Annotated in this window: 51 protein-coding genes (1 of these 51 running past the window's edge); 37 read left to right on the top strand and 14 right to left on the bottom strand. The window is 55.0% G+C overall.

What is annotated here, in order from left to right; all coding sequences use genetic code 11:
- Positions 1–259 carry the end of a DUF3592 domain-containing protein gene (locus ACW8F6_RS10995; protein ID WP_491575916.1) on the top strand. The gene continues 1,481 nt to the left of window position 1, outside the view, so only the last 259 of its 1,740 coding nucleotides appear in the window; its start codon lies off the left edge, out of view; the stop codon is at positions 257–259.
- 38 nt (positions 260–297) lie between these two features.
- On the opposite strand, the gene ACW8F6_RS10990 is transcribed toward ACW8F6_RS10995, so the two are convergent.
- Both ACW8F6_RS10990 and ACW8F6_RS10985 read right to left on the bottom strand, forming a co-directional pair.
- Entirely contained in the window at positions 298–1,167 is an 870-nt protein-coding gene (locus ACW8F6_RS10990; RefSeq protein WP_491575915.1) for an HDOD domain-containing protein, read from the bottom strand.
- Between the two features lie 118 nt (positions 1,168–1,285).
- A complete protein-coding gene (locus ACW8F6_RS10985) occupies positions 1,286–2,059 on the bottom strand; it encodes a PAS domain-containing protein (RefSeq protein ID WP_491575914.1) in 774 nt (257 codons plus the stop codon).
- A 165-nt stretch (positions 2,060–2,224) separates the two neighbouring features.
- On the opposite strand from ACW8F6_RS10985, the gene ACW8F6_RS10980 reads away from it, so the two are divergent.
- The 8 genes from ACW8F6_RS10980 (at position 2,225) to ACW8F6_RS10945 (ending at position 11,113) form a co-directional block, all read left to right on the top strand.
- Positions 2,225–3,373, top strand: a complete 1,149-nt coding sequence (locus ACW8F6_RS10980) for a Gfo/Idh/MocA family protein (RefSeq protein WP_491575913.1) — start codon at positions 2,225–2,227, stop codon at positions 3,371–3,373.
- Positions 3,370–4,425 carry a sugar phosphate isomerase/epimerase family protein gene (locus ACW8F6_RS10975; protein ID WP_491575912.1) on the top strand — a complete coding sequence of 352 codons (1,056 nt, stop codon included), beginning with the start codon at positions 3,370–3,372 and terminating at the stop codon, positions 4,423–4,425. Before ACW8F6_RS10980 ends, ACW8F6_RS10975 begins: the two co-directional genes overlap by 4 nt.
- Before the next feature lie 44 nt (positions 4,426–4,469).
- Complete coding sequence (locus ACW8F6_RS10970) at positions 4,470–5,708, top strand: MFS transporter (protein ID WP_491575911.1); 1,239 nt, start codon at positions 4,470–4,472, stop codon at positions 5,706–5,708.
- Complete coding sequence (locus ACW8F6_RS10965) at positions 5,705–6,304, top strand: gluconate 2-dehydrogenase subunit 3 family protein (RefSeq protein ID WP_491575910.1); 600 nt, start codon at positions 5,705–5,707, stop codon at positions 6,302–6,304. Before ACW8F6_RS10970 ends, ACW8F6_RS10965 begins: the two co-directional genes overlap by 4 nt.
- 105 nt (positions 6,305–6,409) lie before the next feature.
- Entirely contained in the window at positions 6,410–8,143 is a 1,734-nt protein-coding gene (locus ACW8F6_RS10960) for a GMC oxidoreductase (protein WP_491575924.1), read from the top strand.
- An 8-nt stretch (positions 8,144–8,151) separates the two neighbouring features.
- The gene (locus ACW8F6_RS10955) at positions 8,152–8,997 is read left to right on the top strand and encodes a sugar phosphate isomerase/epimerase family protein (protein ID WP_491575909.1); all 846 of its coding nucleotides are present in this window, start codon (positions 8,152–8,154) and stop codon (positions 8,995–8,997) included.
- A 63-nt stretch (positions 8,998–9,060) separates the two neighbouring features.
- Positions 9,061–10,254, top strand: coding sequence for a class I SAM-dependent rRNA methyltransferase (locus tag ACW8F6_RS10950; RefSeq protein WP_491575908.1), 1,194 nt, complete (start codon positions 9,061–9,063; stop codon positions 10,252–10,254).
- Between the two features lie 25 nt (positions 10,255–10,279).
- The gene (locus tag ACW8F6_RS10945; protein WP_491575907.1) at positions 10,280–11,113 is read left to right on the top strand and encodes a hypothetical protein; all 834 of its coding nucleotides are present in this window, start codon (positions 10,280–10,282) and stop codon (positions 11,111–11,113) included.
- A 7-nt stretch (positions 11,114–11,120) separates the two neighbouring features.
- Here the strand turns inward: ACW8F6_RS10945 and ACW8F6_RS10940 are convergent, their stop codons facing one another.
- Both ACW8F6_RS10940 and ACW8F6_RS10935 read right to left on the bottom strand, forming a co-directional pair.
- On the bottom strand, positions 11,121–12,272 hold the full coding sequence (locus ACW8F6_RS10940) for an imelysin family protein (RefSeq protein WP_491575906.1): 1,152 nt from the start codon (positions 12,270–12,272) through the stop codon (positions 11,121–11,123).
- A gap of 17 nt (positions 12,273–12,289) precedes the next feature.
- Positions 12,290–12,943: a histidinol-phosphatase gene (locus ACW8F6_RS10935; RefSeq protein ID WP_491575905.1), complete on the bottom strand. Its 654-nt coding sequence runs from the start codon at positions 12,941–12,943 to the stop codon at positions 12,290–12,292.
- 149 nt (positions 12,944–13,092) lie between these two features.
- On the opposite strand from ACW8F6_RS10935, the gene rppH reads away from it, so the two are divergent.
- Positions 13,093–13,644, top strand: a complete 552-nt coding sequence (gene rppH, locus ACW8F6_RS10930; protein WP_491575904.1) for an RNA pyrophosphohydrolase — start codon at positions 13,093–13,095, stop codon at positions 13,642–13,644.
- A 23-nt stretch (positions 13,645–13,667) separates the two neighbouring features.
- Positions 13,668–15,923, top strand: coding sequence for a phosphoenolpyruvate--protein phosphotransferase (gene ptsP, locus ACW8F6_RS10925; RefSeq protein WP_491575923.1), 2,256 nt, complete (start codon positions 13,668–13,670; stop codon positions 15,921–15,923).
- Between the two features lie 18 nt (positions 15,924–15,941).
- Here ptsP and mepK read toward each other — a convergent pair whose 3' ends face one another.
- Positions 15,942–16,469, bottom strand: a complete 528-nt coding sequence (gene mepK / locus ACW8F6_RS10920; protein WP_491575903.1) for a peptidoglycan L,D-endopeptidase MepK — start codon at positions 16,467–16,469, stop codon at positions 15,942–15,944.
- Positions 16,470–16,584: 115 nt separating this feature from the next.
- Positions 16,585–17,376: an NRDE family protein gene (locus tag ACW8F6_RS10915; protein ID WP_491575902.1), complete on the bottom strand. Its 792-nt coding sequence runs from the start codon at positions 17,374–17,376 to the stop codon at positions 16,585–16,587.
- A gap of 94 nt (positions 17,377–17,470) precedes the next feature.
- On the opposite strand from ACW8F6_RS10915, the gene lgt reads away from it, so the two are divergent.
- From lgt to ACW8F6_RS10865, 10 genes are all read left to right on the top strand, one after another.
- Positions 17,471–18,295 (top strand): prolipoprotein diacylglyceryl transferase, encoded by an 825-nt coding sequence (gene lgt / locus ACW8F6_RS10910; protein WP_491575901.1) that lies wholly within the window; start codon positions 17,471–17,473, stop codon positions 18,293–18,295.
- 12 nt (positions 18,296–18,307) lie between these two features.
- The gene (locus ACW8F6_RS10905; protein WP_491575900.1) at positions 18,308–19,141 is read left to right on the top strand and encodes a thymidylate synthase; all 834 of its coding nucleotides are present in this window, start codon (positions 18,308–18,310) and stop codon (positions 19,139–19,141) included.
- Positions 19,142–19,150: 9 nt separating this feature from the next.
- Positions 19,151–19,657 carry a type 3 dihydrofolate reductase gene (gene folA, locus ACW8F6_RS10900; protein WP_491575899.1) on the top strand — a complete coding sequence of 169 codons (507 nt, stop codon included), beginning with the start codon at positions 19,151–19,153 and terminating at the stop codon, positions 19,655–19,657.
- A 294-nt stretch (positions 19,658–19,951) separates the two neighbouring features.
- A complete protein-coding gene (locus tag ACW8F6_RS10895; protein WP_491575898.1) occupies positions 19,952–20,734 on the top strand; it encodes a DUF3450 domain-containing protein in 783 nt (260 codons plus the stop codon).
- Positions 20,734–22,110, top strand: coding sequence for a MotA/TolQ/ExbB proton channel family protein (locus ACW8F6_RS10890; protein WP_491575897.1), 1,377 nt, complete (start codon positions 20,734–20,736; stop codon positions 22,108–22,110). The genes ACW8F6_RS10895 and ACW8F6_RS10890 overlap by 1 nt, the downstream gene beginning before the upstream one ends.
- Before the next feature lie 10 nt (positions 22,111–22,120).
- Positions 22,121–22,648 carry a MotA/TolQ/ExbB proton channel family protein gene (locus tag ACW8F6_RS10885; protein ID WP_183911470.1) on the top strand — a complete coding sequence of 176 codons (528 nt, stop codon included), beginning with the start codon at positions 22,121–22,123 and terminating at the stop codon, positions 22,646–22,648.
- A gap of 74 nt (positions 22,649–22,722) precedes the next feature.
- Positions 22,723–23,121 (top strand): ExbD/TolR family protein, encoded by a 399-nt coding sequence (locus ACW8F6_RS10880; protein ID WP_491575896.1) that lies wholly within the window; start codon positions 22,723–22,725, stop codon positions 23,119–23,121.
- Positions 23,122–23,129: 8 nt separating this feature from the next.
- A complete protein-coding gene (locus tag ACW8F6_RS10875) occupies positions 23,130–23,738 on the top strand; it encodes an energy transducer TonB (protein ID WP_491575895.1) in 609 nt (202 codons plus the stop codon).
- 15 nt (positions 23,739–23,753) lie between these two features.
- A complete protein-coding gene (locus ACW8F6_RS10870; protein WP_491575894.1) occupies positions 23,754–25,100 on the top strand; it encodes a tetratricopeptide repeat protein in 1,347 nt (448 codons plus the stop codon).
- 220 nt (positions 25,101–25,320) lie between these two features.
- Positions 25,321–27,696, top strand: a complete 2,376-nt coding sequence (locus tag ACW8F6_RS10865; protein WP_491575893.1) for a TonB-dependent receptor — start codon at positions 25,321–25,323, stop codon at positions 27,694–27,696.
- Positions 27,697–27,764: 68 nt separating this feature from the next.
- Here the strand turns inward: ACW8F6_RS10865 and ACW8F6_RS10860 are convergent, their stop codons facing one another.
- From ACW8F6_RS10860 to ACW8F6_RS10830, 7 genes are all read right to left on the bottom strand, one after another.
- A complete protein-coding gene (locus ACW8F6_RS10860; RefSeq protein ID WP_491575892.1) occupies positions 27,765–30,389 on the bottom strand; it encodes a TonB-dependent receptor in 2,625 nt (874 codons plus the stop codon).
- 344 nt (positions 30,390–30,733) lie between these two features.
- Positions 30,734–32,578, bottom strand: a complete 1,845-nt coding sequence (ilvD, locus tag ACW8F6_RS10855) for a dihydroxy-acid dehydratase (RefSeq protein ID WP_491575891.1) — start codon at positions 32,576–32,578, stop codon at positions 30,734–30,736.
- Positions 32,579–32,686: 108 nt separating this feature from the next.
- Positions 32,687–34,024, bottom strand: a complete 1,338-nt coding sequence (gene argA, locus ACW8F6_RS10850) for an amino-acid N-acetyltransferase (RefSeq protein WP_491575890.1) — start codon at positions 34,022–34,024, stop codon at positions 32,687–32,689.
- A gap of 52 nt (positions 34,025–34,076) precedes the next feature.
- Entirely contained in the window at positions 34,077–35,228 is a 1,152-nt protein-coding gene (argE, locus tag ACW8F6_RS10845) for an acetylornithine deacetylase (protein WP_491575889.1), read from the bottom strand.
- 33 nt (positions 35,229–35,261) lie between these two features.
- On the bottom strand, positions 35,262–36,056 hold the full coding sequence (locus ACW8F6_RS10840; RefSeq protein ID WP_491575888.1) for a PhzF family phenazine biosynthesis protein: 795 nt from the start codon (positions 36,054–36,056) through the stop codon (positions 35,262–35,264).
- Positions 36,057–36,183: 127 nt separating this feature from the next.
- Positions 36,184–37,452 carry an inorganic phosphate transporter gene (locus ACW8F6_RS10835; RefSeq protein WP_491575887.1) on the bottom strand — a complete coding sequence of 423 codons (1,269 nt, stop codon included), beginning with the start codon at positions 37,450–37,452 and terminating at the stop codon, positions 36,184–36,186.
- A 30-nt stretch (positions 37,453–37,482) separates the two neighbouring features.
- Positions 37,483–38,163, bottom strand: a complete 681-nt coding sequence (locus ACW8F6_RS10830) for a TIGR00153 family protein (RefSeq protein WP_491575886.1) — start codon at positions 38,161–38,163, stop codon at positions 37,483–37,485.
- Between the two features lie 156 nt (positions 38,164–38,319).
- On the opposite strand from ACW8F6_RS10830, the gene tfpB reads away from it, so the two are divergent.
- The 12 genes from tfpB (at position 38,320) to hldE (ending at position 52,960) form a co-directional block, all read left to right on the top strand.
- Positions 38,320–40,089: a type IV pilus assembly ATPase TfpB gene (gene tfpB / locus ACW8F6_RS10825; protein ID WP_491575885.1), complete on the top strand. Its 1,770-nt coding sequence runs from the start codon at positions 38,320–38,322 to the stop codon at positions 40,087–40,089.
- A 28-nt stretch (positions 40,090–40,117) separates the two neighbouring features.
- Entirely contained in the window at positions 40,118–40,702 is a 585-nt protein-coding gene (locus tag ACW8F6_RS10820; protein ID WP_491575884.1) for a hypothetical protein, read from the top strand.
- A 162-nt stretch (positions 40,703–40,864) separates the two neighbouring features.
- Positions 40,865–41,209: a hypothetical protein gene (locus tag ACW8F6_RS10815; protein WP_491575883.1), complete on the top strand. Its 345-nt coding sequence runs from the start codon at positions 40,865–40,867 to the stop codon at positions 41,207–41,209.
- 65 nt (positions 41,210–41,274) lie between these two features.
- Positions 41,275–44,190, top strand: coding sequence for a bifunctional [glutamate--ammonia ligase]-adenylyl-L-tyrosine phosphorylase/[glutamate--ammonia-ligase] adenylyltransferase (gene glnE, locus ACW8F6_RS10810; RefSeq protein ID WP_491575882.1), 2,916 nt, complete (start codon positions 41,275–41,277; stop codon positions 44,188–44,190).
- A gap of 36 nt (positions 44,191–44,226) precedes the next feature.
- Positions 44,227–45,156, top strand: a complete 930-nt coding sequence (locus tag ACW8F6_RS10805) for a branched-chain amino acid transaminase (RefSeq protein WP_491575881.1) — start codon at positions 44,227–44,229, stop codon at positions 45,154–45,156.
- 58 nt (positions 45,157–45,214) lie between these two features.
- Positions 45,215–46,342 carry a glycosyltransferase family 4 protein gene (locus ACW8F6_RS10800; RefSeq protein WP_491575880.1) on the top strand — a complete coding sequence of 376 codons (1,128 nt, stop codon included), beginning with the start codon at positions 45,215–45,217 and terminating at the stop codon, positions 46,340–46,342.
- Positions 46,343–46,353: 11 nt separating this feature from the next.
- Complete coding sequence (locus ACW8F6_RS10795) at positions 46,354–47,106, top strand: lipopolysaccharide kinase InaA family protein (protein WP_491575879.1); 753 nt, start codon at positions 46,354–46,356, stop codon at positions 47,104–47,106.
- Positions 47,107–47,110: 4 nt separating this feature from the next.
- Positions 47,111–48,121 carry a dTDP-glucose 4,6-dehydratase gene (locus tag ACW8F6_RS10790; RefSeq protein WP_491575878.1) on the top strand — a complete coding sequence of 337 codons (1,011 nt, stop codon included), beginning with the start codon at positions 47,111–47,113 and terminating at the stop codon, positions 48,119–48,121.
- The gene (gene rfbC / locus ACW8F6_RS10785) at positions 48,118–48,669 is read left to right on the top strand and encodes a dTDP-4-dehydrorhamnose 3,5-epimerase (RefSeq protein WP_491575877.1); all 552 of its coding nucleotides are present in this window, start codon (positions 48,118–48,120) and stop codon (positions 48,667–48,669) included. The genes ACW8F6_RS10790 and rfbC overlap by 4 nt, the downstream gene beginning before the upstream one ends.
- 100 nt (positions 48,670–48,769) lie before the next feature.
- Entirely contained in the window at positions 48,770–49,708 is a 939-nt protein-coding gene (gene rfbD, locus ACW8F6_RS10780) for a dTDP-4-dehydrorhamnose reductase (RefSeq protein ID WP_491575876.1), read from the top strand.
- 31 nt (positions 49,709–49,739) lie between these two features.
- Positions 49,740–51,515 (top strand): lipid A export permease/ATP-binding protein MsbA, encoded by a 1,776-nt coding sequence (gene msbA / locus ACW8F6_RS10775; RefSeq protein WP_491575875.1) that lies wholly within the window; start codon positions 49,740–49,742, stop codon positions 51,513–51,515.
- Positions 51,516–51,526: 11 nt separating this feature from the next.
- Positions 51,527–52,960: a bifunctional D-glycero-beta-D-manno-heptose-7-phosphate kinase/D-glycero-beta-D-manno-heptose 1-phosphate adenylyltransferase HldE gene (gene hldE / locus ACW8F6_RS10770; RefSeq protein WP_491575874.1), complete on the top strand. Its 1,434-nt coding sequence runs from the start codon at positions 51,527–51,529 to the stop codon at positions 52,958–52,960.
- A gap of 179 nt (positions 52,961–53,139) precedes the next feature.
- Here hldE and ACW8F6_RS10765 read toward each other — a convergent pair whose 3' ends face one another.
- Entirely contained in the window at positions 53,140–53,997 is an 858-nt protein-coding gene (locus ACW8F6_RS10765; protein ID WP_491575873.1) for an integron integrase, read from the bottom strand.
- 320 nt (positions 53,998–54,317) lie between these two features.
- Between ACW8F6_RS10765 and ACW8F6_RS10760 the strand changes: the two genes are divergently transcribed.
- From ACW8F6_RS10760 to ACW8F6_RS10745, 4 genes are all read left to right on the top strand, one after another.
- Positions 54,318–54,656: a hypothetical protein gene (locus ACW8F6_RS10760; protein WP_491575872.1), complete on the top strand. Its 339-nt coding sequence runs from the start codon at positions 54,318–54,320 to the stop codon at positions 54,654–54,656.
- Positions 54,657–54,728: 72 nt separating this feature from the next.
- Complete coding sequence (locus tag ACW8F6_RS10755; RefSeq protein WP_491575871.1) at positions 54,729–55,289, top strand: hypothetical protein; 561 nt, start codon at positions 54,729–54,731, stop codon at positions 55,287–55,289.
- Positions 55,290–55,395: 106 nt separating this feature from the next.
- Positions 55,396–55,860: a hypothetical protein gene (locus ACW8F6_RS10750; RefSeq protein ID WP_491575870.1), complete on the top strand. Its 465-nt coding sequence runs from the start codon at positions 55,396–55,398 to the stop codon at positions 55,858–55,860.
- Positions 55,861–55,961: 101 nt separating this feature from the next.
- On the top strand, positions 55,962–57,479 hold the full coding sequence (locus ACW8F6_RS10745; RefSeq protein ID WP_491575869.1) for an SIR2 family NAD-dependent protein deacylase: 1,518 nt from the start codon (positions 55,962–55,964) through the stop codon (positions 57,477–57,479).
- The last annotated feature ends 192 nt before the right edge of the window (positions 57,480–57,671 follow it).

The following is a 57,671-nucleotide window of genomic DNA, read 5'->3' as shown; positions in this document are numbered from 1 at the left end:
GCGCCGGCTGTTGGGGGTGTTAGTGCACAAGCGATTTGTAGCGCGCGCAGACATTGCAGGCCTGGCCATTAAATCCACGGGCAGCTCCACCGTTGGCAACAAGCACACCGAACACTTTGTGGTGCAGGCACATCTGAAAAATGGCAAAGCAGTAACCGTGGTAGAGGATCTAGATGGCCGAGCGCTGGCCGAGCAAGCACTGGAAAGTGTTGCGTTGTTGAGTGGTGTAACGGCGTTGGAGCGCAAAGGGCCGGCATAGGGTAAAGCACTTTCGGGGCGTTTTTGCGCGAGTGCGCATTACAGTAGGCCCTGGTCCGTAAGATTTTGTTGCATGCCCTCAAAGTCGTATTGGCTTAGGCCCACGTAAATTAAAATCTGTTCTTGCAGGCGCTGCCATTCGTAATCCTCCGATTGATTGCCAAAAATTTTATGATTGCCGCACAGATGCTCGGCAATTTTTAGCACCGCCAATAGATTTTTTTCGCGGTTGTCCGCGGCGGGATTGGCAAGTTGAACATCGGCCTGATGGTGGTGGTGAATAGCCAGGCAGATATGCAGCGGTAATTTCCAGGATTTAGCCACATAGTAACCCACCACACAGTGATTGGTTTGCAGCAGCGCGTTTTCGGTATCGTTAATAAGTGTGTTTGCGTCACTGTAGGCCTGCTCCATTACCGCTTGGTAGTTTGCGTGGCGCATCATGAGCAGTGGAATGCCGCAATTGTGAAACAAGCCCAGCGTATAGGCCTCCTCGGGCGAGTCAATGCCAATTTGCTTGGCCACATGGGTGGCCACCTGCGCGACGTCGATGGCGGTGTCCCAGAATTTTCCTAGCGCCACAATTTGTTCGTCGGACAGGGCGCCGCGAATGGAGTGGGCGTTTACTAGGCTGATCACGCTGCTCACGCCCAGTAAATTGACCGCCTGTTGCACGGAAGAAATTTTATTGGTCAAACCAAAAAATGGCGAGTTAACGGTTTTCAGTACGGCGCCGGCCAGGCCCACATCCTGGCTGATGATCTGCGCCAGTCGGGCAATGGAGCAATGGGGGTCGAGTTGCTCCAATTGCAAATCCACCAAGACCTGCGGCTGCGGCGGGATACTAATGCCCTTCAGCAGTTCGGCCAACTGCGTTTCGGTCAGTTCTGGGGGGGCGGGGGTATCCATGGATGCAGCCTGTTTTGTCGTCCACCAAAAGTGCTAACCAAGTCTAGCAGGCCAAGTGCTAGGCATTTCTTTGTCTTGAAAAAATATCCCGCGCCGGCGGGCTACTTGCACTGTTCCGCTAACCGTCGCCGGGGCTGGACGGCCGGGGCTGGCGGAATTCAGAGGGCAGGGCGTCAAAGTGGCGCTTAAACAGGCGGCTGAAATAGCTGTGGTCGTGAAAGCCCACCTCGGCGGCCACAGTGGCTATGGGCAGCTGGGTATGCTCCAGTAGCCGGCGCGCGTGTTCCAGTCGAATCTGGTGAATAAATTGTTTGGGCGTCTGGCGCAGATACTTCTTAAAGCGCCGCTCCAGGGCGCTGAGGGACAGGTGGCTGCGGCCGGCGAGCTCGCTCAGACAGATGTCTTCGCGAAAGTGCTGCCGGATATAGTCCACCGGCGTTTTCAGAGCCTGTAGTGCGTCCAATGCCAGCGCAGTTTTATCCAGGTGGCGGGCCACGCCGTAACTGCCCAGTACCTCGCCCTGGCCGTTGCGCAGGCAGCGCTTGGTGGTGGAGAACCAGCCCAACTGCCCGGTTGCCGACTGGTTGAGTTCTAGCCGCTCGGTCACGTCCTGACCCTGCATCACGCGCGCATCGTCGGCCAGATACTGGCGCGCCAGATGGCGCGGAGCAAAGTCATAGTCGGTGCTGCGCTGGGCCTCGGCGAGGGAGTTCAAGCCAAAATGCGCTAAAAATGCGCGGTTGGCATAGGCGATGCGACCCGAGCGCGTTTTTACCCAGAACAACAAATCGGTCAGCAGGCTAAACATGTCCATCAGCTGCTGTGCGCCCACCTGTGCTAGCAATTCGGTACTGGCGGCATCTGTCTGGCTATTTTTAGGCTCTTGGTGCATGTGTTTTTACGGGGCCATGGGCGGTAACGAAAACCAGTATACGCCGATTTTATTGCATAAGTATCCGAAATCCTCCTAACGGAGGGTGCGCGTGCTGCCCTAGTATGAGGACTCGATAACACAGGCGGGGCTAACTGGGTGCAACAGCGGCAGCAACGGGTGCGAATGGGCATGGTAGGTGGCGGCGAAGGGGCCTTCATCGGTGCGGTGCACCGTATGGCCGCAGCTTTAGACGGAGAAATCGATCTGGTGTGCGGGGCATTTAGCAGTCAACCCGAACGCGCGCAGGCCTTTGGTCGGCAGTTGGGGTTGGCGGCCGAGCGTTGTTACGGCAGTTTCGAGGCTATGTTTACCGCCGAAAGTGCCTTGCCGGCGCCTCAGCGCATGGAGTTTGTGGTCATAGTGACGCCCAATGATTTGCATTATCCGGTGGCCCGGATGGCCCTCGCACACGGCTTTCACGTACTGTGCGACAAACCCGCCACCCACTCATTGGCCGAGTGCCAGGCGCTGGCATTACAGCTGCAGGACAGCCCGTGTCTGTACGCCTTGACCCACACTTATCTGGGCTATCCCATGGTGCAGGAGGCTCGGGCGCTGGTGGCGCAGGGTCGCTTGGGGCGGGTGCGCAAAGTGGTCGCTGAATATTCACAGGGGTGGCTGGCCCAAGCCCAGGAGTCGAGCCAAAAACAGGCGGCCTGGCGATTGGACCCAATGCGGGCCGGTGCCAGTTGCTGCATGGGCGATATCGGTGTTCACGCGGCCAGTCTGGTGGAATTTGTCACGGGTCAAACGGTGAGTGCCGTGTGTGCAGAGCTGCACTCGGTGGTGCCTGGGCGGCTATTGGACGACGACGGCACCGTGCTGTTTCGCATGGACGGTGGCGCCCACGGCGTGCTGTTAGCGAGCCAAATTAGCGTAGGTGAAGAAAATAATTTACGGCTGCGCGTTTACGGCGAACGCGCCAGTCTGGATTGGCAACAGCAAGAGCCCAATAGTTTGTGGCTGCGACCCCACGACGACCACGCGCACTGTCTGCGCGTCGGCGTCGGCAGCCTCAGCGCGGCTACGCGCGCCCATTCGCGACTGCCGGCCGGCCATCCAGAAGGTTATCTGGAGGCTTTTGCCAACATTTACCGCAATTTTGCCAGCGCGGTGCGAGCCAGGCGCGTCGGCCAGGGCGATACGCCGCCAATGCTAAGTGGAATTGCCGATGCACTGCGCGGAATGGCTTTTATCGAGGGCGTGGTGCAGGCCCACCAATCGGGCGCCAAGTGGCAGCTAATACCGCAGATGCCGGAGACCTCGCTATGACTGGAATTCGGGGGCCGGGTATTTTTCTGGCGCAATTTTGCAGCGACCAAGCACCGTTTAATAGCTTGGCGGCCATCTGCCAATGGGCCGCCGAACTCGGCTATCTGGGTGTGCAGATTCCCAGCTGGGATAGCCGTTTGATTGATCTAGAGCGAGCCGCCCACAGTGACGCTTATTGCCAGGAAATTCTGGCTACGGTGGCCGCTGCCGGCCTCGTCATCACAGAGCTGTCCACGCATTTGCAGGGGCAGTTGGTGGCGGTGCATCCGGCCTACGACAGTCTGTTCGACGGCTTCGCGCCCGCGCACCTGCGCAATAACCCCGCGGCGCGCACCGAGTGGGCCACGCGGCAGCTGCACTTTGCCGCTGCGGCAAGTCAACGTTTGGGTCTCAACACGCATGCAAGCTTTTCCGGTGCGCTTCTGTGGCACACAGTCTACCCCTGGCCGCAGCGCCCAACTGGTTTGGTGGACGCCGGTTTTGAAGAGTTGGGGCGTCGCTGGCTGCCGATTTTAAATGCCTTTGATACTGCGGGTGTGGACGTGTGTTTCGAATTACATCCGGGCGAAGACCTGCACGACGGCGTGACCTTCGAGCGTTTTCTAGCGGCCACTGGCGATCATCCGCGCGCGAATATTTTGTACGACCCGAGCCACTTTGTACTTCAGCAGCTGGATTACCTGGCATTTATTGATCACTATCACACGCGCATCAAAGCGTTTCATGTGAAAGATGCGGAGTTTCGTCCCAATGGTCGCGCCGGTGTATATGGCGGTTACCAGGACTGGCAGTCGCGACCGGGGCGCTTTCGATCGCTGGGTGACGGTGAGATTGATTTCAAACAAATTTTCAGCAAGTTAACGCAGTACAACTATAGCGGCTGGGCGGTACTCGAGTGGGAGTGTTGTTTAAAACACCCGGAGCAAGGCGCGCGCGAAGGGGCGCCGTTTATTGCCAACCATTTGATTAGAAAAGCAGAGCGCGCCTTTGACGATTTTGCCGCCGGCGTACAGGACCCGGACCACAATCGAAAAATTTTGGGCCTGCGCTAACCACGCGCCGCAAAACTATAACAATAAATGACAAGGAGACGCCTGTGTCACAGACAATTCTTCGATCGACAATCTTTGTGGGCTGCAGCCTGGCGTTGGTGGTAACCGCCATGACGCTGGCCATTCGGGCGGGCATTCTGGGGCAACTAAATCAATCGCTGGGCCTTACAGACACCGAATTGGGCTGGATTAATGGCATGGCATTTTTGGGCTTTCCGGTCGCCACAATGCTCGGTGGCTTGCTGTACAACTTCCTGGGGGCCAAGCGCTTAATGGCGATGGCTTTTGTTGGCCACCTGTTGGGTCTTCTACTGACACTGAGTGCGGACGGTTTTTGGCTGCTGATTCTATCGAGCTTTTTGATCGGTTTTGCCAATGGCTCAGTGGAGGCGGCCTGCAACCCATTAATTGCCGACATGTATCACGATAACAAAGCCACCATGCTTAATCGCTTTCACGTGTGGTTCCCGGGCGGTATTTTAGTGGGTGCGCTGGTATCGAAATTCATGACTGACGCCGGCTTTAACTGGCAGGCGCAAATTGCCGTGATGCTGGTGCCCACCCTGGCCTACGGCGTTATTTTACTGCGCCAGTCGCTGCCAGAGTCAAATCACATAGAAACCAATACCGCCACTAATGTGCGCGGTCTATTTTCGCCACTCTATTTATTTTTAGTGTTGTGCATGACCCTGACCGCCACCACGGAGCTGGGTACGCAGCAGTGGATCGAACGCATTCTGGGCGCGTCGGGCGCGTCGCCCATGTTCATTATGGCGCTGATGACCGGCCTAATGGCTGTGGGGCGCTATTTTGCCGGGCCCTTGGTTCACCGTTTTAACCCCATTGGCGTTATGTTCGGCTCGGCATTGGTTTCCGCGAGCGGCCTGCTGGCCTTGAGTAGCGCCACAGGTGCGCAGGTGTACATTGCCGCGGCAATCTTTGCCCTGGGCGTTACCTATTTTTGGCCCACCATGATTAGCTTGGTGGCGGACTACTCGCCCCAAACGGGTGCCTTGGGTATGTCGCTGCTGGGCGGCGCAGGCATGTTTGCCGTGAGTCTCTGGAACCCTGTCATTGGCCATTGGATTGACCAGGCGCGGGACCAGGCACAGGCGCAGGCCCTGCAGGGTTCGGCCGCTGAGCTGGCGGCCGGCCAGGCGACGCTGGAAAATTTAGCGCTGTTTCCACTGGCGTTGGTGATTGCCTTTGGCGTGTTGTTTTTTACCACGCGCCACAAGGTAGCGCGTCAGCGTTTAGCGAATACGGCGGAGGTGGGCCTGTGAAAAACTCTGAATCAACTGCTCTCAATCGGCGGCATTTTTTGGCGAGCTTAGGCGGTACTTTAGGTGCATTTGGGGCGGCCCAGGTGTTGTCCACTGCGAGTCTGGGAGTGGCCTTGAGCTACCCAAGGCGCGCGCGGGCGGCACGGGCGCCCGCGCTGCTCAATGGCACCCAAATGCATTGCCTGCACGCACTATGTGCGCAGGTCATTCCCGCGACCGAGACGCCCGGTGCGGCGGAAGAAAATTGTCACGGTGTCATCGACCAACTTTTGCACCAGTGCTATGACGAGACGAACCAGCAACAGGTATTGACCCTGTTGAAGCTTTTAGATTCGGTGGCGCAAGCGCGCTACCAGGTGTTTTTTGGCAGCGCCACCGCAGATCAGCAGCGCGCGCTACTGACTTTGTTGGATGCGCGCCTTGCGCCGTTTTCATCGGTAGATTTTTCCCTGTTAAAGTCGCTGATCGTGTTCAGCTTTTTTACGTCAAAAACGGGCGCCTCGGTAGTATTGAAATACCAGCCGATTCCGGGCGGCTTTAGCGTTATCCCCTACCGCGACGGCGACCGCGCCTGGGGTTCCCATGCGCGCTATTAACCACTATTTGTGGCATCTGGCCCGACGCCGTCAACCAACAACAGTTGTTCATAGAATGCCTGTTGCGTGCATGCGCAGCGCGCGATTAACCGTGAGTAATCAGTGATGACACAAGCCGACATAGTGCGTGAAGCGAATCAGGAATTTGATGTAATTGTGGTGGGCTCCGGCATGACCGGCGGTTGGGCCGCCAAAGAATTCTGCGAGCGGGGCTTTAAAACTTTGATGATCGAGCGGGGCCGGTTGGTGGAGCACCGCAAAGATTATATTACCGAAGGCAAGCCGGTGTGGCAGTTTGACAATCGCACCAAAGTCGACAATCTGCTGATGCAGGCACAATATTATCGCCAACAACAGTGTTACGCCTTTAGCGATGCCACCAAACATTTCTTTGGCAACGACCGCGACCTGCCCTACAGTACAGCCGACAATACCGATTTTACCTGGATTAGGGCCAATCAACTGGGTGGTAAGTCACTGCTGTGGCATCGGCAAAGTTATCGTTTGAGCGATTATGATTTTGAAGCCAATAGTAAAGACGGTTTTGGCAACGATTGGCCCATTCGCTATGCAGATTTGGCGCCCTGGTATAGCCACGTTGAGCGCCACGCGGGAATCAGCGGCGCGCCGGCGGGCTTGCCGCAATTACCCGACAGCGAATTTTTACCGCCCTTTGCCATGACCTCGCCCGAGCGCGCCATTCAAGCGACCATGAAAAAGCTGTTTCCCGATCGGCCGATGATTATGGGTCGCTGTGCGCACTTGACGCAGCCAACGCCGTTGCATTTGGCCCAGGGTCGGGTGCAGTGTCAGGCGCGCGACGAGTGCCAGCGCGGTTGTTCATTTGGCGCCTATTTTTCCACGCAAAGTTCGACGCTACCGGCGGCTGCCAAAACCGGCAATCTGTCGATTGCGCCCAACAGTGTCGTGCACAGTGTGATTTACGATGCGCAGCGCGAACGCGCGCGCGGCGTGCGAGTTATCGACAACGAGGATCTCAGCGAGCGCGAGTACCGCGGAAAAATCGTATTTTTATGTGCATCCACCTTGGGGACAACACAAATTCTTTTGAACTCTGTTTCAAAAAGTTTTCCGAACGGGCTGGGCAATCGGTCCGGTGTATTGGGCCACTACTTGATGGACCATAATTACAATGCCTCGGCTAGTGGTCGCATCGAGGGCTTTGAAGACGAGTACTACTCTGGCCGCCGACCCACGGGAATTTACATTCCGAACTTCCAGTTCGAACCCGCGCGCTATCGCAAACACTATAAGCGCGGCTACGCGCTTGCCGGTGGCGCCTGGCGACACGATTGGCGCACCCAAGCGCAGATGCCCGGCTTCGGCGCAGACTTTAAATCTCAACTGACCAAACCCGGACCCTGGATGTTTTCGCTCAGCGCTCAAGGCGAAATGCTGCCGCGCTTTGACAATCAAGTGAGCCTGCACCCCACGCGCAAAGATAAGTGGGGTATTCCGCAATTACACATCGACTGCCGCTGGTCCGACAACGAGATTGCCATGATGGAAGACGCGCGCGAGACGGCTCACAGGCTACTGGAAAAATTAGGTTTAAAAGATGTGCAAAGCCGCTGCTCGGTGCACGAGCGACCGCCGGGCGTGGCCATTCATGAAGTGGGCACTGCGCGCATGGGACGCGATCCGAGCTCGTCGGTACTAAATGGCTTCAATCAGTGCCACGACGTCCCCAACCTCTTTGTTACCGACGGCAGCGCATTTTGCTCGAGTGCTGTGCAAAACCCGTCGCTGACATTTATGGCCATGACCGTGCGCGCGGTGGACTATGCCGCGCGCGAATTTTCTGACAAGCGACTGTAGGAAGGCCCATGAACACGCTAAAAAAATTCCGTTGGATGCACCTGGTGTTGTGGTGTCTGCTACCAGGGTTTGCCGGCGCCCAAGAGATGGGTGTGAGTGTGCAACTGTGGTCGGTGCGCGAGGCGGTAAAGGCCGATATTGACGACACTCTGGCTCAGTTGGCGGCCATGAACTTTGACGGGGTGGAATTCGCCGGTGAGTTTGGCCCCTATCACAACCGGCCCGCCGAATTGCGCGCGCGGCTGCAGACCCTGGGTTTGAAGGCCAGCGGCGCGCACGTCAGTATTGCCGCGCTAGGCGCGCAAACGTATCAATCCACCGTGGCCTTTTACCGGGCCCTGGGCGTGACCTCGCTGATTGTGGGTATGGACGAGCGAGCCTGGCGGCCAGACGGCGTGGCGTCGCTGGCGGCCGACTTAAATGCAGCGGCGGCGCGTCTGGCGCCAGAGGGCATGCAGGTGGGTTACCACAATCACGACGGCGAATTTAATGCCTTTGGGGCAGCCACGTTTTGGGATTACCTGGCCCAACACACAGACCCATCGGTGATTTTGCAGCAGGATGTTGGCTGGACCCGCTTCGCGGGTAAAGATCCGGTGACCTATGTGGCGCGCTACCCAGGGCGCACGTTCACGACCCACTACAAGGTGATTCCGCCCGAGGGCAGCGAGCTATCGCCAATCATTGGGGTTGCGCCGCTTAACTGGCGCGCGCTGATCCACGCCAACGAAACCCAGGGCGGTACGCGCTGGCTGGTGGTGGAGCAGGAGGACTATCCCGCGGGTATGACGCCATTGCAGGCGGTGGCGGCCTCCAAGCGCGGTTTGGATGCCTACCTGGCCGAGCGTCGTTAATCCGCCTCCCATGGGGGCGGCCCTAGGGGCTATACTGCGCGCTTTTCCGCCAAGAGGTTGCCCATGTCCTTGCCCCCACTGCAATTAAAATCACAGGCCGATCGGCGCCTGCGCAAAGGCCACCTGTGGATTTACAGCAACGAAGTGGATGTGGCCGCGACGCCGCTTAAAGGTTTGCCGGCGGGTCAGCAGGTGGCGGTGCAATCGGCCAGCGGTAAGCCCATTGGCGTTGCCACGCTCAATCCCAACAACCTCATCTGCGCGCGTCTGGTCAGCCGGGATGTCCGCTATCCCCTGGATAAATCGCTGTTGGTACACCGCATCAAGCAGGCGCTGAGCTTGCGCGAGGGCTTTTTTAAGGCGCCCTACTATCGCCTGATCTACGGCGACAGCGATTTGCTGCCGGGTTTGGTGGTCGATCGCTTTGGCGAGGTGTTGGTGGTGCAGATTGCCAGTGCTGGTATGGAGGCGGTGCGCGACGACATAGTGGCAGCGCTGGTACAGGTGTTGAAGCCTGAGGGTGTGTTGCTGGCCAACGAACATTCAGCGCGCGAGCTGGAGCAATTGCCACTGTACACCGAGGTGGCCTATGGCACTGTGCCCGATCAAGTGGCGCTGGTGGAAAACGACACGCGATTTTTGGCGCCCGTGCGCACTGGCCAGAAGACGGGCTGGTTTTACGACCACCGCTTAAACCGTGCGCGCCTGCAGCAGTTTGCCGCCGGTAAGCGGGTCCTGGATGTCTTCTCCTATATTGGCGGCTGGGGCTTGGCGGCCGCTCAGGCCGGCGCCGCCGCCGTGGTGTGTGTGGATGCCTCCGAAGTGGCCCTCGAGGGCGTCCTGGCCAATGCGCGCCTGAACGACTTCGAGACGCGTGTCTCGGTGGCCCACGGCAAAGCCATTGCGGTAATGAAAGCTATGATCGCCGAGGGTGAAAGCTTTGATATCGTCGTCCTAGATCCGCCCGCTTTTATTAAAAAGCGCAAGGACCACAAGGCGGGTCTGGCCGCGTACCGCCATATCAATGAACTGGGTATGCGGTTGTTGGCGCGCGATGGCCTACTGGTGTCGGGTTCTTGCTCAATGCACCTGGCCACCGACGAGCTGGAGGCCTGTATTCAGGGAGCGGCGCGCCACCTGGACCGGCATGCGCAGCTACTTGCGCGCGGTAGCCAGGGCCCGGATCACCCGGTGCATAGCGCGATTCCAGAAACCGAATACCTGAAGGCGCTGTTCTACCGAATCTATCAGGCCTAAGGACGGTCGGGAGGCGTTGGAGCCTATGTACAAAGCACTGATGGTCTTGGCCCTGTTGTGCGCGGCGAGTGCCCTCGCACAGCCGGTGCCCCGATCGATCGAGGCGCTGGATTTATCCTATGTTTACGCGCCGATTTTTGGCACTGGCTACTACCGGGCCGGCGTGGAGCAAGCGGCCATTCTAAAAGTCGACACCAACGATTGGCTGTTGGACCAGGCCGACGATGCGCGCTGGTATTGGCTACTGCCGGTCACCGCCGGCGTGCGCTACACCGAGCTGGGCGATGTGGTTGACGAGGTGTTGTCCGGCTCGCTGTTGAATCTGTCGGTATTGCCCGGCGTTGCGCGGCGCCTCACGCCGGGCCGGGATTGGGTTGTTGCGCCCTCCTTGCAATTGGGCGCCGCACACGACTTTACCCTGCATACCAATACGCTTCTGTACACCGCCGCCGTGCGCAGCACTCAGTGGTGGTCGGTGGGGCGCGATACCCTGACCTTTGGTAATCGCGTGCGGTTGGCGGGCCAACACGCGCTGGCGCAACACCACAAGCAGGGCTTTGCACTGATCGAATCTGGGTTGGATTGGCGGCGGCCGGTGAACTGGACGCTAGCGGGAGAGCCGCTGGAGGCGAGCGTCTTTTTTTACGGTCAGTATTTTATTCAGAATACTGGTTTAAAAGGGGCCAGCGGCGAGCGCTTGGGTGCGCAAACCCTGTACAACTTGGGTGTTACGCTCGGCTGGCAGCGCCCGCGCAGCTACCTGGGGTTTAGCCTGCAGCGGCTGGGGTTATCGGCGGTGCTGGGCGACGATGTGCGGGCGCTGACTGTCAGCGTCGGTTTTCCTCTGGCCATTGATTAGCCCTGATTCAGGGCGCCTCCTGCACCGGTTTTAGTGGCAGGGCTAATTGGTGCAGCGCAGCGATGGCGGCCACCCACTGGGTTTCGGTCACGTCGCCTTCCTCGGGCAATTTGGCCAGCAGGCGCTCGGTGGCGGTGAGTTGATCGCGCCAGCTGTGTTTGGCGCTGCGCACCCAGTGATTGAGCAACTGCTGGGCCGCCTGGGTGTCGCTGGTCAACAACCGCAGGCTTCCCAATTGCGCGCTAAGTGGATTGCGATCGCGGCCACTGTATGAATTGTGGCGGCCTACCTCTAACTCAGGGTCGTTTAAGGCGTCTAATTGATTCTGCAATTGTTTTTTTATTAACAGTTGTTCAATCAAATAAATACTGGAGATTCGTAGTATCTCTGAGCGCTGCTGTGGGTTCAGCTGCATAAAGGTTTGATTCAGGGCGCCGCTGCTGCGCCACTGGCCGCGCAGCTTGTCCACGTCATCGATGGCCAGCTCTACCATCAGTTTTAACAGCGCGCGCCGCCGGTTGTTGGGCAGGTCGGCGGTTTTGGGCGCATCTTCGCCCTTGCTTTGGGGTTTTTGCGGTTGGTAATCGGTTGCGGGTCGGTTGCCCGAGTCGCCCCAGAGTAAATAGGCAATCGGGTGCAAACCGAGTGCTCGGTCCTGAGGGTCAAATTGTTGATGCGCCTCGCGCAGCGCTTTGGCGGTTACCGGTATGGCGATGTCGTTTACCAGGCCCGAGTGGCTGTACACATCAAAATAATCGAGAAATCCGGGTTGTATGGGCCAGCCGTCGAGCTGGTCGTGCAGGCTGTCGAGGGGCACCAGCAACCCCGGATGCGCGTCGGCCATAGCGAAGAACAGGCTAAAGGCCTGCAAGGTGTCGTGGGCGTGATGCCATTGATCGCGCGCGCTGGCCAAAGTGGCGTCTGTGGGGTCTTTTAGCAGCGCCTGCACTCGCACGCGCAGGGCTAGCAGTTGTTCGTAGGTTTGATCTAGCAGCGGTTCGCCGGTTAGCCAGAGCTGGCGGGTGGCCTCGTCCAATTGCGGCAGCGTGTCGACCTTGGCCTGCGGGGTGGCGGCGGGTGTCGGCGCGGGCGGCGCCTTGTCTTGGCAGGCCAACAGGCACAGGCAAGTACAGGTAAGGGCAATAAAACGGGTGCGCATGGTTCGTTCCTGAACGGTTATCGCAGGCTGATAACGGGCCAGCCACGGGCCTGGGCGGCATCTGCCAGGGCTGGGCAGGGGTCTACGGCGACGGGATGGTCCACCTCAGACATCAAGGGTAGGTCATTTATCGAGTCGCTGTAAAAGTAGCAGGTCTCACTTGTGCGATTTGTGCGGGTTAGAAATTCTCGCCAGCGCGCCACTTTGCCTGCCTGGTAGCAGGGTGGATCGATAATTTCGCCAGTGTATTGGCCGTTCCGGACTTCCGGCTCCGTGGCGATCAACTCATCCACACCGAGACTTTCGGCAATGGGTGCCGTGATAAAGCGGTTGGTGGCGGTGATAATCAGCAGGTAGTGGCCCTGCGCGCGGTGCTGATCCAGCAGTGCCCGCGCCTTGGGTAGCTTTAGTGGCGCGATCATGCTGGCCATGAATTGTTCGAGCAGCGCGCTTTGTTGCTGGCGGTCGAACTGGGCCACCTGGGTGAGCACAAAGCGCTGGTAGGCGTGAATATCCAGGGCGCCGCGCTTGTAGTCTTCATAGAACTGGTCGTTGGCGCGGCGGTAGGCGGCGGTGTCCACCAGGCCTTCCTGCACCAGGAATTCGCCCCAGCTGTGGTCGGAATCGCCGGCAATCAGGGTGTTGTCCAAGTCGAAAATGGCGACGGTCACGGTAGCTTTCCAGGTTGAGCGGCTGCGGGGTGGCAAGGATAGCGGCTTGGCTGCGGGCATACAACGGATAGACCGCTCGTGCCGTTAAATTGCTGAATACACAGGACTTATGGAACAATAGCCAACAGAATGATTAAAAGGATTACACCGTGATAGACAATGATGGTTTTAGACCCAACGTGGGTATCATCGTAGCGAATGATCACGGGCAGGTATTGTGGGCGCGCCGCATAGGCGGCCAAGATGCCTGGCAGTTCCCCCAGGGGGGTATCAACCCCAATGAATCGGCGGAACAGGCACTCTACCGCGAGCTGTACGAAGAAGTGGGCTTGGCGCCCGACGATGTAGAGATTGTGGGCAGCACGCGCGGTTGGCTGCGCTATTTGTTGCCTAAAAAATTGCTGCGGCGCGGCTCTACACCTCTGTGTATTGGTCAGAAACAACGCTGGTATCTGCTGCGTTTGTTGGCGGACGAGTCCAAGATTGATTTGCACACTCAAAAGAAAGACGAATTTGATCACTGGCGCTGGGTGAACTATTGGTATCCTCTGGGAAAAGTGGTGTCGTTTAAGCGCGATGTCTACCGCAAGGCATTGCGCGAGTTGGCGCCTTTGATGTGCCGTTTGCAGCGCGAGCATCAGCCGCCACTTGCCACACCGCCAGCCCAAACTAACCTCAGCACCCAGAAGCTGAACACATAGGAGCGTAAACTTTGGCCGCGAGCATGCTCAATTCGCTGCGCAATATCGTGCAGGAAGTCAACGCCGCTCGCGATCTGCAGTCTGCGCTCAACATCATCGTGGCGCGCATTAAAGCGGCCATGGTTACCCAGGTGTGCTCGGTTTACCTGCGCAATGGCCAGGGCCAGTATGTGCTGATGGCAACCGACGGTTTGCACCCGGGCGCCGTGGGCAAGGTGAGCCTAAGGGTGGAAGAGGGCTTAGTGGGCCGCGTGGTCAGCCGCGAGGAACCGCTCAATCTCGAGCACGCCGAAACTCACCCGAGCTACCAATATTTTCCCGAAACCGGCGAGGAGCGCTTTAGCTCCTTTCTGGGTGTGCCCATTATTCACCACCGCGAAGTCCTCGGCGTGCTGGTGGTCCAGCAGGTGGAGCGCCGCCGCTTTGACGAGGGCGACGAAGCGTTTTTAGTGACGCTGTCGGCGCAATTGGCGGGGGTCATTGCGCACGCCGAGGCCACGGGCGTGGTGGTGGCGGTGGCGCAGGGCAAAGGCGAGGCCAAATTTATTGGAACCTCGGGCTGCGCCGGCGTCGCCATTGGCGAGGCGGTGGTGATTTCGCCACCGGCCGACCTCAATTCGGTGCCCTATCAGGTGGTGTCCGACATCGAGGAGGAAACCGCGTTTTTCTACCGCTGCCTGGGGGCTGTGCGCGACGACATCCGGCGCATGGGCGACGAATTGCGCAGCCGCTTATCGCGCGAGGAGCAAGCGCTGTTCGACGCCTATCTGGCCATGTTGGACGACGCTTCGCTGGGCGGTGAAGTAATCGAACGCATCAACCAAGGGGTGTGTGCACCCTACGCTTGGGCCGAGGTGATCCTCGAACACGAGCGCAATTTTTCCTCCATGAACGACGCCTACCTGCGCGATAGAGCGGCGGATGTGCGCGATTTGGGCCGACGGGTGCTCAGTTATTTACAGGAATCGGCGCAGATGTGCCGCGTCTACCCCAACAACACGATTCTGGTGGGCGAAGAGCTGACGGCTTCCATGCTGGGCGAGGTGCCGGCCGACAAGCTGGCGGGCCTGGTGTCGGTGGAGGGCTCGCGCAACTCCCACGTGGCTATTTTGGCGCGCGCCATGGATATTCCCACAGTGATGGGCGCCATCGACCTGCCCTACACCAAGCTCGACCAGCGCAAATTAATTGTGGATGGCTACAACGGCATTGTATTTGCCGATCCCTCCAAGCCGCTCAAGGCGCAATACAAGGCCATTTTCAAAGAGGAGCAAGCGCTCCAGAAAGATCTGGAAACCCTGAAGGATAAGCCCTGCGAAACCACCGATGGCCACCGGTTGCGGCTGTGGGTCAACACTGGGCTAATGGCCGATGTGATGCGCTCGCTGGACCGAGGTGCCGAAGGCGTGGGCCTGTATCGCACCGAAGTGCCCTTCCTGTTGCGCGATCGCTTTCCCGGCGAAGAAGAGCAAACCAAGATTTACCGTGAACAGTTGGCGGCCTTTGCGCCTCGGCCGGTGACCATGCGCACGCTGGATGTGGGCGGCGACAAAGCCTTGCCCTACTTCCCCATCGAAGAGGCCAACCCGTTTTTGGGCTGGCGGGGCCTGCGGGTAACGCTGGATCACCCGGAAATCTTTTTGGTGCAAGTGCGCGCCATGTTGAAAGCCAGCGAGAGCTTTGACAACCTGCGGATCATGCTACCCATGGTGACCAATATCCTGGAGCTGGAGGCCGCCAATGCGCTCATCCTGCGGGCTTTCAACGAAGTCATGGAAGAGGGGCACCGGGTGGTGTATCCGCCGGTGGGGGTGATGGTCGAGGTGCCGGCCGCCGTGTATCAGGCCCGGGAGTTCGCGGCGCGCGCCGATTTTTTATCAGTGGGCTCCAACGACTTAACCCAGTATCTGCTGGCAGTCGACCGCAATAATGCCAGGGTGGCGGATTTGTACCAGAGCTTGCACCCGGCGGTACTGCGCGCGCTCATGGACGTAGTGGCGGGCGCGCGCGCCGAGGGCGTCGATGTGAGTATTTGTGGCGAAATGGCCGGCGATCCCGGTGCCGCGGTGTTGCTCATGGCCATGGGCTACGATGTCTTGTCGATGAGTGCCACTAACCTACCTAAGGTTAAATCGGTTTTGCGCGCTATTTCCAAGGAGCAGGCCGAGACTTTGTTAAGCGAGGTGCTGGTGCTGACCACTGCGGAGGCCGTTGAGAGCACATTGAACGACCGCCTGCAGGCACTGGGTATCAAGCGGCTCTACCGCCCCAACGTCTGAATGTAGGGCCGGCCGGTATCAGCCCCAGTGGCGCACCTTGCCGGTGTCCAGGTGCACAAAATTATCGCTTCCGTAAAACCCCACGCCGCCACTGTTTTCCTGCAGAGCAGCGCGCTGCAGATTGCGCAGTGGGACGCCGGGGATGCGCAAATCGATGGCCTTGCCCTGCATGTGCAGGCTGTTGGGGGCTACTCGATGGCCGCTGGCATGCAGTTTTGCATTAGTCGCAGGCGATCGATAGCCAGAGATAATGTGAATTTCACCTCGGTGGTTGAGCCGCTGCTGTACCCGCGCGAGTAGAGCAATCAAGCCCGGGTCCATGGCGCAGGCCTGATTGGCGCGGTGATCGCGCAGCAGCCGGTTGATCGCCTGTAGACCCTCGGTCTGCCACTGGCCGTCGGCAAAAAAGGTCGCCGTACAGCGCTCGCCCGTGTGCGTGTTGAGCAGTTTGATTTGTTGTTCAGGCCAGGGGTGAGGCGCCGCTATCAGCTTGGCGGGCAGACAGCTAAGACCTAACAGGGCTAAAAATTGGCGGCGATTTGTCATGGGCACTTCCGGACGGGACGGCGGATGGGATCGCGCGCAAACTTGCCGGTTGGCGCAGCGCAGGCGAATATACCGGCGCGCCACAAAGCTGTATAGACGCCCCGCGCCGAATTTTTCAGGCTTTAGCGTTGCGCAATATCAAAGTGTGATGTTGTTCAAGTGCGCACCTGCCGGCCGCGTCAAAGCTGCGCTCGAACAGCTGTATCCGGCCGTGCGCATCGCACAATAGCAGTGTGCTGGCGCGCGTTCCGTATTGGGCAGAAACGATAAAGCGGCTCGACAACAGAGCCTCCCAGTCTTGGCCCACGCCGGTATCCGGCAGTTGGCAAGGGGCGGCCTGCCGGTGGTCCGCCAGCAATTGCCATAGTCCCCGGCGCAGTGCTGTCTCCGTCGGCTGTGCAGTCAGCAGGGCTTCCAGCGCCGCTTTGCCGCTCGCGACTTTGGGCCAGGGTGTGTCCAATTCGGCATTGCTGAGCCCGTACAGGCCGGGCTTGAGTAGCCGCACCGCTGCACCGCCGCGATTGCTGGCGTAGCAGAGCTGCCAGTGCCGCTCCCGCCAGGCGCCACAGATGAGGTTAAAACCACTGTAGGCGCAGTTATCCAAACCCTCGCAAAACGCGGCTGGTGTGAGCTCAGAGGCTATCGCCGAGGTCACTAGTTGGCCGCGACTCAGCTTGCCTGCGGCTTGATTGGGCGCGCGCACGTTGGTGAGGGCCGCCAGCCGACCCGCTCGGCTCGCCAGCAGCCAGCTGCCGCCCGCCTCTAAGTCTTTACCACCCAGCCAATCGGGGCGCTCTGGCCAAAAGCCGGCGGCGCGGGTAGCCCGCGCGTGCCACTCATCCCGATTGGCGGCGATGATTAGCGGCCACTCCGGGTGAATGCGGTGGGCGAGAAACAACAGGCACATAGTTGGCCTCAAATTCGGGATGTTGGGGTTTCGGGTCGGGGATTAACGCAGCATAATGCCCGCCTCACGTGCGATACAACCAAATGGACCCTTCATGAAATACCCAGAACTAGATCCCGTGGCCTTTTCCGTAGGCCCGGTGGAGCTTTTCGGTTACAGCCTGGGGCCGCTCAGCGTGCACTGGTATGGCCTGATGTACCTGGCCGCGTTCCTGTGTGCAGGCTGGCTGGCGAGCCGTCGAGCCCGTCGACCCGACAGCCCGGTGACCCGCGCGCAGGTGGAAGATTTGATCATGTACGGCGCCTTTGGGGTGATTTTGGGCGGTCGCTTTGGCTATGTGCTGTTTTACAATTTTGACCGTTTTCTGGAAGACCCCACCTGGCTGTTGCGTATTTGGGAGGGCGGCATGTCGTTCCACGGCGGATTGTTGGGCGTATTAGTTGCGATGTGGGTCTACGGCCGCCGCATTAATCGCAGCTTTTTTGCCATCACTGACTTTATTGCACCCATAGTGCCACTGGGCCTGGGCTTTGGCCGGCTCGGCAATTTTATTGGCCAGGAGCTGTGGGGACGTGCCACCGATGTACCCTGGGCCATGGTGTTTCCGCGCGACCCACTGGGCCTGGCTCGCCACCCCTCGCAACTGTACCAGGCGGCGCTGGAAGGGCTGGTGCTTTTTATTATTTTGTTTTGGTTCTCCGCCAAGCCGCGGCCGCGCATGGCAGTCAGTGGGCTGTTTCTCTTTTGTTACGGATGCTTCCGGTTCATCGTCGAGTTTGTGCGCGAGCCAGACAACCACATCAGCTTTGATTTGTTTGGGTGGGTCACCCGCGGACAGATACTGTCCCTACCCATGATAGTGCTGGGCTTGTTGTTTATCTGGCTGGCCTATCGTCGCGCCCGCAAGACTGCCCAATAAGGAGGCCATATTATGAAGCAATACCTCGACCTCATGCGCCACGTACGCGATAACGGCGTATTCAAGGGCGATCGCACCGGCACGGGCACGAAAAGTGTGTTTGGCTACCAGATGCGCTTTAACCTGGCCGACGGCTTTCCCCTGGTGACCACTAAAAAATGCCACCTGAAGTCCATAGTGCACGAGCTGCTGTGGTTCTTAAAAGGCGACACCAACACTGGCTACCTGAAGGCAAACGGCGTCAAAATCTGGGATGAGTGGGCCACCGAGTCGGGCGATCTAGGCCCGGTCTACGGACACCAGTGGCGCTCCTGGGCCGGCCCCAACGGCGAGTTGGTGGACCAGGTGAGCGAGCTGGTGCAGATGATTAAAACCAAGCCCAACTCGCGCCGGCTGCTTATCTCGGCCTGGAACCCTACGGCGCTGCCGGACGAGTCGCTCTCGCCACAGGAAAACGTAGCGCAGGGGCGCATGGCGCTGGCGCCCTGCCATACCTTGTTTCAGTTTTATGTGGCCAAGGGCAAGTTGTCCTGTCAGCTCTACCAGCGCAGCGCCGACATTTTTCTGGGGGTGCCCTTTAACATCGCCTCCTACGCGTTGTTAACATTAATGTTGGCGCAGGTGTGCGACCTGAAGCCCGGCGATTTTGTGCACACCTTTGGCGATGCCCACCTCTACAGCAATCACGCTGAGCAGGTCGAATTACAGCTGTCGCGCACGCCCAAGCCGCTGCCCACCATGAAGCTCAACCCCGCAGTAAAGGATATCTTTAGTTTCCGGTTTGAAGACTTTGAGTTGGAGGGCTACGACCCGGACCCTCATATTCCCGCGCCCGTGGCGATATAAGAGGTAGCTATGACCGAGATAGCACTGATCGTGGCTATGGCCGAGAACCGGATCATCGGGCGCGACAATCAGCTGCCCTGGCACCTGCCGGATGATCTGGCCTATTTCAAACGGGTGACCATGGGCAAGCCCATCATCATGGGGCGCAAAACCTTTGAGTCCATCGGTAGACCCCTGCCGGGTCGGCCCAATCTGGTTATCAGCCGTCAGCCCCAGTGGCAGGCAGCGGGTGTTACGGTCTGTAACTCTCTGCCGGCGGCCCTGGCTTTAGGGCGGCAACTGGCCGGCGACGCCGGTGTCGACGAAGCGATGGTTATTGGCGGCAGCGAGATCTACCGCCAGGCCCTGCCAGAGGCCACCAAGCTATACTTAACGCAGGTACACGCCCAAATAGAGGGTGATGCACATTTTCCACACATTGAACAGGGTGATTGGGAAAAAATAAGCGAGGACCGACGGGTCGCGGGTGGTTCCAATCCGTACAACTATTCGTTTATAGTGCTGCGTCGAACGTGATTCCTGTCGCAAATTGCCCAGGTTTCACCGCGAATCACCAAGCAGTTGTATGTTTTTTAGGCTGGTGTTACCGCTGTTGGATCTACTTTCCGAGAGTTGTTACCCATCTGTTACCGCTATGTTACCTAATGGCACAAACTGGTTTTGGATATTCGTCTAGTCGTTGAATCTTGGCGGAGGGGGTCATTACAATGCCCCCCTTAACTGTCGCCAGAGCAACGCGGATATACGTGTGTGTGGCAGTTGAACTGACGCATACAAGTTGATTGCAAAAGCACCCGAGTTGGGGGAACTATGAAGAAGCAACGATTGAAAGCGGTGGCCTTGTCCACAGTGCTTTCTGCAGGCGCACTGATTGGCAGTGTGGCCCAGGCAGACCAAACCCTGAATGCGATTCTGCAGACAGGCCAAGCTAAAACTACGGCGGCTATGCAGTCTCAGAAGCGTATCGACAAGATCGCTGAAGATACCAATGCGCTGCTGCAGGAATTCAAAACTGTGAATAAGCAGATTGAAGGCTTGCGCGTATACAACGCCCAGCAGGAAAAGCAGATTGCTAACCAGCTGGTGGTGTTGAACGATCTGGAAGAATCCATCGATCAAGTGACTGTGATGGAGCGTCAAATCCAGCCGCTGATCCTGCGTATGCTGGATGGTCTGGAGCAGTTCATCGATCTGGACGTGCCTTTCCACCTGGACGAGCGTCGCGAGCGTGTTGCTCAGCTGCGTGCTAACCAGGAGCGTGCCGATATCACCGTGGCCGAGAAATTCCGCCAGGTGCTGGAAGCTTACAAAATTGAATCCGAGTACGGTCGCAAGATCGATACTTACAAAGACACCCTGAACATCGGTGGTGTTGATCGCGAAGTTAACATTCTCCGTGTTGGCCGCATCGCGTTGATGTACCAGACTACTGACACCAAGCTGTCAGGCGCCTGGGATGCTCGTCAAAAGGCATGGGTAGAGCTGGATTCCGGCGAATACCGTTCATCAATTCTGCAGGGTATCAAGATCGCCAAGAAACAAGCGACCAACGATATCATGGGCTTACCGATTCTGGCTCCGGAGGCTAAATAATGAAGATGACCTTCGCTAAGCGCTGCTTGATTGTAGCTGCAGCCGGCTTGTTTGGTGCAAACGCTGCGTTTGCTCAAGACGACAAGGCCGCTTCACTGGACCAACTGCTGAAGATGGTTCAAAACTCAAAAATCTCCGAGTCCAAGGAACACAAACAGCGCGAAGCTGAGTTCCTGCGCGACAAGGCCAATCAGCAGTCACTGCTGAATAAGGCCAAGGCCACAAAACTGGCCGAAGAGAAACGCTCTGAAGAACTGGAGGCCAAGTATAAGGCTCAGGAAATTCAGGTAGCAGCCAAGCGCAAGCAGCTGCAAGAGCGTTTGGGCTCGCTGAAAGAACTGTTCGGTCACCTGACCTCTACTGCCGGTGACCTGCGCTCAAACGTGAACAATTCTGTTGTTTCCGCTGAGCTGGGCGACCGCACCGAGTTCCTGGACGGCCTGATCGACAAGATGAACTCAGCGACCAAGCTGCCTTCAATCGAAGAGATCGAGCGTCTGTGGTTTGAAATACAGCGCGAAACTGTGGAAGGCGGCAATGTGACCAGCTTCCAGGCTAGCGTTATCAAGCCAAATGGCGACAAGCTGAACCAAACTGTCGTGCGCATTGGTAACTACAACTTGGTTTCCGAAGGTAAGTACCTGAGCTACTCGCCGAAAGACGGCAAGATCGAAGAGCTGGTACGTCAGCCCGACTCGCACCTGAGCGGCGCTGCAGCTCTGCAGAACGCCACGAGCGGCTTCACCAAAACCGGTATTGACCCCACGGGTCCTTCAGGTGGTTCACTGCTGTCGGCGCTGATTAACACGCCGTCGCTGGAAGAGCGCTGGCACCAGGGCGGCACAGTGGGCTACATCATCTCTGCGGTCGGTGTATTTGCAGCACTCTTGGCTCTGTGGCGCTTTATTGTGCTGATGGGTATTTCCGGCAAGGTTAACGCCCAGCTGAAGTCTCAGAAAGCCAACACCAACAACCCGCTGGGTCGCGTGCTGAAAGTAGCCGAAGACAACCCAGGCCTGGACGGTGAGACGTTGGAGCTGAAACTCGAAGAGGCGGTGCTGAAAGAGCGTCCAAACATCGAGTCAGGCTTGCAGCTGTTGAAGATCATCTCCATGGTCGCCCCGCTGCTGGGTCTGCTGGGTACCGTTACCGGTATGATCGTGACCTTCCAGGCTATCACCATCTTTGGTGCCGGCGATCCGAAGGCCATGGCCGGCGGTATTTCTGGTGCTCTGGTAACCACAGTACTGGGTCTGGTAGTCGCAATTCCGACAGTTTTGATGCACACCCTGGTTAACACCAAGGCCAAGCGCGTTATCCATATTCTGGATGAGCAGAGCGCGGGTATCATTGCTGAAAACGCCGAAAAGAAGTAGGAGATAAACCATGTTGGCATTGATGGACGCGCTAGCAGCCATTAACGCCTTTATGGACTCGGGCGGCCCCATCCTTAAATGGATCGCCGTCCTGACCTTTGTCATGTGGACCCTTATTTTCGAACGGGTTTGGTATTTCAAAGGCAGTCTGAAAGGCGACGTGCAATCTGCACTTGATAGCTGGGAGGCCCGTAAAGAGCGTAAATCCTGGCATGCACATCAGGTGCGGTACGCGCTGATTTCACGCATCTCTGATAAGATCAACGGCAACATGGACATGATTGCAGCAATGGTTGCGCTCTGTCCGCTGTTGGGTTTGCTCGGTACCGTGACGGGAATGATTGAAGTGTTCAACATTCTGGCGGTAACCGGTGGTGGTGACGCCAAGTCCATGGCCAGTGGTGTTTCACAAGCCACTATCCCAACCATGGCTGGCATGGTAGCTGCGCTCTCGGGCGTATTTGCCAACACCTTCCTGACCCGTACAGCAGCCAATGAATCCCAGTTGCTGGCCGACCATCTGACGATGGATCATTAATCGCTCCGGCGAGGCCAGGCGAAGCGGTGGGTCTCTGACCCGCCGCCCGTTAACCAGTTACAACGAGAACCGTCATGAGTAAAAGACCAACCCAAGAAGAGGAAGCTGGCGCGATCGATTTGACGCCCATGCTCGACGTGGTATTTATCATGTTGATCTTCTTCATCGTGACCGCATCGTTCATTAAAGAAGCCGGTATTGAAGTTAATCGTCCGGATGCCACCACCAGTATTCTTAAAAAGAATGCCAATATTCTGGTTGCGATTAACGCCAATAACGAAATATGGATCGCCAAGCAGCAGGTAGACGAGCGCGATATTAAATCGCACATCGAGCGTTTGCATGCGGAAAACCCGAAAGGGGCGCTGGTTATTCAGGCCGATAATGATGCTCAAATCGAATTCGTCCAAAAGGTTATCGAGGCAGCGCGTGAAGTGTCTGTGCTTGATGTGTCTGTTGCCACTAACAAGTAAAGGTTGCTATGAACATCTTTAAAATTGGTGTAGCAGCGGCACTGGCAGCGGCTACCACAGCAGGTCTGATCTTTTTGATGCACTTCCTGATTCAGATGAACGTTACTGAACCCAAGGATGTGGAAGAGTTTAAGGTTGTGGACATCCACATGCCTGAGCGCGAGATCAAAACCGAGTACGACACCGAGCAGGCTGTAAAGCCTGACGATCCGCAGAATCCACCGCCAGAAATGCCGGAAATGGATTTTGACACGCCCGACTTAAATCCCAACGCCATTAACATGGGTGCGCCAAAATTGGCCGCAAACTTGAAAGTGGGCGGTATTGGTGGTTTCGCCAGCGATGGTGAGTACCTGCCAATCGTAAAAGTGCAGCCGGTATACCCGCGCCGTGCGCTACAGCGTGGTATAGAAGGCTACGTGATTGTGGAATTTGTGGTTACCAAGAACGGCTCCGTGCGCGACCCAGTGGTTATTGAAGCTGAGCCGGAAGGTGTGTTTGATCGCGCTGCGATGAAAGCCGCGCTTAAGTTCAAGTACAAGCCGCGCGTTGTTGACGGTGAGCCAATTGAAGTACCCGGTGTACGTAACAAAATCTCCTTCGCGATTGCGAAGTAACTGACGGGAGTGACTATGAACGTTAAAACAGCAGTTACCCGCATCGTCAGAAACACTCTGTTTGCGGCGCCGCTTCTACTTGCGCCGGCACTCAGCGGTGTGGTGTTGCAGGACAGTGCTCTGGCACAGCAGCTCACCACTGGCGTGGCTTTCGCACAGGATGACAAGCCAAAGAACACCCAGAAAACCCGAAAGACTCCGGCCTTGCGTGAAAACGTTTACAAAAAGCTGGCGGAAATTCAGGTATTCGCCGACGCCGGCGACTGGAATGGTGCGCTCAAAGAGCTGAACGAAGTTAAAGAAGACAGCGACAAGTGGAACGGCTATGAGCTGGCCCAGTTGTGGAACTACTACGGCTTTGTGTATTACTCGCTCGAGCGTTACAAAGATGCATTGCGCGCCTATGAGCGTGTTGTTGCCAACCCCGACGACATTCCCGAAGGTTTGGAAACGGCGACCTTGTACACCATGGCGCAGTTGTACTTCATTCAGGAAGACTATCGCAAAGCGGTAGAGATCTTGACGCGTTGGATGGCTGCATCACCCATTGTGGGTGCCGATGCCTATGTGCTGCGCGGTCAGGCTTATTATTCATTGAATGATTACAACAAAGCCTTGCCCGACATTAACTGGGCAGTTAACGACTACGAATCCAAGGGTAAAGTACCCAAGGAAAACTGGTTCGCGCTGCAGCGCGCCATCTACTACGAGAAGGGCGATAACAAAAAAGTTGTCGAGATTCTTGAGAAGCTAGTTAAACACTACCCCAAGGCCTCTTATTGGCGTCAGCTGGGCGGTATGTATGGCGCAGTTAACCGGGAAAAAGACCAGTTGCACGCGCTGGAAGCAGCCTACCTTATGGGTGCAGTGACTAACGAAAAAGAGTTGCTGAACATTGCCTATTTGTTCCTCGGTGAAGAGGTGCCCTACAAGGCTGCCAAAATCATCGACAAGGGCATTAAAGATAAGCGCATTGAGCCCACCTCCAAAAATCTGGAAACACTGGCTGCTGCCTGGCGTATGGCCCAGGAAGTTAAAAAGTCGTTACCGGAAATGGAAAAGGCCGCAGCCAAGTCTGACAACGGCGATCTCTACGCACGCTTGGCTGGCATTTACCTCGACAACGATATGCACGATAAGGCGATCGATGCCGGTGAAGTGGCCTTAAAGCGCAAAGGCATTAAGCGCGAAGATCAATTGCAAATTGTACTGGGCATGGCCCACGTCAATAAAAAGCAATACGATGCGGCCATTAAAGCCTTCAAAAAAGCAGCTGAAGATAAGCGATCTAAGAAGTTTGCAGATCAATGGATTCAGTATGCGGCTGCAGAGAAAGAGCGCGAGAGGCAGTTAAAGCTGTAATATAGCGACATAAAAAGCCGGCGAAAGCCGGTTTTTTTATGTCATTTCAAACCGCGCTTACCCTAGTTTATATAAAACATCAATACCGCAAGCGGCGTGTCGATCTAAATTGAGGTTAAACGGTTTTCGTGCGTCGCTTATTAATGTCACAAACTAAAAGTGGCATCAAAGCACGTTCCAAGGGCGTGTTTAAATAATAAAATATAATAGCGAGAAAAGTATGAACAAGCGCATCCTTACGAGAAGCATTCAAGCCATAACCGCCTTTATGATTGCGGGCTCGATCAATGTCCAGGCCCAAGGTCAGCAACCGGAAAGTCAGCAGGTAGAAAGAATAACCGAAGAAGTTATTGTTACTGCACGCCGTAAAGAAGAAACACTAATAGAAATACCCATGGCAATTTCTAGTATTTCGGCTACTGAAATTGCTGACAGAAACTACACCAATGCTACAGATATCTATCGCACGCTCGCGGGTGCAGCAATGCCGCGTGGACAGCTTATTCTGCGCGGCCTTAGCGGTGGCAACACGACTACGCCTGACACGACAACTACATTTGTAGACGATGTTCCCTATACTTTTACCAACCTATCTGATGTTGAGCGTGTAGAAGTGCTGCGTGGGCCCCAGGGTACCTTATATGGGTCAAATGCTATTGGTGGTACTGTCCGTATCATTACAAAACAGCCCGAATTAAATACCTTTGAAGTGTTTGGTTCTATGCAAGCTCGCCATGAAGTAGATGTGGATGGCAGTGATACCAATGGTACTTTGGGTGTTAATCTTCCATTGATTGAGGACAAGCTTGCGCTTCGCATCTCTGCTAACCGAGAGCATGATCAGCTCCAATTCGTAAATATGAACACCGGCGTTCAGTCGAGTATAGACCGAGGCTTTGTTCGTGCGCGAATGCTTTGGCAAATTTCTGATGAAATGGACGTGACTTTCGGCTACGCAAACATTGATTACAAAGATAAAGGCTCGGCTTTGGGAGACCGTTCAAAGCCTGGCTATTACTGGGATTATAATCTAACCGACAACGCAAGCGCGCCCTATGGCTATGATGTTGATTTTGTTCAAGTAGACTGCGATCCAAGTCTAGAACGTCCGGCTTGTCATGCGGGTTCTGCCCCGGTAGCGAAATCTGGAGTTAAAGAAAAGTATCAGATTTGGGAGAGGCTAGACCCTTGGTATGAAAGTGAAAGTAATTTGTACACACTTAATTTCAATCATGACAACATACTTGGTTTAGCGACATTAACCTATGCAGGTTCTTTCAGACAATTTGAAACCCAATCGCTAGATAATTGGTCAAGATTAGATGCAGATGACATGTTTTTAACGTGGATCATCAATGATGATTTCTACGATAAAACAACCCACGAGGTTCGACTGCAAAATCTTGATACAACGAGCCCATTAGCGTGGACCGTCGGTTTTTTCTACGATAAAGAAGAAACCACAAATGCGTTAAACAACCAAAATCAATACCATGAGTCGGGCGATATCGCTTCTGCAGTTGCAATGAATTGGTGGTGGGGCATCGATGTTACGCAACTAGGACAAGATACCTTTGGTAACCCTCAGAATAATTGGCGAAACTCAGTAATTAAGGATCTTGCGACGGAAAAAGCAACATTTGCTGACGTTGCATATACGTTCGAAATTGGTGGCTTAGGTGAGCTTGAATTAAATGCAGGCATTAGACATTTTGAATTAAAAGATGAATTTCTTGGTGAAACAGCGGGAATTTGGTCTGAAAATGTAACTTCTACAGGGGGTGAAGAGAGTGGCGAGCGTTACAAATTCAGTGCTTCTTGGCGCCCGAATAGTGAAATGTCTGTCTACGCACTCTATTCAGAAGGCTATCGTCCTGGTGGTAATAATGGCCCACTAGCTGGATCATGTCAGAGTGACCCTAATGCAAGCCAACGAAAAGACCGATACACCTCAGACTCTATCGATAACTATGAATTGGGCTTAAAAGCATCTGCTTTTGATGGGCGATTCAGTTTTGCTTCCGCAGTTTATCAAATTGATTGGACCGATATTCGTACTAGCATCTACATGCCAACCTGTGGTTTTAGCTTTATCGCTAATGCAGGTGAAGCTAGATCTAGAGGTTTTGAGTTCGAGTCTACTGCAATGCTAGCTGAGGAATTGAGTCTCACCTTTAATACATCCTACACCGATTCCAAGATCATGAAGGACAACGATGCGATTGGCGCTGAAAAGGGTGATAGCATGACAATGGTTCCAGATTGGAATGCTTATCTTGCCCTGGATAAAGGCTTCACTTTATTCAACAAGTCAATGAGTGTTCGTGGTGATATCACGTATTATGGAGAATACAAGACTCACTTCAATGTTCGTGATGAAGATGTGGTTCCAGCGTATAGCTATGTAAATCTTTCGGGCAGAATGGAGGTTTCAGAAAACCTACAGTTAAGTGCTCATCTAAATAATGTGTTTAACAAGGAAGCCGTTAAATACAAAAATGCACGTAGCCGTAGCGATAGTAACACAACGGCCCAGCAGTATATTGATTACTTAGATGGTCGTAGCTTGGCAGTTAGAATAGACTACAGTTTCTAATCGCTTGTTATGAAAAAGCCCAGGTTTGCCTGGGCTTTTTTATAGATCGTCTGTTCTCCGTAGATCAATTAAAAGGTATAGGTCACCTTACCGTAAACAAAGCGACCACGGGGGCTGTGCTGGCCGGAAACATAGCCGTAGAGATCTGAGTCACCGTCGCCGATGGCGAAGGGTACGTCCTCGTCCAGCGCATTATCGACGCCGAGGGAAAGCTGCAGATTTTCAAAACCCGAATAGCGCGCCTGCAGATTTAGCGTCATAAATGCGTCCACAGTGCGTGAGGTATTGGTGTCGTAATCGGCAGTGCCGTCGAAGTCTATATCGGGTGTATCCTCAAACTCACCGGTATAGTTAAGGCTTGCGGTAAGACCGAAATTATCGAGGTCCCAGTCGCCTGCGGCCACCCAACGGTGCTGAGGGTATTCATATTCACCGGCGAGGTCAGACTTTTTAAAACTTACGCCGTCGGAATCGAGTTCCACGCGTTCAAACTGCGCCAAATAAGAGTAGTCGAAGCGAAGATTTACCTGGCCCCCGGCCAGATTCATCCCGCCATAGCGAAGGGCCAAATCAACACCTGCGGCGTCTTGCTCACTGATGTTAATAAAGCCACTGTTAATAGATTGCAGTGCTCCAAGGCTTTCTCCGGCAAGCGGCGCAGAGCGAACACAGACAGCGCTATTTTGCACGTCGCAGAATTGGCTGTACAAATAGCCAACCGGTACTTTATCGATCTTTCCTTCTTGAGTGATATTCCAGTAATCCAAAGACAGTTGCAGATCGTCTAGGGGTTCATAGATAACACCTATGTTAAAGGACTCGGATTCTTCGGCTTCAAGGTCGGGATTACCGGAAAATACCACAGTGTAATCTGTGCTGGCACAATAGGATGCATTGATTGCACAACCGTAGCTATCGCTAAAGAAGAGTGATTCCTGCGATGGGCCCAGACCTATTTGCGCAAGTGATGGGGCCCTGAAGCCCGTACCCCAGGAGGCTCTGACTGAAAGGCCTTCCGTTATAGCCCAGCGTCCGTTTAGCATCGGATTTACGGTGGAGCCGAAATCGCTGTAACTGTCGTAACGGCCTGCCAAGGTAACATCAAAGTTATCCATTACCGGTAGTGCGACTTCGATAAAACCAGAGGTAATATCGCGGCTGGCGGCAGCGGAAACTGACTCTGTGCCAAAGATCAGGCCACGTTGAAATTGATCATCGGGAATGTCTGACGCCTTTTCTTCCCGATATTCTAGGCCGGCGGCCATGGCTGCGCTGCCACCGCCCATGGCAAATAGCTCACCACTAACCGTAACGTCCAGAGCTGTCAGCTGTGAGCCGCCTTGGCGTACTAAGCTGGTGGTAATCGCGTCTATTACGCTGTCGGGATTTGTCGCAGCGCCAAAGGGATTGTAGCGGCCAGCATCAATTTCTTGTTGCAATAGGTCGGTGCGAACCCAGCCCTGTGTTCGATCACCGGTTTGCGTGGATTCGCTGCGCGCTCGCTGAACACTGGTTTCCCAAGTCCAGCCATTTATTTCGCCCCTCAGGCCAAACACGCCGCGCAAGTTATCCGTTTCGATGTTCCATTCGCGAGCGCCGGCGTCAACGGGGCGATACCGACCGATGGCGAGTGTGGTGGCGCCAGTAAAGGGGCTGTCTGGATGGCTGACAGGCACCGTGAGTGCCGCGCTTTCATCGAGCGGTGTCGGCGCTCCGCGCGCAGACGAGTTGTTGTGCTGAACCGCGATTTCTGTAAAAAACTCTATGTCATCGGTCAGTTTCGTGTGGCCCAAAATCGACAGGCCGGTGCGTTCTGCTGCAGGTGTAAGCACGTTCCAAGGACCATAGTCATAGACGCAAGCTTGTCCGGAAATTTGATCTGCGGGACAAGCGGGGTCAACTGTTGCGACACCGTCGACAATAAAATACCCAGGATAGCCGCGCGACGACCTAAAATCTTCACCACCGTTTGGCGCTTGGTTTGCGGTGCCAAGCCGACCACGATCTTTATTCATCAGCGCGCTGTTACTGAAGTAGTCGAAGATCATGGTGAGGTTAGAGTCGTTTGCCCCATTAACACCCCAGATAGCCGAAAAGGTGCGTTCATCGTTGTCGGTGTCGGTGGTATTGCCGTAACCGGCAGATACTTCAACACCTTCGAAGTCTTTGCGCATAACAATGTTCACAACACCGGCCACGGCGTCCGAGCCGTAAATGGCGGAGGCGCCGTCCTTCAACACCTCTACACGCTCAATGGCGCCCACGGGAATTGCGTTGATGTCGACAAAGTTGGTGGTGATGCCCTCGGCGAATGCACTGATGGCAACGCGGCGCCCGTTAACCAGTACTAAAGTAGCATCCGCGCCCATGCCGCGCAGACTCACAGCAGCGGCGCCGTTGGCGGTTGAGTCTTGGTTGTTGCCCCGGGTAGAGAAAGTGCCATTGCCCGTCGACGGCGATTTTTCGAAAAGTTGTTGCAGGTTGTTGTAGCCTGATTTTTCGATGGTGTCGCGATCCAGAATTTCTACCGGCGTTGGGCTGTTGAAATCGGCGCCGCGCGCAATGCGCGAGCCAACCACGGTGACTTCTTCGATGGATTTATCGGACGATTGTGCCCAGGTGGGTGTGGCACAGGTGGCTGCCACAATGGAGGCGTACATGAGCGTGTGCGCAAAATTACTTTTGTTTCGCATAATGTTTCCCTTTGATTGTTTGCATTATTCTGGGGCCCGATAGATCGGGTGGATCATGCGTAACAATTTCTAGGGAAAATTGCGATAAGGGATGCGACGAACTGATAGAAAGTGAAACAAATGCACAGAAAAAGCCGCCGAGCTGAAAGAAATTATCGCGCGGCTGGTACTACAGTTCCGATCAGGGTTTCAGCGGAATATTAAGCGCTAAATGCACGCAAAAAGAAAACTAAAATTAAACTAGCGGAAAGGTATTTTTAAAACGTACTAGCGTAATGACCGCTAAAAAATAACCCCAAGTTACGCAGGGATATGGCGCCGCCGCTGCGGACGGCGCCATGGGGCTAGTCGAGTTTGGAGAGATCGCGCACCGCGCCTTTATCGGCGCTGGTGGCGAGTAATGCGTAGGCTTTGAGCGAGGCAGAAACTTTGCGTGGGCGAGGTTTACGCGGCTTCCAGGCGTCGGCACCGCGCGCTTCTTCCCGCGCGCGGCGCTCAGCCAGTTCGGCATCGCTCAACTTTACGTTGATGGTGCGCGCAGGAATATCAATCTGAATAATGTCGCCAGTTTCCACCAGGCCGATGGCGCCGCCGGCGGCGGCTTCAGGCGAGGCGTGGCCGATACTCAGGCCAGAGGTGCCGCCGGAAAAGCGCCCGTCGGTTAATAGTGCACACTGCTTGCCCAGGCCCTTGGATTTTAAATAGCTGGTAGGGTAGAGCATTTCCTGCATGCCCGGGCCGCCCTTTGGCCCTTCGTAGCGAATGATCACCACGTCGCCGGCTTTGACTTTGCCGTCCAAAATATCGGCTACGGCGTCTTCCTGGCTTTCCACCACATAAGCAGTGCCTTCAAACACCCAAATATCTTCATCGACACCGGAGGTTTTCACTACGCAACCGTCGACGGCAATGTTGCCAGTGAGCACCGCCAAGCCGCCCTCTTGGCTATAGGCATGTTCGACGCTGCGGATACAACCCTCGACGCGATCGCCGTCGAGGCTCGGCCAGCGAGTGCTTTGCGAAAAGGCTGTTTGTGTGGGAATGCCGGCGGGGCCCGCCATAAAAAATTTGGCCACGTCTTTGTCGCCGGTTTGGGCGATATCCCATTTGGCCAAACCTTCGGCCAGGGTGTCGCTGTGCACGGTGGGCACGCCTGTATCGAGCAGGCCGCCGCGCGCAAGCTCGCCTAAAATACCGAACACGCCACCGGCGCGGTGGACATCTTCCATGTGGTATTTAGGCGTATTGGGTGCCACCTTGCACAGCTGCGGAATTTTGCGCGACAGGGCGTCGATGTCTTTCATATCGAAATTCACGCCGCCCTCTTGCGCGGCCGCCAGCAGATGCAAAATGGTATTGGTAGAGCCACCCATGGCGATATCGAGCGCCATGGCATTATTGAAGGCGGCCAGAGACGCGATATTGCGCGGTAGCAGGTGTTCTTGCTCCTGCTCATAATAGCGCTTGGTGATGTCGACGATGCGTCGGCCGGCCTCCAGGAATAGTTGCTCGCGGTCGGCATGGGTGGCCAGCATCGAACCGTTACCGGGCAGCGAAAGGCCCAGCGCCTCCGTTAGGCAGTTCATGGAGTTGGCGGTAAACATGCCCGAGCAAGAGCCGCAGGTGGGGCAGGCGGAGCGCTCGTAGTCGGCCACTTTTTCGTCGCTGGCGGTGCTGTCGGCGGCGATTACCATAGCGTCAACCAGGTCGAGCTTGTGTTCAGATAACTTGGTTTTACCGGCTTCCATGGGGCCGCCGGACACAAAAATCGCCGGAATATTTAACCGCATGGCCGCCATCAACATGCCCGGGGTGATCTTGTCGCAGTTAGAAATACACACCAGCGCATCGGCACAGTGGGCGTTGACCATATACTCGACACTGTCGGCGATGATGTCGCGCGAGGGCAGGCTGTAGAGCATGCCGTCGTGACCCATGGCAATGCCGTCGTCTACGGCAATAGTATTGAACTCTTTGGCAACACCGCCGGCTTTCTCAATTTCCCGCGCAACCAGTTGTCCCATGTCTTTTAAGTGGACGTGACCGGGCACAAATTGCGTAAAGGAGTTAGCCACCGCAATAATGGGTTTCTGGAAATCATCGTCCTTCATGCCGGTGGCGCGCCAGAGCGCGCGAGCGCCGGCCATGTTGCGGCCGTGGGTAGAGGTTTTAGAACGATAGGCTGGCATTGCGCACTCCGGAAATTCGTACAGTTACACGTAAAAAGGTCGGCCAGCATACCAGAATCTGGCATCCTGGCCGAGCCCACTGCACCCGGTTTTTAGCAGTAAAGTCGCCTATACCGCCAAGCGCTTAATAAATATTTTGGATTTTCGCTGATAGTTGTAAAGAGATTGCTTCTCATTGGGCAGTACGTCCAAATCGCCTGGCACAAACCCCTGCTCCAGAAACCAGTGGGCGGTCTGCGTGGTCAATACAAACAGCTCCTTGATGCCCGCGCGTAGCGCCTGTCGCTCTAGCTGGTGCAACAGCTTGGCCGCCCGACCGCCCTTTTGGTAAGTGGGGTGGGTGACCACGCAGGCCAGCTCGGCGGCGCCCGAGGCGTAGGGATAGAGGGCCGCGCAGGCCAAAATAGTGCCGTCCTTTTCCAACACAGAGAATTTTTCGATTTCGGTTTCCAGTACTTCGCGCGAGCGGCGCACTAGAACACCGGCTTTCTCCAGTGGCTCGATTAATTCGATAATGCCGCCTACATCGTCGATGGTGGCTGTGCGCAATTGCTCGTAGTTGTCGCGATATACCATAGATCCGCTGCCATCGCGGGTGAACAGCTCCTTGAGGAAAGCGCCGTCGTCGCTGAAGGACACAATCTGTGCTCGCGGCACGCCCTTACTGCAGGCGTGGTAGCAGGCCGTGAGCGCTAGGCGACTGCCGTGCGCGGGTCGGCTGTTGGGGCAATTCAAATACTGTTCGGCTTCGTGCAGCATAAATTCCCGAATTAACCCGCCCTTCTCATCTTCGACACCCTGGCCCTCCACAAAGCTGACAATTTTATCGGCGTGCAGATTAATGGCCACTTGTGTGGCCACTTCGGCAAAGGACAGGTTGAATACTTCCCCCGTGGGTGAGTAGCCCAGGGGCGATACTATCAAGATGGCACCCATATCCAGAGCCTGCTGCATGGTCTTGGTATTGATGCGCCGCACTTTACCGGTAAATTGCAGGTCGGTGCCATTGATCACACCCATGGGCATACCGGTGACAAAATTGCCGCTAATGGCCTGAATTTGTGCGCCGTGCATAGGCGAATTGGGCAGCCCGGTGGACAGCGCCGCCTCAATGTCCACGCGCACCTCGCCGGCGGCCTGAATAATGGCCGTCATGGATTCCGGGTCGGTAATGCGCAGGTTTTCATGGAATTGTGAATCCATATCCGACAGCCCCAGGCGCTCTTCAATTTGCGGGCGCGTGCCGTGCACTATCACCAGCCGAACGCCCAAGCTGTTGAGCAGGGCAATGTCGTAAATGATATTGGCAAAATTGGCGTGGCGCACCGCTTCGCCCGGCAGCATCAGCACAAAGGTCTTACCGCGGTGGGCATTGATATAGGGCGAAGAATCGCGAAACCAGTCGACGTATTGCTGGGCCATGGATTTCGAGTTGTCTGGGTTCATTTACAAGCCGGGTCCAATTGCAGAGGTGATCAATGGTAACAACAGTCGCGCGTCACTGCAGGCAATAGTGGCGAATTAGCTGCTGTATAAGCGTTACCGCTGGGTCGATTTGTGCCAGTGGAATAAACTCGTTGGGCTGGTGTGCCTGATCAATGGAGCCAGGGCCCAACACCACGGTCTCCAGCCCCAATTGCTGTAAGAAGGGCGCTTCGGTGGCAAAGGCGGCACTGACCGAACTTTGGCCCGAGAAACGCTCGCACTGTTGCACTAGCTCACTGGTGGCGGGCTGCTCAAAGGCGGGTACGTCGTCGAACAGGGCGCGCAGGGTTATGTCTACTTTAAGTCGCTCGGCCAAGGGCTGCAGGCGCCGGTGAATCTGCTGGTGCAGTTCGGCGTTGTTCATACCGGGCAGGCTGCGCAGATCAAATTGCAGCTCACAATCGCCGCAAATGCGGTTGGGATTGTCGCCCCCGTGAATACAGCCCAAATTTAAAGTGGGCACCTGCACGCTAAACCCCGGATGCCGATGCTGGTTTTGCAGTTCGGCGCGCAGTGCTTGCAGTTCGCCAATCACCTGATGCATGGCATCCAGAGCGTTGTTGCCCAGTGCCGGGTCTGAGGAATGACCGCTGTGACCGCGCACATGCACCGCCTCCATCATGATGCCTTTGTGCATGCGGATGGGTTTTAGGCCTGTGGGCTCGCCGATGATCGCCGCGCGCGCATTGGGCGCACCCAGCAGCGCCAGCGCCCGTGCGCCGGCCATCGAGGTTTCCTCGTCGGCGGTGGCCACCACGGTGAGCGGGGCGGTCAGCGGCGCCGATCCCAAACCGCGAATAGCCGCCAGCACCACCGGAAAAAAGCCTTTCATATCGGTGGCGCCCAGGCCATACAGGCGGTCGTCGCGTGCAGTAAGCTGGAAGGGATCCTGCTGCCAGCTGTGCGCATCGTAGGGCACTGTGTCTGTGTGGCCGGCTAATACCAGACCGCCCTCGCCTGTGCCTTTGCGGGCGATCAGGTTGGCCTTGCCAGGCTGACCGGGGAGGGTTTGCACCTGGCAGTCAAAGCCAAGGTCGGCCAGCCAGTTAGCCAATAAATCCACCACCACCCGGTTGCTCATGTCCAGACGCGGCGTGGCGCAGCTGACCGACGGCAGCGCCACTAACTGGCTTAATTCGTGGGTGTAGCGCTTTAAGTCAATCATGCCGTGTTTGTGCTCCCTTGTGGTGTGTGACGATCACACGCTAATTGTGCCCTGCAGGTAGTGCACTGCGCGTCCCCGCAGCAGTACCCGGTCGCCGGTGAGTTCACACTCCAATTGGCCGCCGCGCTCGGATAGCTGCAGCGCCTGGAAGTGATTTTTATTGAGTTCGGCGGCCCAATAGGGCACCAGTTTAGTGTGTGCCGAGCCGGTCACCGGGTCTTCATTGACGCCCACGGCGGGTGCAAAAAAGCGGCTAACAAAATCGCACTTGTCGCCCCTCGCTGTGACAATAATGCCACGGTAAGGCAATTGTTTTAAGGCGTTAAAGTCCGGATCAATTTTCGCTACCGCCGCTTGGTTGGCGCAGGTCACAATCAAGTCTTCGTTGGCAAAGGTGGCACCGTAGGTAATGCCCAAGCCGGCATTCAGTAGTGATTGCTCGACGCCGCTCAGCAATACCGGGGTGACGGGTTGTGCAGGGAAGTTCAGCTCCAACATGCCGTTGTCGAGTTTATTGACCGTGAGCAGACCGCTGTGGGTGTGGAAGTAGATGGTGTTCTGGTGGTGTTGCAGCAGGGTAAAAATGACCTCTGCGGTGGCAAGTGTGGCGTGGCCACACAATTTGACCTCGGCGGCAGGGGTGAACCAGCGCAAGTGAAACCCGGTATCTTTGGGTACAAAAAAAGCGGTTTCCGACAGATTGTTTTCGTTGGCAATGGCCTGCAGCGTGGCATCGGGCAACCATTGATCCAGTGGAATAACGGCGGCGGGATTGCCTTTGAAGCGTTGATCGGTGAAGGCGTCGATCTGGTAAATGGGCAATTCCATGGCGGCAGGTCCTGAGAGTGAACACCGATTGTGTGCCGTTTGGAGATTGGGCACCAGCTTTAACTGCGCCAGAAAAAATTAAGGCGCCCTAGGGCGCCTTTCGATAAGGGCTGTGGCCGGCGCAGCGCTAGCTGAACATGCCCTTGAAGGTATAGAAGAATAAAATGGCCAGCAGCGCACCGGCGGGCAGGGTGACGATCCACGACAGAAAAATGCTGCCAATCACGCGCAGGTTCAAGGCCCCGATGCCGCGCGCCAGGCCCACGCCCAGGACGGCACCCACCAGCGTGTGCGTAGTAGAGATGGGCAGGCCGGTACCCGAGGCCAACACCACGGTGCCGGCCGCACCCAATTCCGCTGCAAAGCCGCGGCTGGGGGTTAGCTCGGTAATTTTTTTGCCAATGGTGGCCATTACCTTGTAGCCGTAAGTGGCCAGACCCACCACGATACCGATGGCGCCCACTAACAGAATCCATGCAGGCATCATCGCCTTAGCGCCAATGGCGCCGGTTTTCACGGTGGCGACAATGGCGGCCATGGGACCTACGGCATTGGCCACGTCGTTGGAGCCGTGGGCAAAGGCCATGGAGCAGGCGGTAAAAATCATCAGAATGGCGAACACCTGCTCGACATTGGCAAAGCGCGACTGCTCGGTGCTGACCGGTTTAACGCGCGACAGCAGGTACATGCCGAAGCCCGCCACCAATAGCCCTAGCAACACCGATATTCCCATGGATTCCAGAAAGCTGAACTTGATGCCAGTGTCTTTGAACACGTGTTTCAGGCCTTTCAGCAGGGTGACCATGCTGATTAAAAAACCCACAAAGAACATGTACATAGGCACGTACTTGCGGGCGTTTTCCAGGGGTTTGTCGGTGTTCAGTATCAAGTGCTGAACACTGCGAAACAGCAAGAACGACATAGTGCCCGCCAAAATCGGAGATACCACCCAGCTAGCAGCGATTGTGCCGACCTTGCCCCAAGCTACAGCTTCCATGGAGATGCCGGCCACGGCAAAGCCCACGATGGCACCCACGATGGAGTGGGTGGTGGATACCGGCCAGCCCAAGATGGAGGCAATCAGCAGCCAGGTGCCCGCCGCCAATAGGGCCGCCATCATGCCGTACACCAGCAATTCGGGCGTATCGGCAATGGCGCTCGGATCTATGATGCCCTTGCGAATGGTGTCGGTCACCTCGCCACCGGCCAAGTAGGCCCCCAGAAATTCAAACACCATCGCGATGATGATGGCTTGCTTGATGGTGAGCGCTTTGGAGCCCACCGAGGTGCCCATGGCGTTGGCCACGTCGTTGGCTCCCACACCCCAAGCCATAAACAGGCCAAACATACAGGCCATGACGATAAAAATATGCCCGTATTCAGCAATCACTGACATGGAAATTTCTCCGCAATAAATTGACGGCGCTTAGCGCGCCAGCAACAGCTCTAATCGGCTGCCTACTTTTTGTGCTCGGTCGGCGACATCGCCCACCCAATCGATTACCCGGTACAAGAACATCACGTCCACGGGCGGCATTTCGGCTTCCAGGGAAAACAGCGCCGCTCGGATCTGAACTTCCATTTCATCGGCGCGGTTTTCCAGCCGATCGAGCTCGTCGATCATGTTGGCTACAATGTCCACTTCGCGCCCGGAAAAGCCGGTTTCCAGCAGCTCGTCCAGCTCGTTAATGGCCTTGAGCGACTGCTCCACTGTCTCGACTGCGGAGCCCACAAACTCCAACATTTGATCGCCCAGCGACTTGGGCAGGTTCATCTTGCGGCCCAACATAATGCCGGCTATGTCCTTGGCGCGATTGGCGATGCGATCCTGGCCGGACAAAAGCTCCAGCAGATCGGAGCGCGGAACCGGCAAAAACAGGCTCTTGGGCAAGTGCAGGCGCAGGTCTTTTTTGAGCTTGTCGGCGTCGTTTTCGAGCTTGTGAATCTGATGCTGGACCGACTCGGCCGTGGTCCAATCATTGGCGATAACGGCTTCAAAAAAGGGCTTCAGCAGGCTGGCGGCGTCGGTAACCACGGCCATGTGTTCCTGCATCGGTTTGATGGGTGATTTGCCAAACAATATGGCAAAGGGGTTGGCACTCGGCATGATTTGCTCTCCCGTAGTTCAGTGCGCGCAGTATAGGGAGAGATGTGCACTGGGTCACGCAACAATTGGTCATATTTCCCGCATCTATGGGCGACAAGGCGCGTATTTCGGCGGTGTGGTACATTCCGTCTATTGTGGACGTGTAAGCGAGGGAATATGAATCAGATGGCCGGCCCCGACAGACCCCTGGAGATGCGCAAAGTGCTGCTGGCGCTGTTAGAGGATGGGCGCATTAGCCAGGGCGATGCCAATCTACTGTCGGGCACTCCCCTGTCGGACAAGCAAAAGGCGCGCAACCCGCTGTCAATTATTGCCGCGCGCAAGCTGCCAGACCCCTCCCGCAACGGCAAACCCCTGGATGGCGAGCAGCTAGCCCGCTGGCTGGCCGAGCGCAGCGATCTCGCCTGGGTCAATATAGACCCCTTGGAAATCAATGTTGCCCGCGTCACCGAGGTCATGTCCTTTGCCTTTGCTCAGCGCCACAAAATTCTGTGCGTGAAAGTGAAGCCCGACGAGCTGGTGATTGCCACCGCCGAGCCCCACGTCAACACCTGGGTTGAGCAGCTCACCCACACGGCCCGCAAAGGTATTACCAAAGTGGTGGCCGACCCCGACGACATCGACCGCTACATTGTCGAGTTTTACTCGCTGGCAAAATCCATCTCTGGCGTAGGCGCCGGCGGCACTTCGGCGGCCAATAACTTTGAACAGCTGCTGGAAGTGGGGGCCGCGAAAGACCCAGAGGCCAACGACCAGCACATCGTCAATATTGTGGACTGGCTGCTGCAATACGCCTTTGAACAGCGCGCCAGCGATATCCACATCGAGCCCCGTCGCGACGTGGGCCGGGTGCGCTTTCGCATCGACGGCGTACTGCACCAGGTGTACGAACTACCCATGAACGTCACCACAGCGGTTACCTCGCGCCTGAAGGTACTGGGGCGCATGAATGTGGCGGAAAAGCGCAAACCGCAGGACGGTCGCATTAAAACCAAAAGCCCGGACGGCAACGAAGTGGAGCTGCGTTTATCGACGCTACCCACCGCCTTTGGCGAAAAGATGGTGATGCGTATTTTTGACCCAGACGTACTGCTGCGCTCCTTTGAGCAGCTCGGTCTGGTGGGCGAGGATCTGGCCCAGTGGCAGGATATGCTGTCGCGTCCCAATGGCATAGTGCTGGTCACCGGGCCCACAGGCTCGGGTAAAACCACCACCCTCTATTCGTCACTGAAACGCATCGCCACCGATCAGGTGAACGTCTCCACCATTGAAGACCCCATCGAAATGGTGGAGGACGCCTTTAACCAAACCCAGGTGCAGCACAATATCGGCCTGGACTTTGCCGCCGGTGTGCGCACCCTCATGCGGCAAGACCCCGACATCATCATGGTGGGCGAAATTCGCGACCTGGAAACTGCCGAGATGGCCATACAGGCCTCGCTCACGGGTCACTTGGTACTGTCCACCTTGCACACCAACGACGCCCCGGCCGCCGTTGCCCGGATGGTGGATTTGGGCGTGCCGGCCTACCTGATTAAATCGGCGGTATTGGGCGTGATGGCACAGCGCCTGGTGCGTACCCTCTGCCCCCATTGCAAAGCGCCCCAGCCCGTGGACGAGGCCGCCTGGCAGCAGCTGGTGGCACCCTGGAAAGCGGCGGCGCCGGCAAAAATTTATCAGCCCGTGGGTTGTCTGGAGTGTCGCAATACCGGCTACTTGGGCCGGGTCGCAATCTATGAAATTATGATGCTCACCGACTCCGTCAAATCACTTATTAAAGACGATGGAGATCTCATGGTGCTGCGCAAGCAGGCGGTAAAGGAAGGCATGCGCACCCTGCGCATGGCGGGCGCGCAAAAAGTCGGCGCCGGCCTTACCACCATCGAAGAGGTCATGCGCGTGGCGCCGGCGCCGGATAAGGATTAGTTCAGTTAGTTAAATACAAAGGAATGTTATGCGTTGGTATTACGGATTTTTAGTGCTGCTTATGGGTTGCAGCACTATGAAACAATCGCTGCCGCAAGATGCACCAGTCAACTTGGACAGCGCCTATATTTTTGGAAAGTTCGAGTTAGAAAGCCATCAGTTGTTAGGTTTTACCTGTGCAGGGGGTGTGGCGTTAGCGTTAAACGGGCCCACACGGGAGGACTTTTTGGCGTTTGATGAAAGAAGGCATTGGAATCATGGTGTAAAAAGCTATGCTGTTGAGCCAGGGGAGTACCAACTCAATAAGTGGCTAGGCACACACTCCAGGAACGGAAAAGATGGCGGTCAACATACCGGGCGAAAAGCGGTTGCCTATCCATTCAGTCTTTCCTTTAGAGCAAAACCCGGCATTTTATATTACATAGGGGATTTTGATGGAAAGGCGCAGTGTATGTGCTCTTCTAACCAACACTGCTCGTACATTTCAACACCGAGTGATAATTTTGATGCACGCTTGAAAGAGTTGTTAACAGTTTATCCGGCATTGAAAGAATTGCGTTCGGTTAATCTGATGCCACTGTTTATGTATACAGGAGACAACGGAGATTTGTAGATGGCGGTTATGCACGGCTTTGCGGATGAGAGAGCATCACAAATTCCATTTCTTCGTTGCCTTCAAGTTGTTTCGCCTTGCTTTTATGTTCGTAGGTGACTACAGCGAATTTTTACACCATCATTGTCGTTGCCGAGTAATAAATATTAGAGAGGCGTTTTAATGCGTCTTTTTTTGTTCTCTATCGCGCTATGTTTACTTACCGGTTGTGGCGCTAAAGAATCATCTACGACTCAGCGCAAAGCGCTAAATGACTTCGCCCAGGCCAATTGTCTATTTTGGTACTTCAAAGAACAGGGCCTACCGTTAGACGATATCCGAGCAATTGCCGGCGGAATTGTGGAAACCAGCGATTTACCTGCAGAGGTGTTTCAGGAGGTTGCGCTATCGGTACAGTCATTTGAGCCTGCCACTGCCAGCAAAGCCAATATAGATCCCAAGTTATCCCGTTGCTTTCAGTTGCAGGAAAACGCGGCCTTGCAAGCCATATTAACGCGCTACCCCTAGCATCCTGAAGGCTGTTTTACACTGTTGATTTGAGGCATTATCAGACCCTGGGTTAGGGGGAAGATATGACCAAGTTGGATTTGACAGGGGCGCCGAAGCTACAGGCTTCGAGCGGCAAATTAGGGGGTGAATTTGATTTCCTCTTGGCGACGGTAGACCAGGTGAAGGTGCCTCGTCTCCAACGCCTCTTCACCGCCAGCGACTTCGCCGCAGCGCAATTGACCAAACACCCCGATTGGCTGCCCCAAATCGCCGACGACAGTGTTTATCCCGCGCAGCACCCAGTGCGCGATTTTGATGCCTTGTTGCAGCAAATGCTCACCGGCGAGGAAGACGAAGACGCCTTTAATCGCGCCCTGCGTCTATTCCGCCACCGAGAGCAAATACGGATTATCTATCGCGAGTTTAACGGCCTGGCACCGCTGGCGGAAACCACGGCGGATTTATCGGCGCTGGCCAGTTGCCTGCTCAATGCTGCACTGGCTTGGCACTACCCGCGCCTGTGCGAGCAACTGGGTGAGCCTATTGGCCGGCAGTCCGGTAAGCCACAACCCATGGTGGTGCTGGGCATGGGCAAGCTGGGTGCTTGGGAGCTAAATCTGTCTTCGGATATCGATCTGATTTTTGCATTTCCCGAGGCCGGTGAAACGGACGGCGCGCGGGCGCTCGACAACCAACAGTTTTTTACCCGCCTGGGCCAGCGCTTAATCAAAAGCCTGGATACCGTGACTGTGGACGGCTTTTGCTTTCGCATCGACATGCGCTTGCGACCGCACGGCGACTCGGGCGCACTGGTTTCCAATTTCAATGCCATTGAAGACTACTACCAAACCCAGGGTCGTGACTGGGAGCGCTTCGCCATGATCAAAGCGCGACCGGTGGCATGGGTAGGCCAGGGTGGCGCACAGGCGGCCGACAAGTTGCAGGCACTGTTAACGCCTTTCACATACCGCCGCTACGTGGATTTCTCGGCCTTTGATTCGCTGCGCAAAATGAAAAATCTGATCAGCCGCGAGGTCCAGCGCAAAGGCTTGGATGAAGACGTCAAGCTAGGCGCCGGCGGCATTCGCGAAGTGGAATTTGTGGGCCAGGCATTTCAGCTTATTCGAGGTGGGCGCGATGTCGAGCTGCGCGAGCGCCGTGTGCTGCCGCTACTACAGTTACTAACCGAATGGGAGCTATTGCCCAAAACCGCCGCCGACAACCTGGCTGCCGCCTACAATTTTCTGCGCCATACCGAGCACGCCTTACAAGCCCTGGACGACCGCCAAACCCAATCGCTACCGGCTGCGGCCAAAGAGCAGGCGCGGCTGGCGCAGGTGATGGGGTTCGAAAGTTGGGACGCCTTTTATCAGCAACTCAGCCTGCACCGCCAGCGCGTGCACGAAGAATTTAACGCCGTGATTGCCAACCCCGATGAAGAGGACGAGGCTGCCGAGGAAACTGACATCCAGCGTTGGCAGGATTTTGTCTCCGGTTTGCCCGTGGCCGATGCCGAGATCCACGACGCCGAGGCCCGGCTGTTGGCGCAGGGCTTTGACGAACCCGCCGCGGTGCTCAAACACCTGCACGATCTCTATGGGCAGCGCGCCCTCAGCATGATGCAGGCCAGCGGTCGCGATCGCTTCGACCACTTTATGCCGCGCCTGCTGGCATTGTTGGCGCAGGCGTCGCCGCTGGCGGTAACGCTGCAACGGGTGCTCAAGTTGGTGGTCGCCGTACTGCGGCGCTCGGCCTACCTGGTGTTGCTGATTGAAAACCCTGCGGCCCTGGCGCAATTGGTGAAATTGTGCGCCGCCAGCGAGTGGATTGCCGATCAGCTCAGTCGCCACCCAGCTCTGCTGGACGAGCTGCTGGATACCCGCAGCCTGTATCATCCGCCCGATAGAACCGAGCTGACCGACGAATTGCGTCAGGCCACCCTGCGCATCAATCGCGACGATCTCGAGGGGCAAATGGAAGCACTGCGCTACTTTCGGCTGGCGCACGGTCTGCGGGTGGCGGCGTCAGAGGTGGCCGGCGTCTTGCCGCTCATGAAAGTGAGTGATTACTTAACCTGGCTGGCTGAGGCCATATTGGACTATGTGCAGCAATTGGCCTGGGAGCAGATGGTGGCGCGCCACGGCTACCCGGTGGTCGACGGAGTCGCTGTCACCGCGCCCGAGTTTATCGTGGTGGGCTATGGCAAATTGGGCGGCTTGGAGTTGGGGCACGGCTCCGATCTGGATCTGGTCTTTGTGCACGACACCGATATCAAGGGCTATACCGACGGCGAGCGGAGCCTGGACAACCAGAGCTTTTACACCCGCATGGGGCAAAAGATCATCCATATTCTCAATACTCAAACCATTTCCGGCCAGGTGTACGAGGTGGACATGCGCCTGCGGCCCTCGGGTAACTCGGGCATGTTGGTGACATCGCTAAATGCCTTTGAACGTTATCAGCGCAATGAAGCCTGGACCTGGGAACAACAGGCCCTGGTGCGCGCGCGCGCCGTGTGCGGCCATGCTGCATTGGCGGCCAAATTTGAAGCCCTGCGGGTGGCGTTGCTGTGCCAGCCCCGCGATCTGAGCCAATTGGCCACCGATGTGGTGGCCATGCGGGAGAAAATGCGCGTAAGCCTAGGCAGTGGCAAGGCCGGCCAGTTCCACCTCAAGCAGGATGCCGGTGGTATCGTCGATATCGAATTTATGGTTCAATACGCCGCTTTAGCTTGGGCCCACCAAGTGCCGGCGCTGGTGCGATACTCGGACAACATTCGCATACTCGGCTGTCTGGAAGAAGCAAATCTGATGGCCGCTGACGATGTGGCCAGCTTGATTAGAGCCTACAAAGCCTACCGTTCAACGGGCCACGCCCTCGCGTTACAACGCCAGGCGGTAACCCTTGATGACAGCCAATTTTGCACAGAGCGCGCTGCCGTAGTCGATCTATGGCAACGGTTGTTTGGGCCCGTAACCGAGACCCAGTCCCCGGGCTAGCCCCCCGCGCGGGACACCAAAATTTAGGAGTAGGCTATGAATTTTGCCGACCGCGACGGCGTCATCTGGTTGGATGGCGAACTGATTCCCTGGCGCGACGCCAAGGTGCACGTACTGACCCACACCCTGCACTACGGCATGGGCGTCTTCGAAGGCGTGCGCGCCTACCAAACGGAAAGCCACGGCACCGCGATTTTCCGGCTGCAGGAGCACACCGATCGCTGGTGTCGCTCCGCCCACATCATGCGCATGGACATGCCCTATTCCAAAGACGTGCTCAACGAAGCGCAAAAGATGGTGGTGCGCGAGAACAACCTGGACGAAGCCTACCTGCGCCCTATGGCATTTTTGGGTAGCGAAGGCATGGGACTGCGCGCCGATAAGCTGCAAACCCACGTGATGGTTGCCGCCTGGGCGTGGCCTTCGTACATGTCGCCGGAGGCGCGCGAACAGGGCATTAAAATCCGCACCTCCAGCTACACCCGCCACCACGTGAATATCTCCATGTGTAAGGCCAAGGCCAACGGCAACTACATCAATTCGATGCTGGCATTGCGCGAAGCCATCGAATGCGGTTGCGAAGAAGCCCTGCTGCTGGATAACGAAGGCTATGTGGCCGAAGGCAGCGGCGAAAACTTTTTCATGGTGCGCGACGGTGTCATCTACACGCCCGAGCTTACCTCCTGCCTGGACGGTATCACCCGCAATACCATCTTCCAGCTAGCGGCTGAAGCTGGCTACGCCATCAAGGAAAAGCGCATCACTCGCGATGAAGTGTACGTGGCGGACGAAGCTTTTTTCACCGGTACTGCTGCCGAGGTTCTGCCCATTCGCGAACACGACGGACGGCTGATAGGCGCGGGCCGACGCGGTCCGGTAACCACCGTTCTGCAGGCCATGTACTTCGACGCCGTAAAAGGTGTGGGCAACAAACATCCCGAGTGGTTGGCGCCGGTCAAGGGCTAGTGGCGGTGATGTGCGCTAGAACTACACTGGTTTTTACGTTTTCAGATAACGGTTGCCCATGGAAATAGCGCTCAGTATCTACCACTATTCGCCGTTTGAGGGTCACGCCCGCCACTGCGCCAATATTGCCCGCGAGCTGATTCGGCGCGGGCATAGGGTGCGCGCCTACAGTATGAAATGGGAAGGCGAAACGCCAGAAGGCTTGCGCTTTGTGCAAGTGCCCATGAAGAGCAAGGTGCCTGAGGAGCGCAACGATTTTTTCTACCGTTGGGTGCAAGCGCACCTACAGAAATTTCCCGTTGAATGCCACCTGGGTTTTAACAAAATGCCGGGCCTGCACGTTTGTCTTGTCACCGAAGGTTGCTACAAGGCACAGGTGGCTGAAAGCCGCAACTGGGTTTACAAAATGAGCCCGGCCTACAAATTTTGGTCGGCGTGCGAGGAGTCTGTGTTTGGCAGCGATTCCAAAACACAAATTTTACTGATGTCGGGAGCGCAACGCGCGATTTTTGCCAATCAATTTCCCGCCGCAGTACCGCGCATGCATTTGTTGCCACCGAGTGTCACGCAGGATCGCAAGGCCACCATTGAAAGCGAACTTTACAAAATGGAGTTTCGTCGCAAGCAGCACGTAAAGCCCGATGGCCTGGTGTTATTGGCGGTGATGACGCGCTTTAAGCGGCAGGGACTGGCGCGCCTGATCGACGCAGTGGCCGCGCTGCCCGAGGCACTGAAAAACCGTATTCGCTTGTGGGTGGTAGGCGCGGATACGCCCGATGAATACGTGCTGCAAGCCGCGCAAAAAAATGTTGCCGATAAAATGATGTTTTTTGGTGGCCGCGACGACGTGCCCACGTTTATGCAAAGCGCCGATTTGTTGGTACATCCCGCCCACCAAGACATGACTGCAACAGTACTGCTTGAGGCCATGGCCTCTGGTTTGCCCGTACTGGCAACCACTACCTGCGGCTACGCACCCTTGGTCAAAAAAGCCAAGGCCGGTTTAATCGCGCCCTACCCCTACGATCAGCAGGTATTTAACGGGCTGCTTGTGCAGGCGCTCTCAACTGACGAACGCATGGGCTGGGGCATTAACGCTCTGGAATTCACCGACAGTCGCGATATTTACTCCCTGGCCCAAAAGGCCGCAGACATTGTGGAGGCCAGCGTTAACCACGCGGCCTAGGTATAGCTGCCATGTTTCACTGTGATGCCACGCTCGAACCGCAACTGAAAAAACTGCATTTACTGGATGCTGCTCGCCTGTGGGATTGGTGCGCACAACATCTCAAGTTTATGCCTGGCCAGGGGCTCACAGAGAAAAAAACCGGCGAGCTTCGCTTTCAGGACGACGGCGTTATTTACCGAGTTTATATCAGTCAAAATCACCTGCAGCGCAAGGGCTGGTTGTGGCAAAGCCAGCCAAAATTGCGGCAGCTGTATCAGAATCACCTGTTGTGCGAAGCGCGTCATATCGGTACGACCCAGGCTGTCTGTTACGGCGAGCAGCGCTTGCCCGAAAGCAATTGTTGGCGCGCATTGATGCTGGTGGCACTGCCCACAGGCAGCTACAGTGCCCATGAGCTGCACAAACAGTGGCCCGATTTTACCCAGGCCGAGCGCCAGCGATTACTGAACGCCTGGGCGCAACACTTGGTGGGCCTACACGGCGCGCGCCTGGCGCACCACAATCTGCACCCAGTAAACCTGTTGGTCAACAGCCAGCAGCGGGTATTGTTCGATCACCTAGAGCATCTTGGCTACCAGTGGCGCACCGTCGTCGCGAGCGTGAATGATCTCGCGTGTTTTATGCGCAGCCTGACGCACCTGGATGTGGCCGATACCGAATATTTTCTGCAACAGTATTGGCGCGAATGCAAACTGGGGCTGACTTACCAAGGATTGCGCCAGCGAGTGCTTGCCCAATGCAATGCCAGCGCTCCCGCCTGACAGTATGAATAATGTGTTGGTTACAGGTGGCTGTGGTTTTATTGGCTCGGCACTGGTGCGACGCCTATTGTCATTGGGATACTGTGTACACAATATCGACAAGCGCACGGCGGTCGCCAATAATTCGCTGGACGCACTGCCGGGTGCACAGTACGTCTGGCACAATCTCGATCTGGCCTGCGCCGGCGAAGAGATTGCAGCATTGTTGATGCAGCATCCGCCCCGCTGGATATTTCACTTGGCCGCCGAAACCCACGTGGACAATTCCATTGCCGAGCCCTTGGTGAGCGTGCACAACAATATCTTGAGTAGCGCCCAATTGCTCGATGCCATTCGGCGCAGTGGCCTGCTGGAACAAAACCATTTGCAAAAGTTGGTGATGGTATCCACCGACGAGGTATACGGCGACTGCGCAGACAGCGGCAATCAGCACGCCTTTGTGGAAGATCATCGCCTGGTGCCCAGTTCCCCATACTCAGCGTCTAAGGCCGCGAGCGATCAATTGGCCATGGCCTGGCATCGCACCTTCGGCCTGCCGGTACTCATCAGCCGCTGCAGCAATAATTACGGGCCTTGGCAATTTCCGGAAAAATTAATTCCGCGCTTTATTGCGCGCGCCTTGGCGGCCCAATCGCTGCCCGTGTTTGGCGACGGTTTACAAATGCGCGAGTGGCTGTACGTGGAGGACCACGTTTCTGCATTGCTGTTACTGGCGGAAAAAGGCGCCGTGGGCGAAATATACAACGTGGGTAGCGATGTCCTGTGCACTAATCGCGCTGTGATAGACCAGCTGTGTGCACTGTTGGATAGCTTGCAGCCGGCACTCACACCCTACGCGCAGCAAATTGAATTTGTGGCCGATCGCCCGGGGCACGACCGCTGCTACCGGTTGAACTGGCAGAAGCTGAAGGCATTGGGCTGGCAACCAGAGACACCCTTCGCCAAGGGCTTGATGCGCACAGTGCAATGGTGCCTCGCACATCCCGAGTTTTTACAGGCAGGTATCGCGCAATGACCCAGCTGACGCCGGTGGATAATGGCTTAGACATCAAACCCTTGGCGCTGCCCGGTGTGTTGTTGTTAACACCCAAGCGACACGACGATGGGCGAGGCTGGTTTGCCGAAGCGTGGCGCGCAGAGCGCTATCGAGCGCTGGGGCTGCCAGACTTTGTGCAGGATAATCTCGCACAGTCGACGCGCGGGGTCTTGCGGGGTATGCATTTTCAAACGCGCCGGCCACAGGGCAAATTAATACAAGTTGTGCACGGCGCCGTGCAAGACATGGTGGTCGACGCCAACCCCGCCAGCCCACATTTTGGACAGCACGTGAGTGTACTTTTGTCGGCCGATGCTTGCGCACAGCTGTATGTGCCGCCGGGCTATGCGCACGGTTATTACACCCAAAGTGACACGGCAACGGTGTTGTACAAATGCACAGAGTACTACGATCCGGCAGGTCAGGGCGGTTGTCGCTGGGATGATCCTTTGTTGGCCTTGCCCTGGCAGCTCGACGGGGCGCCGCACCTGAGCGAGCGCGATAGCCAGTGGCCGCTCATAGGATAATTGTCGTTATTAGGCGCGCGCTGAATCAGCTCAGCACAATTCCAAACGCCGCGGGTTGAGCAGGCGTTTGATATGGCGCAATTTGTAACAGGAAAATGCTATGCCAACCGTAATGCTATTGGGTGCCACCGGCCAAGTGGGCCAGGCACTGCAGGCCTGCCCACATCCAGATTATCCACTGGCTACGCCCGGCCGCGCCGCCGTAGACTTTGAGCGCCCCGGTCAACTTGCTCGAGCGGTTGCGGCGCAAAGGCCGGCACTGGTGATTAATTGTGTGGCCTACAACCAGGTTGATGGCGCTGAACAGTCGCCGGCGCTGGCTACCCGAATCAATCACACGGGGGTGGTGGAATTGGCAGAGGCCTGCGCGCGATTGGCGATTCCACTGGTTCACTTCTCCACCGATTACGTGTTCGCGGGCAAAGATCCATCAGCGGCGCCCAGGCTCTACACCGAAAACGATGTAACCGGCCCGGTGAATCACTACGGGCACACCAAATTGTTAGGTGAGCAAGCCGCCCTGTGCAGTGCTCGCAATCTGGTGCTCAGAGTCAGCTGGGTGTTCAGCGAATACGGTCAAAATATGGGCCAGCGGTTACTGACGCAGGCAATGGCCGGCCAGCCGCTGCGTATGGCGCAGGATCAATACGGTTCGCCCACCTATGCCGGACACATAGCCGCTACTTTGTGGGCGTTAATTCCCGAGCTGCTGGCCGGCGCGCCGGGTGGACTCTACCACCTGTCGGGTACCGAAGCGGTCAGCCGCTATGATCTCGCCCGTGCACTCCTCGATGCGGCAGTCGCCGAGGGCTTAATCTGCGCGATGCCTTCCTTGGTGGGCGTCAGCCAACAGGCATTCATCGCACACAGTTCCGTGCCTGTGGCCCCCAGACCTCAGTGGTCGGCGCTGGGCACTGGCGCGCTCGCTGCCCGCCTGGGCCGACCGGTGCCCAGCTGGCGCGAAGGCTTGCAAGCCACCGTCACCGGCTTGCGCAAGCGCTGGGCGGCGGAGCGCAGCGGCACTGACCATCCATGCTAGAATAACGCCACTTTCAGCCAGACCTGTTGCTATGAACGACACCAAAACCCTCCTCAGCCCAGACGAGGTACAATCTCAAACCGCCGGCCAGATTTATTTGCGCTTGTTGGGTTATGTGCGCGCCCACGCGGGGCTTTTTGCCATCAGCATTGTGGGGCTCGCGATTTTTGCGGTGTCACAGCCCATGTATGCGTGGGTAATGGAATACTTGATCGACGAGGCCATTCCCAACAATCGACCGGAAGATCGCTGGATTGTACCCGTGGCATTGGTGGCTATTTTTGCGGTGCGCGGTTTGGGCCAGTTTATTGGTAACTATTTTATTTCGCGCGTGTCTTTTGCGATTGTGCACAGGCTGCGCTGCCAATTGTTTGATCAACTCACGGCCATGCCCGGGTTTTATTTTGACAACACCAACTCCGGCCATTTGATTTCTCGCATTACCTACAACGTGGCACAGGTTACGGCCGCTGCAACCGAAGCGTTTAAAGTGATCGTGCGCGAGGGCCTGACCGTGGTGGCGTTGATGTCGTACCTCATTTACAAAGATTGGAAGCTAACGCTGATCTTTTTGGGCGTGGGCCCGCTCATCGGCATCATCGTATGGCAGGTGGGTTTGCGCCTGCGCCGGCTCTCGGCCAAGGTGCAGGCCTCTATGGGGGATGTTACCCACGTGGCTTCCGAAATGATCAACGGCTACCGCGTCATGCGCTCCTTTGGCGGTGAAACCTACGAGAAAGATCGCTTCAAACACGCCTCTGAGCGCAATACCCAGCAAAATATAAAAATCTCGTTGACCAGCTCGGCCAATACGCCGGTAATTCAGATACTGGTGGCCGTTGCGATGGGCTTTGTGGTGTATCTGGCACTCACATTTATGGGCACCTCTGAACCCGGCGCCTTTGTGGCTTACATCACTGCTGCGGCGTTAATTCCCAAGCCGGTTCGCCAGCTGTCTGAAGTGAACTCCACCATTCAGAAGGGCATTGCCGCCGCCAGCAGTATCTTCAGTCAGCTGGATCAGGCTACCGAACAGGATACCGGTACACAATCAGTAGCGCGGGTGCGGGGCGAGTTGGTAATTCGCCACCTTAACTTTTCCTACGATGGCGAGCAGCAAGTGTTGAAAGACATTAACCTCGCCATAGAGCCGGGTAAAACCGTTGCCTTAGTGGGGCGCTCCGGCAGCGGTAAAACAACCTTGGCCAGTTTAATTCCGCGCTTTTACCAGCATACAGACGGCGAGATATTGCTGGATCAAATTCCTATTCAAGATTACACGCTGAGCAGTTTGCGCGCGCAAACGGCGTTGGTTAGCCAGCAAGTCACCCTGTTTAACGACACCATCTACAACAACATTGCCTACGGCACACTGGCCGCTGCCAGCGAGGCCGAGGTATATGCTGCTGCCAAAGCGGCGCATGCACTGGAATTTATTGAAGCGCTGCCCGACGGCATGCAAACGCATATTGGTGAAGACGGCGTGCGCTTGTCTGGCGGGCAGCGGCAGCGTCTCGCCATTGCGCGCGCGCTCTTGAAAAACGCGCCGCTGTTGATATTAGATGAAGCCACTTCCGCGCTGGACACCGAATCTGAACGCAGTATTCAGGCCGCCCTTGAGGCGGTCATGCGCAATCGAACCACCTTGGTCATTGCCCACCGCTTGTCCACCATTGAAAGCGCCGATCACATTGTGGTGATGGACGGTGGCAAAATTGTTGAGCAGGGCAAGCATGCAGACTTAATTGCCCAGCAGGGCTATTACGCCAAACTGCATGCCATGCAGTTCAAAGACGAGACCGAGTAACCGAGGCCACTATGCTACTTACCATGCCGCAATTTAACCAATCCCAGGTGCTGGTCATCGGCGATGTAATGCTGGACCGCTACTGGCACGGCGGCACCTCGCGTATCTCGCCCGAAGCACCGGTACCCGTGGTTAAAGTGGATCAAATTGAAGATCGCCCTGGTGGTGCGGGCAACGTGGCGCTAAATATTGCCGCCCTGGGTGCGGGCGCCGCGCTAGTGGGGATTGTAGGCGACGATGAAGCCGGCGAAACACTCACGACACGTCTGCACGCCGCACACATTCATACCGATTTTCAAGTTGTAAAAAACAAACCAACCATTACCAAGTTGCGGGTTATCAGCCGTCATCAACAACTTTTACGCATGGATTTTGAAGCTGCCTTCGAGCAGGCAGACAGCTCGGAATTTATCGCCAAAGCCGAGCAGTTAGTACCTATGATGGGTGCGGTTATTCTGTCTGATTACGCGAAAGGCAGCCTAAGCAACGTGCAAGCCCTTATCGCGGTGGCTAATCGCCATAAAGTGCCGGTACTGGTTGACCCTAAAGGGTCAGACTTTACGCGCTACCAGCACGCGACGCTGCTAACACCTAACTTGCATGAATTTGAAATGGTGGTGGGAGCCTGCAAATCGGAGCAGGAGTTAGTGAAAAAGGGCTTGCAGTTATTGGAGAGCTTGCAACTACAAGCGCTGCTGGTGACTCGCGGTGAAAATGGCATGACCCTATTGCGCAAGGGTATGCCCGAATTGCATCTACCCGCGCGCGCGCGCGAAGTGTTCGACGTGACCGGCGCCGGCGATACCGTGATATCGGTACTCGCAGCCTGCATTGCCGCCGGCGAAGCGCTACCGCAGGCCGTTGCACTGGCAAACTTGGCTGCAGGAATTGTCGTAGGCAAATTGGGTACGGCTACCATCAGTGCGCCGGAACTGCGCCGCGCAGTCAAAATGGAGCAGGGCAGCGAACGCGGCGTGCTGACCGAAGAACAACTGTTAATGGCAATCGAAGAGGCGCGTGCTCACGGGGAAAAAATTGTATTTACCAATGGTTGCTTTGACATTATTCACGCAGGTCACGTGGGCTATTTAGAGGATACGCGCGCTCTGGGCGACAGACTTATTGTGGCCATTAACTCAGATAACTCGGTAAAACGCCTAAAAGGCCCTGGGCGCCCTATCAACCCGGTAGACCGGCGAATGGCGGTACTGGCAGGGCTAGAAGCCGTGGATTGGGTCACCTACTACGACGACGACACCCCAGAGCGTTTGCTAAAACTGATTAAACCCGACGTACTGGTGAAAGGCGGCGACTACACAGAAGACCAAGTGGTTGGTCACGAAATTGTAAAGGCCTATGGCGGTAGCGTTAAGGTGCTTAGCTTTTTTGAAAATGTATCGACTACGGCTATTGTTGAGAAGATCAAGGCGCAGAACAAAGAATAGTATTTCTAACTAGCCTATTAGGCTGCGTAGGTGGCAGGATTTTCTTCTACCTTGTTCTTTTTTACTAAAGGCATATGGGCAAACAGTTGAGATAATGGGCTTGCACTGCCTGCGAAGTGTTCGCCAATAACGTGCGTATAAATCTGTGTTGTTTTTACATCGTTATGACCGAGAAGTTCTTACACAGTTCTTATATCCGCGCCGCCAAGTAACATGTGTGTTGCAAAGGAGTGGCGAAGCGTATGACAGGTAACTCGCTTTTGCCAAATGCCTGCGTTCTGAACGGCTACCTTCAATGCTTTGCGCATAACGCTATCGTGCAAGTGGTGCCGGCAGATGTGCCCTCCGTAAGGATGCGCACAATAACTGCTTGATGGAAATAAATAAGCCCACTGTGGCGATCTATCCGCCTTGGGAAGTTTTCTGTGCAATGCGTGTGGTAGCGAAGTGCCTATACCTTTTGCCGCATCTTGCGCTTGAATTTCTACACCCAGCTGCATCTGGCGCTCAAGCGCGTCACGCAGCTCAGGGCACAGCAACGTAACACGATCTTTATTGCCCTTACCGCTGTGAACGGTAATTGTCTTTCTGTCAAAATTTATATCTTGAATTCGCAGTCTTAACGCTTCAGTAATACGTAATCCGCTGCCGTACAATAGTTGGGCAATTAACTGCTCACGGCCTGTTAGGGATGCGATAATGGCCCCCACTTCGTTGGGGCTGAGTACCACCGGTAGATGGCGCTGTTTGTTGGCGAGATCGAACTCAATATCGCCAATTGGCTGATCAAGTATCTTGTTGTAAAGAAATGCCAGCGCATTCAATGCCGTCTTTTGTGTGTTTATTGCCACCTGTTTCTCGTTTGCCAGCCAAGACAAAAAAGCCTTTATCTCATCTGGCCCGCATTCCTTTGGATGCCGTTTATTATTGAAATAGATGAAGCGCTTAATCCAGGTTAAATACCCTTTTTCAGTTCTCAGACTATAACCTCGCGCACGCATCTGCGCTCGGACGGACTCCAAAAATGGACTGGCCATAGCGGATACTCCCATCGATATTTATACTGTATATATAGACAGTATATTTGAATAAAGCAAGATTTAGTGAAAAATATTGTTCCATCAGGTCTCATATTTGTTCTGGCAAAAAATAAAATCTAGAAAAAACAAGAGCTTCCAGGGGTTTCTGGCATGCATATGAGAACTCACATCCCGCATACCAAGCGCGCACACTTTCCTTTTTGCGTGCTAATATCCACCAAAATAATCGTTTTAAATCAGAATGTTAAACCATGTTGATTTAAGCGCCACCGGCATACTGTGCCGGCACACTAATAAAATGTTAAAAGGCAAAGAAAATGGCGAAAATTTTCGAATTTCCCAGCGCAGAACAGTTAAACAAAAAGGAACTAGAAGAGTTTCTTGGGGCCACACTTAAGAGTAAGGGCTATTCTGAGGAATCAATTAGTCAAGTGGTGCCATTAATAATGCCCCTAGTCACAGATGCAAAAGAAGTTCTTGGTGACGGTTTAAAAGTCGAGCACACAAGCACGATTTCAGATGAAGAGTTTTTAATTCTGCAAGAAAATTTGTCCTCTGAGTTTCAACAATACCAAAAAGGAATTTCGAAATTTATGATGAAACTAATTGCCTCTTTAGCAATATCTTTTGCCCAAAATGCAGAAAACAACAGGTAATGCTTTTAACAAGGCCATCAAAAATCGGCCGCAAAATGCGCGGCCTACGACGATCCTAGTGTCGCGCGTTTTATGGCGGCGTTAACCCTTTGTATCATCATAGAATTTATGGAAGCTGAAATACTTAATAGACCACCGATTTCAGGGCAATATGAAGAACATAATTTTTCAGTGTCAGGAAATACTTTATGGGTAAAATTCTTTGATTCAGAATACTTAGAATGGGTGGGTGTATTTAGCCAAAGTGGTTGGAGCTCCTTTAATACCGTAGTCCGAGTACCAAATGAAGAATTGTTTCTGGTTGTGGCGGGCGGCCAAGGTTATTTTGTTGACCCAAACAGCAGGACAATTGTTTCGCAAACTGAGTGGGAAGGTATAAGTAACATCATATTCAACGAAGCTACTGGTGCCTTTGTAGCTACAGATGGGTTGTGTTTGGGTGTGTTCAAAGGTGCTTCTTCTATATGGCACAGCGAGAGAATTTCTGCTGATGGAATCTCTTTCACTGGCCAGGATGGTCATCTTGTAAAAGGTGTTTTAAATGACCTCACTACCGAAGGGTGTGAGTTTACTTTTAATATAAATACTCGCGAAGTCGAAGCCAAGTGGGTATTTGCAGAGAATTGGGGTTAACAAAGTGGTCAACCGGACTCCGGCAAGCGTGGTTCGCTTCGCTCACAATACCACGCTTACCTCCGCTCGGTTACCACGGCGTTAGCACTATAGTGAAGTTCGAAATATGAAATGGATTGGCCCTTTATTTACAAACGCCGGAGGTTGGAAAGCATTCGTAGCTTTCGAACAAGGAAAGTGGTTCGTAGATAAAGACTCACCTATAGAAATTGGAACCGGAAAATCTGGGGTAATGTTGCTTCCACTTCTTCAAAAGGGGTATGGTGAAAGCTTCGAAACGCAAATTACCCTTCTAGAAAAGGGGCTAAAGTCTGAGGGCCAAGATCCGAAGTATGCTCTTCAATTTCCATTTCATGTGCCTGTTTTAACTGCATACAAACATATGCCAAACTGGTGTGATTCGGCAGTTAATTGGCTTGGATATATACATTTATCCCGTGAGCATGCAATGGAGTTATTCGATGCTTGTCATACGCAAGCAATAAGTCAAAGTGTACGACAAACAACTATTAAATATATCAATAAGTGGTCAAATGAGAGAGGGTTCCAGTTTGCAAGGCCCCAGTGCTAACAAAGCAATCAACCGGACTCCGCATTGCGTGGTTCGCTTCGCTCACTTTACCACGCAATGCTCCGCTCGGTTATTGCGGCGTTATGCAAAAGGAAGCTGCAATGAGTTGTATTGACCAACTTTCTGAAGAGGCTAAGTTTAGCCTATTGTCTTCTGTTTTTTCGAAGAGTTACTTTCTATGGATTGGGTCTGGGTTTTCATACAATTTTGGATACGGAAGTTGGGAAGATGTCCTCAAAAAAATTAGCGATATAATTAAGTATCCACTTGATCTTGATGTTAAAAACCCTTTAAAAGCTGCCGAGTTATTATGCTCCTACGCGATAACTCACTGTGACTATGATGAGTACAAATTCAATGCATTAGTCGCAGAGTCACTGTTAGAGCTTAAAGAAGAGTCAGATGATCCTGACTGGGTAAGGAGATTTAGGGCTTTTGCTCCGAATAATTTAGTTACTACAAACTGGGATAATCTTCTAGAAACAATCTTTGATGGCATTCCTAATGTCGTCGTTAGAAAAGACAAATGCCCTCAAATATCTGCAACAAGGAAAAATATTCTAAAAATACACGGCGATGTCGGAAGGCCAGAGAGTATTGTAGTGACGCAGAGTCAATACTTTTCTTTTCAGAGAGAAGATACCTATCTCAACAGAAAAATTTATACTCTTTTTTCAGAAGCATCACCAATATTTATTGGCTACAGCCTGACAGACCCAAACATTGGCTTTCTTTATGACGAAGTCTTTGCTCACCTTGGAAAAGATAAGCCGCCAGCTTATATGATCGTACACCCGAGCGTGAGTGATCATATATACAGAGAGTCTCAGCTGTTATTTGAAAATAAGAACATATTTATAATAAAGGCTGAGATTGGCGAATTTCTAGAAGATCTCTTGGAAGAATTTAAAGCATACAAAAAATCAACGAAAAGGTTTTTTGCCGAGCATGACAACATTCGAGAAAGACTCGATGGTTTGGTAGAAAAAATTTCGAAAAAGAATCGTATTTCAAGCGATGATGTTCTAGGAATTTTTAACAACAAGGATTCTCGTCATCAGGCTATCGCAGCCCTAGTAGAAATCTTATCCAACCAAATTTTATATAAAGAGTTCGGCAAGGAACTATTAACTCCTGAAAACAGGATGTCATATCGCGAAATTGATCAAATGATACAGTCTGTTATATGGATGACCAATGAGGATGGTTATCCGGATTATGACGTGAAAGAAAAGCTATATGCTGCGGTTATGAAGCTATGCGCTAAATCAGATGGGGTATGGGATTTTTATTCGGCAGAAAAGCCCTTTATGAATATCCTAAGGATTTCTCCAGGGATAGACAGTGAGATATTTGAGGAAAGAATAGATCATATAGTTGAAATATTACGATGGTCCGGCCCTAATCAATTAGGTAAATGTTGGGGCACATGGAAAGTGTTTGTCGATAAAGTGGATTGGTTTAATGAGGTTGATATTGATGAAATAATTCACGAGTTGCGTGGTGCTGGGAGATTCCCTTATCGAAGGGCCGACCGACAATGGTTAGAAATATTAAAAACTAGTGATAAGTGTACGCAAGATCAAAAGAATAGAATAGACGCCATTATAAATGCATAACAAGGCCAGCCAGAGGGACTTCCGCACTGTGTGCTCCAGCCCCTGCTGGCGGCGTTGAGGCTGTAGAAAATCTCCCAAAAAACGCCGTTTTTTGATAGAATTCGGCATCGCTAAAGGGAATTCAGCTATGCCAAACTTCAAGAAGTATTCCTACGATCAAACCGCGATGGTTGTGGTCAACTTCAAAGATCA

This window comes from Simiduia sp. (genome assembly GCF_058345725.1).
The sequence above is the reverse complement of the archived record's forward strand: the minus strand, read 5'-3'. Positions and strand labels throughout refer to the sequence as shown.

What these genes read in the sequence shown, in the direction of transcription:
- ACW8F6_RS10805 (WP_491575881.1), top strand. Translation starts at nt 44,227, where the DNA reads ATGAATTTTGCCGACCGCGACGGCGTCATCTGGTTGGATGGCGAACTG.
- ACW8F6_RS10880 (WP_491575896.1), top strand. Translation starts at nt 22,723, where the DNA reads ATGAGTAAAAGACCAACCCAAGAAGAGGAAGCTGGCGCGATCGATTTG.
- ACW8F6_RS10765 (WP_491575873.1), bottom strand. Translation starts at nt 53,997, where the DNA reads ATGGCCAGTCCATTTTTGGAGTCCGTCCGAGCGCAGATGCGTGCGCGA.
- ACW8F6_RS10815 (WP_491575883.1), top strand. Translation starts at nt 40,865, where the DNA reads ATGCGTCTTTTTTTGTTCTCTATCGCGCTATGTTTACTTACCGGTTGT.
- ACW8F6_RS10865 (WP_491575893.1), top strand. Translation starts at nt 25,321, where the DNA reads ATGAACAAGCGCATCCTTACGAGAAGCATTCAAGCCATAACCGCCTTT.
- ACW8F6_RS10960 (WP_491575924.1), top strand. Translation starts at nt 6,410, where the DNA reads ATGACACAAGCCGACATAGTGCGTGAAGCGAATCAGGAATTTGATGTA.
- ACW8F6_RS10790 (WP_491575878.1), top strand. Translation starts at nt 47,111, where the DNA reads ATGAATAATGTGTTGGTTACAGGTGGCTGTGGTTTTATTGGCTCGGCA.
- folA (WP_491575899.1), top strand. Translation starts at nt 19,151, where the DNA reads ATGACCGAGATAGCACTGATCGTGGCTATGGCCGAGAACCGGATCATC.
- ACW8F6_RS10985 (WP_491575914.1), bottom strand. Translation starts at nt 2,059, where the DNA reads ATGCACCAAGAGCCTAAAAATAGCCAGACAGATGCCGCCAGTACCGAA.
- ACW8F6_RS10755 (WP_491575871.1), top strand. Translation starts at nt 54,729, where the DNA reads ATGGCGGCGTTAACCCTTTGTATCATCATAGAATTTATGGAAGCTGAA.
- ACW8F6_RS10885 (WP_183911470.1), top strand. Translation starts at nt 22,121, where the DNA reads ATGTTGGCATTGATGGACGCGCTAGCAGCCATTAACGCCTTTATGGAC.
- rfbC (WP_491575877.1), top strand. Translation starts at nt 48,118, where the DNA reads ATGACCCAGCTGACGCCGGTGGATAATGGCTTAGACATCAAACCCTTG.
- ACW8F6_RS10840 (WP_491575888.1), bottom strand. Translation starts at nt 36,056, where the DNA reads ATGGAATTGCCCATTTACCAGATCGACGCCTTCACCGATCAACGCTTC.
- mepK (WP_491575903.1), bottom strand. Translation starts at nt 16,469, where the DNA reads ATGACAAATCGCCGCCAATTTTTAGCCCTGTTAGGTCTTAGCTGTCTG.
- ptsP (WP_491575923.1), top strand. Translation starts at nt 13,668, where the DNA reads ATGCTCAATTCGCTGCGCAATATCGTGCAGGAAGTCAACGCCGCTCGC.
- hldE (WP_491575874.1), top strand. Translation starts at nt 51,527, where the DNA reads ATGCTACTTACCATGCCGCAATTTAACCAATCCCAGGTGCTGGTCATC.
- ACW8F6_RS10870 (WP_491575894.1), top strand. Translation starts at nt 23,754, where the DNA reads ATGAACGTTAAAACAGCAGTTACCCGCATCGTCAGAAACACTCTGTTT.
- ACW8F6_RS10750 (WP_491575870.1), top strand. Translation starts at nt 55,396, where the DNA reads ATGAAATGGATTGGCCCTTTATTTACAAACGCCGGAGGTTGGAAAGCA.
- ACW8F6_RS10990 (WP_491575915.1), bottom strand. Translation starts at nt 1,167, where the DNA reads ATGGATACCCCCGCCCCCCCAGAACTGACCGAAACGCAGTTGGCCGAA.
- ACW8F6_RS10975 (WP_491575912.1), top strand. Translation starts at nt 3,370, where the DNA reads ATGACTGGAATTCGGGGGCCGGGTATTTTTCTGGCGCAATTTTGCAGC.
- ACW8F6_RS10795 (WP_491575879.1), top strand. Translation starts at nt 46,354, where the DNA reads ATGTTTCACTGTGATGCCACGCTCGAACCGCAACTGAAAAAACTGCAT.
- rfbD (WP_491575876.1), top strand. Translation starts at nt 48,770, where the DNA reads ATGCCAACCGTAATGCTATTGGGTGCCACCGGCCAAGTGGGCCAGGCA.
- ACW8F6_RS10890 (WP_491575897.1), top strand. Translation starts at nt 20,734, where the DNA reads ATGAAGATGACCTTCGCTAAGCGCTGCTTGATTGTAGCTGCAGCCGGC.
- lgt (WP_491575901.1), top strand. Translation starts at nt 17,471, where the DNA reads ATGAAATACCCAGAACTAGATCCCGTGGCCTTTTCCGTAGGCCCGGTG.
- ACW8F6_RS10800 (WP_491575880.1), top strand. Translation starts at nt 45,215, where the DNA reads ATGGAAATAGCGCTCAGTATCTACCACTATTCGCCGTTTGAGGGTCAC.
- ACW8F6_RS10945 (WP_491575907.1), top strand. Translation starts at nt 10,280, where the DNA reads ATGTACAAAGCACTGATGGTCTTGGCCCTGTTGTGCGCGGCGAGTGCC.
- ACW8F6_RS10895 (WP_491575898.1), top strand. Translation starts at nt 19,952, where the DNA reads ATGAAGAAGCAACGATTGAAAGCGGTGGCCTTGTCCACAGTGCTTTCT.
- glnE (WP_491575882.1), top strand. Translation starts at nt 41,275, where the DNA reads ATGACCAAGTTGGATTTGACAGGGGCGCCGAAGCTACAGGCTTCGAGC.
- ACW8F6_RS10830 (WP_491575886.1), bottom strand. Translation starts at nt 38,163, where the DNA reads ATGCCGAGTGCCAACCCCTTTGCCATATTGTTTGGCAAATCACCCATC.
- argA (WP_491575890.1), bottom strand. Translation starts at nt 34,024, where the DNA reads ATGAACCCAGACAACTCGAAATCCATGGCCCAGCAATACGTCGACTGG.
- ACW8F6_RS10905 (WP_491575900.1), top strand. Translation starts at nt 18,308, where the DNA reads ATGAAGCAATACCTCGACCTCATGCGCCACGTACGCGATAACGGCGTA.
- ACW8F6_RS10835 (WP_491575887.1), bottom strand. Translation starts at nt 37,452, where the DNA reads ATGTCAGTGATTGCTGAATACGGGCATATTTTTATCGTCATGGCCTGT.
- tfpB (WP_491575885.1), top strand. Translation starts at nt 38,320, where the DNA reads ATGAATCAGATGGCCGGCCCCGACAGACCCCTGGAGATGCGCAAAGTG.
- ACW8F6_RS10820 (WP_491575884.1), top strand. Translation starts at nt 40,118, where the DNA reads ATGCGTTGGTATTACGGATTTTTAGTGCTGCTTATGGGTTGCAGCACT.
- ACW8F6_RS10875 (WP_491575895.1), top strand. Translation starts at nt 23,130, where the DNA reads ATGAACATCTTTAAAATTGGTGTAGCAGCGGCACTGGCAGCGGCTACC.
- ACW8F6_RS10760 (WP_491575872.1), top strand. Translation starts at nt 54,318, where the DNA reads ATGGCGAAAATTTTCGAATTTCCCAGCGCAGAACAGTTAAACAAAAAG.
- ACW8F6_RS10860 (WP_491575892.1), bottom strand. Translation starts at nt 30,389, where the DNA reads ATGCGAAACAAAAGTAATTTTGCGCACACGCTCATGTACGCCTCCATT.
- ACW8F6_RS10915 (WP_491575902.1), bottom strand. Translation starts at nt 17,376, where the DNA reads ATGTGCCTGTTGTTTCTCGCCCACCGCATTCACCCGGAGTGGCCGCTA.
- ACW8F6_RS10980 (WP_491575913.1), top strand. Translation starts at nt 2,225, where the DNA reads ATGGGCATGGTAGGTGGCGGCGAAGGGGCCTTCATCGGTGCGGTGCAC.
- ilvD (WP_491575891.1), bottom strand. Translation starts at nt 32,578, where the DNA reads ATGCCAGCCTATCGTTCTAAAACCTCTACCCACGGCCGCAACATGGCC.
- ACW8F6_RS10950 (WP_491575908.1), top strand. Translation starts at nt 9,061, where the DNA reads ATGTCCTTGCCCCCACTGCAATTAAAATCACAGGCCGATCGGCGCCTG.
- argE (WP_491575889.1), bottom strand. Translation starts at nt 35,228, where the DNA reads ATGATTGACTTAAAGCGCTACACCCACGAATTAAGCCAGTTAGTGGCG.
- ACW8F6_RS10940 (WP_491575906.1), bottom strand. Translation starts at nt 12,272, where the DNA reads ATGCGCACCCGTTTTATTGCCCTTACCTGTACTTGCCTGTGCCTGTTG.
- ACW8F6_RS10745 (WP_491575869.1), top strand. Translation starts at nt 55,962, where the DNA reads ATGAGTTGTATTGACCAACTTTCTGAAGAGGCTAAGTTTAGCCTATTG.
- ACW8F6_RS10955 (WP_491575909.1), top strand. Translation starts at nt 8,152, where the DNA reads ATGAACACGCTAAAAAAATTCCGTTGGATGCACCTGGTGTTGTGGTGT.
- msbA (WP_491575875.1), top strand. Translation starts at nt 49,740, where the DNA reads ATGAACGACACCAAAACCCTCCTCAGCCCAGACGAGGTACAATCTCAA.